The sequence below is a fragment of the Alicyclobacillus kakegawensis NBRC 103104 genome, from assembly GCF_001552655.1.
Taxonomy (GTDB): Bacteria; Bacillota; Bacilli; order Alicyclobacillales; family Alicyclobacillaceae; genus Alicyclobacillus_G; species Alicyclobacillus_G kakegawensis.
In genome coordinates, this window is sequence record NZ_BCRP01000011.1 from 1 (window position 1) to 57,671 (window position 57,671).

At 61.8% G+C, this 57,671-nt stretch carries 52 protein-coding genes, 1 pseudogene and 1 riboswitch (1 of these 54 running past the window's edge); of the genes and pseudogenes, 15 read left to right on the forward strand and 38 right to left on the reverse strand.

The genetic code is table 11. From position 1 onward, the window contains the following. Nucleotides 1-451: 451 nt before the first annotated feature. The 7 genes and pseudogenes from AK2_RS09830 to mmgD all read right to left on the reverse strand — a co-directional run bounded on the left by AK2_RS09830 (nucleotide 452) and on the right by mmgD (nucleotide 8,261). A complete protein-coding gene (locus tag AK2_RS09830; RefSeq protein WP_067933818.1) occupies nucleotides 452-1,897 on the reverse strand; it encodes an NAD-dependent succinate-semialdehyde dehydrogenase in 1,446 nt (481 codons plus the stop codon). A gap of 100 nt (nucleotides 1,898-1,997) precedes the next feature. After that, nucleotides 1,998-3,121 (reverse strand): annotated as a pseudogene (locus AK2_RS09835) (zinc-dependent alcohol dehydrogenase family protein). 17 nt (nucleotides 3,122-3,138) lie between these two features. Beyond that, complete coding sequence (ahlS, locus tag AK2_RS09840) at nucleotides 3,139-3,984, reverse strand: AhlS family quorum-quenching N-acyl homoserine lactonase (RefSeq protein ID WP_067933820.1); 846 nt, start codon at nucleotides 3,982-3,984, stop codon at nucleotides 3,139-3,141. Between the two features lie 186 nt (nucleotides 3,985-4,170). Beyond that, complete coding sequence (locus AK2_RS17460) at nucleotides 4,171-4,509, reverse strand: Rpn/YhgA-type helix-turn-helix domain-containing protein (protein ID WP_067933823.1); 339 nt, start codon at nucleotides 4,507-4,509, stop codon at nucleotides 4,171-4,173. Nucleotides 4,510-4,584: 75 nt separating this feature from the next. Further along, on the reverse strand, nucleotides 4,585-5,502 hold the full coding sequence (gene prpB, locus AK2_RS09850; protein ID WP_067933825.1) for a methylisocitrate lyase: 918 nt from the start codon (nucleotides 5,500-5,502) through the stop codon (nucleotides 4,585-4,587). A gap of 112 nt (nucleotides 5,503-5,614) precedes the next feature. Further along, nucleotides 5,615-7,084 (reverse strand): bifunctional 2-methylcitrate dehydratase/aconitate hydratase, encoded by a 1,470-nt coding sequence (locus AK2_RS09855; RefSeq protein WP_067933828.1) that lies wholly within the window; start codon nucleotides 7,082-7,084, stop codon nucleotides 5,615-5,617. A gap of 61 nt (nucleotides 7,085-7,145) precedes the next feature. After that, a complete protein-coding gene (mmgD, locus tag AK2_RS09860; RefSeq protein WP_067933832.1) occupies nucleotides 7,146-8,261 on the reverse strand; it encodes a citrate synthase in 1,116 nt (371 codons plus the stop codon). Between the two features lie 190 nt (nucleotides 8,262-8,451). Between mmgD and AK2_RS09865 the strand changes: the two genes are divergently transcribed. Then, a complete protein-coding gene (locus AK2_RS09865) occupies nucleotides 8,452-9,183 on the forward strand; it encodes a pseudouridine synthase (RefSeq protein ID WP_067933834.1) in 732 nt (243 codons plus the stop codon). Between the two features lie 14 nt (nucleotides 9,184-9,197). On the opposite strand, the gene AK2_RS09870 is transcribed toward AK2_RS09865, so the two are convergent. The 4 genes from AK2_RS09870 to AK2_RS16885 all read right to left on the reverse strand — a co-directional run bounded on the left by AK2_RS09870 (nucleotide 9,198) and on the right by AK2_RS16885 (nucleotide 16,881). Next, on the reverse strand, nucleotides 9,198-12,989 hold the full coding sequence (locus AK2_RS09870) for an AAA family ATPase (protein WP_067933836.1): 3,792 nt from the start codon (nucleotides 12,987-12,989) through the stop codon (nucleotides 9,198-9,200). Beyond that, nucleotides 12,976-14,253: a metallophosphoesterase family protein gene (locus AK2_RS09875; protein ID WP_067933838.1), complete on the reverse strand. Its 1,278-nt coding sequence runs from the start codon at nucleotides 14,251-14,253 to the stop codon at nucleotides 12,976-12,978. Before AK2_RS09875 ends, AK2_RS09870 begins: the two co-directional genes overlap by 14 nt. A gap of 26 nt (nucleotides 14,254-14,279) precedes the next feature. Beyond that, complete coding sequence (locus tag AK2_RS09880; protein ID WP_067933840.1) at nucleotides 14,280-16,532, reverse strand: putative bifunctional diguanylate cyclase/phosphodiesterase; 2,253 nt, start codon at nucleotides 16,530-16,532, stop codon at nucleotides 14,280-14,282. 181 nt (nucleotides 16,533-16,713) lie between these two features. Beyond that, a complete protein-coding gene (locus AK2_RS16885; protein WP_157076295.1) occupies nucleotides 16,714-16,881 on the reverse strand; it encodes a hypothetical protein in 168 nt (55 codons plus the stop codon). Nucleotides 16,882-17,212: 331 nt separating this feature from the next. On the opposite strand from AK2_RS16885, the gene AK2_RS09885 reads away from it, so the two are divergent. Beyond that, a complete protein-coding gene (locus AK2_RS09885; protein ID WP_067934021.1) occupies nucleotides 17,213-17,950 on the forward strand; it encodes a sulfite exporter TauE/SafE family protein in 738 nt (245 codons plus the stop codon). A gap of 51 nt (nucleotides 17,951-18,001) precedes the next feature. Here AK2_RS09885 and lplA read toward each other — a convergent pair whose 3' ends face one another. From lplA to AK2_RS09900, 3 genes are all read right to left on the reverse strand, one after another. Beyond that, nucleotides 18,002-18,994: a lipoate--protein ligase gene (gene lplA / locus AK2_RS09890; protein WP_067933843.1), complete on the reverse strand. Its 993-nt coding sequence runs from the start codon at nucleotides 18,992-18,994 to the stop codon at nucleotides 18,002-18,004. 5 nt (nucleotides 18,995-18,999) lie between these two features. Beyond that, nucleotides 19,000-19,755 carry a Cof-type HAD-IIB family hydrolase gene (locus AK2_RS09895; RefSeq protein WP_067933845.1) on the reverse strand — a complete coding sequence of 252 codons (756 nt, stop codon included), beginning with the start codon at nucleotides 19,753-19,755 and terminating at the stop codon, nucleotides 19,000-19,002. 124 nt (nucleotides 19,756-19,879) lie between these two features. Further along, nucleotides 19,880-20,629, reverse strand: coding sequence for an MOSC domain-containing protein (locus AK2_RS09900; RefSeq protein ID WP_169794769.1), 750 nt, complete (start codon nucleotides 20,627-20,629; stop codon nucleotides 19,880-19,882). 235 nt (nucleotides 20,630-20,864) lie between these two features. Here AK2_RS09900 and AK2_RS09905 point away from each other — a divergent pair, with 235 nt between their 5' ends. Then, nucleotides 20,865-21,560 (forward strand): tetratricopeptide repeat protein, encoded by a 696-nt coding sequence (locus AK2_RS09905; protein WP_083521065.1) that lies wholly within the window; start codon nucleotides 20,865-20,867, stop codon nucleotides 21,558-21,560. A gap of 166 nt (nucleotides 21,561-21,726) precedes the next feature. Further along, entirely contained in the window at nucleotides 21,727-22,200 is a 474-nt protein-coding gene (locus AK2_RS09910) for a hypothetical protein (RefSeq protein WP_067933848.1), read from the forward strand. A 180-nt stretch (nucleotides 22,201-22,380) separates the two neighbouring features. On the opposite strand, the gene AK2_RS09915 is transcribed toward AK2_RS09910, so the two are convergent. The 8 genes from AK2_RS09915 to AK2_RS09950 all read right to left on the reverse strand — a co-directional run bounded on the left by AK2_RS09915 (nucleotide 22,381) and on the right by AK2_RS09950 (nucleotide 28,042). Beyond that, nucleotides 22,381-22,587: a DUF1657 domain-containing protein gene (locus tag AK2_RS09915; protein ID WP_067933850.1), complete on the reverse strand. Its 207-nt coding sequence runs from the start codon at nucleotides 22,585-22,587 to the stop codon at nucleotides 22,381-22,383. A gap of 116 nt (nucleotides 22,588-22,703) precedes the next feature. Then, entirely contained in the window at nucleotides 22,704-23,450 is a 747-nt protein-coding gene (locus AK2_RS09920) for an ABC transporter permease (protein WP_067933853.1), read from the reverse strand. 12 nt (nucleotides 23,451-23,462) lie between these two features. Then, nucleotides 23,463-24,248 (reverse strand): ABC transporter ATP-binding protein, encoded by a 786-nt coding sequence (locus tag AK2_RS09925; RefSeq protein WP_067933855.1) that lies wholly within the window; start codon nucleotides 24,246-24,248, stop codon nucleotides 23,463-23,465. Nucleotides 24,249-24,250: 2 nt separating this feature from the next. Beyond that, on the reverse strand, nucleotides 24,251-24,991 hold the full coding sequence (locus tag AK2_RS09930; protein ID WP_067933858.1) for an MBL fold metallo-hydrolase: 741 nt from the start codon (nucleotides 24,989-24,991) through the stop codon (nucleotides 24,251-24,253). 72 nt (nucleotides 24,992-25,063) lie between these two features. Further along, entirely contained in the window at nucleotides 25,064-25,633 is a 570-nt protein-coding gene (locus AK2_RS09935; RefSeq protein ID WP_067933860.1) for a hypothetical protein, read from the reverse strand. A 61-nt stretch (nucleotides 25,634-25,694) separates the two neighbouring features. Next, on the reverse strand, nucleotides 25,695-26,120 hold the full coding sequence (locus AK2_RS17800) for a GIY-YIG nuclease family protein (RefSeq protein WP_369406136.1): 426 nt from the start codon (nucleotides 26,118-26,120) through the stop codon (nucleotides 25,695-25,697). Beyond that, nucleotides 26,117-26,857, reverse strand: coding sequence for a biosynthetic peptidoglycan transglycosylase (locus tag AK2_RS09945; protein WP_157076296.1), 741 nt, complete (start codon nucleotides 26,855-26,857; stop codon nucleotides 26,117-26,119). Before AK2_RS09945 ends, AK2_RS17800 begins: the two co-directional genes overlap by 4 nt. 9 nt (nucleotides 26,858-26,866) lie before the next feature. Further along, on the reverse strand, nucleotides 26,867-28,042 hold the full coding sequence (locus AK2_RS09950) for a D-alanine--D-alanine ligase (RefSeq protein ID WP_067933862.1): 1,176 nt from the start codon (nucleotides 28,040-28,042) through the stop codon (nucleotides 26,867-26,869). Nucleotides 28,043-28,204: 162 nt separating this feature from the next. On the opposite strand from AK2_RS09950, the gene AK2_RS09955 reads away from it, so the two are divergent. Then, entirely contained in the window at nucleotides 28,205-29,590 is a 1,386-nt protein-coding gene (locus AK2_RS09955) for a UDP-N-acetylmuramoyl-tripeptide--D-alanyl-D-alanine ligase (RefSeq protein WP_067933864.1), read from the forward strand. 89 nt (nucleotides 29,591-29,679) lie between these two features. Beyond that, nucleotides 29,680-30,786: a 5-methyltetrahydropteroyltriglutamate--homocysteine S-methyltransferase gene (locus tag AK2_RS09960; protein ID WP_083521067.1), complete on the forward strand. Its 1,107-nt coding sequence runs from the start codon at nucleotides 29,680-29,682 to the stop codon at nucleotides 30,784-30,786. A 71-nt stretch (nucleotides 30,787-30,857) separates the two neighbouring features. On the opposite strand, the gene AK2_RS09965 is transcribed toward AK2_RS09960, so the two are convergent. From AK2_RS09965 to AK2_RS09980, 4 genes are all read right to left on the reverse strand, one after another. Next, on the reverse strand, nucleotides 30,858-31,634 hold the full coding sequence (locus tag AK2_RS09965; RefSeq protein WP_067933867.1) for a J domain-containing protein: 777 nt from the start codon (nucleotides 31,632-31,634) through the stop codon (nucleotides 30,858-30,860). A gap of 81 nt (nucleotides 31,635-31,715) precedes the next feature. After that, on the reverse strand, nucleotides 31,716-33,263 hold the full coding sequence (pruA, locus tag AK2_RS09970) for an L-glutamate gamma-semialdehyde dehydrogenase (RefSeq protein WP_067933868.1): 1,548 nt from the start codon (nucleotides 33,261-33,263) through the stop codon (nucleotides 31,716-31,718). Between the two features lie 84 nt (nucleotides 33,264-33,347). Beyond that, on the reverse strand, nucleotides 33,348-33,815 hold the full coding sequence (locus tag AK2_RS09975; RefSeq protein WP_083521068.1) for an ABC transporter permease: 468 nt from the start codon (nucleotides 33,813-33,815) through the stop codon (nucleotides 33,348-33,350). A gap of 202 nt (nucleotides 33,816-34,017) precedes the next feature. Then, nucleotides 34,018-34,638, reverse strand: coding sequence for an ABC transporter permease (locus AK2_RS09980; RefSeq protein WP_067933873.1), 621 nt, complete (start codon nucleotides 34,636-34,638; stop codon nucleotides 34,018-34,020). 413 nt (nucleotides 34,639-35,051) lie between these two features. Here AK2_RS09980 and AK2_RS09985 point away from each other — a divergent pair, with 413 nt between their 5' ends. Genes AK2_RS09985 through AK2_RS09990 form a run of 3 tightly spaced genes read left to right on the forward strand, consistent with a single transcriptional unit; the run spans nucleotide 35,052 to nucleotide 36,263 of the window. Then, nucleotides 35,052-35,843 (forward strand): hypothetical protein, encoded by a 792-nt coding sequence (locus tag AK2_RS09985; protein ID WP_157076299.1) that lies wholly within the window; start codon nucleotides 35,052-35,054, stop codon nucleotides 35,841-35,843. 19 nt (nucleotides 35,844-35,862) lie between these two features. Further along, a complete protein-coding gene (locus AK2_RS16495) occupies nucleotides 35,863-36,033 on the forward strand; it encodes an ATP-binding cassette domain-containing protein (protein WP_083521069.1) in 171 nt (56 codons plus the stop codon). Further along, nucleotides 36,030-36,263: a P-loop NTPase family protein gene (locus tag AK2_RS09990; protein ID WP_067933878.1), complete on the forward strand. Its 234-nt coding sequence runs from the start codon at nucleotides 36,030-36,032 to the stop codon at nucleotides 36,261-36,263. Before AK2_RS16495 ends, AK2_RS09990 begins: the two co-directional genes overlap by 4 nt. A 303-nt stretch (nucleotides 36,264-36,566) precedes the next feature. Here the strand turns inward: AK2_RS09990 and AK2_RS09995 are convergent, their stop codons facing one another. Together AK2_RS09995 and AK2_RS10000 are read right to left on the reverse strand one after the other, a co-directional pair. Then, nucleotides 36,567-37,235: a type 1 glutamine amidotransferase domain-containing protein gene (locus AK2_RS09995; RefSeq protein ID WP_067934033.1), complete on the reverse strand. Its 669-nt coding sequence runs from the start codon at nucleotides 37,233-37,235 to the stop codon at nucleotides 36,567-36,569. A gap of 98 nt (nucleotides 37,236-37,333) precedes the next feature. Further along, nucleotides 37,334-37,747 carry an organic hydroperoxide resistance protein gene (locus AK2_RS10000; RefSeq protein ID WP_067933880.1) on the reverse strand — a complete coding sequence of 138 codons (414 nt, stop codon included), beginning with the start codon at nucleotides 37,745-37,747 and terminating at the stop codon, nucleotides 37,334-37,336. Nucleotides 37,748-37,938: 191 nt separating this feature from the next. Here AK2_RS10000 and AK2_RS10005 point away from each other — a divergent pair, with 191 nt between their 5' ends. The 6 genes from AK2_RS10005 to AK2_RS10030 all read left to right on the forward strand — a co-directional run bounded on the left by AK2_RS10005 (nucleotide 37,939) and on the right by AK2_RS10030 (nucleotide 47,137). Continuing rightward, complete coding sequence (locus tag AK2_RS10005) at nucleotides 37,939-38,325, forward strand: winged helix-turn-helix transcriptional regulator (RefSeq protein WP_067933883.1); 387 nt, start codon at nucleotides 37,939-37,941, stop codon at nucleotides 38,323-38,325. A 74-nt stretch (nucleotides 38,326-38,399) separates the two neighbouring features. Then, a riboswitch (SAM riboswitch) is annotated at nucleotides 38,400-38,569 on the forward strand. A 103-nt stretch (nucleotides 38,570-38,672) separates the two neighbouring features. Then, entirely contained in the window at nucleotides 38,673-39,839 is a 1,167-nt protein-coding gene (locus tag AK2_RS10010; protein WP_067933885.1) for a trans-sulfuration enzyme family protein, read from the forward strand. Beyond that, complete coding sequence (gene metH / locus AK2_RS10015; RefSeq protein ID WP_067933887.1) at nucleotides 39,836-43,264, forward strand: methionine synthase; 3,429 nt, start codon at nucleotides 39,836-39,838, stop codon at nucleotides 43,262-43,264. The genes AK2_RS10010 and metH overlap by 4 nt, the downstream gene beginning before the upstream one ends. Nucleotides 43,265-43,369: 105 nt before the next feature. Beyond that, complete coding sequence (locus tag AK2_RS10020) at nucleotides 43,370-45,448, forward strand: bifunctional homocysteine S-methyltransferase/methylenetetrahydrofolate reductase (RefSeq protein ID WP_067933889.1); 2,079 nt, start codon at nucleotides 43,370-43,372, stop codon at nucleotides 45,446-45,448. A gap of 102 nt (nucleotides 45,449-45,550) precedes the next feature. After that, complete coding sequence (gene mntA / locus AK2_RS10025) at nucleotides 45,551-45,958, forward strand: type VII toxin-antitoxin system MntA family adenylyltransferase antitoxin (protein ID WP_067933891.1); 408 nt, start codon at nucleotides 45,551-45,553, stop codon at nucleotides 45,956-45,958. 366 nt (nucleotides 45,959-46,324) lie between these two features. Further along, complete coding sequence (locus tag AK2_RS10030) at nucleotides 46,325-47,137, forward strand: pirin family protein (protein WP_067933894.1); 813 nt, start codon at nucleotides 46,325-46,327, stop codon at nucleotides 47,135-47,137. 106 nt (nucleotides 47,138-47,243) lie between these two features. Here AK2_RS10030 and AK2_RS10035 read toward each other — a convergent pair whose 3' ends face one another. From AK2_RS10035 to AK2_RS10075, 10 genes are all read right to left on the reverse strand, one after another. Further along, nucleotides 47,244-48,107, reverse strand: a complete 864-nt coding sequence (locus AK2_RS10035) for a 2-oxoacid:ferredoxin oxidoreductase subunit beta (RefSeq protein ID WP_067933897.1) — start codon at nucleotides 48,105-48,107, stop codon at nucleotides 47,244-47,246. Continuing rightward, a complete protein-coding gene (locus tag AK2_RS10040; RefSeq protein WP_067933900.1) occupies nucleotides 48,104-49,864 on the reverse strand; it encodes a 2-oxoacid:acceptor oxidoreductase subunit alpha in 1,761 nt (586 codons plus the stop codon). Before AK2_RS10040 ends, AK2_RS10035 begins: the two co-directional genes overlap by 4 nt. Nucleotides 49,865-50,039: 175 nt before the next feature. After that, nucleotides 50,040-50,864: an ABC transporter permease gene (locus tag AK2_RS10045; protein WP_067933903.1), complete on the reverse strand. Its 825-nt coding sequence runs from the start codon at nucleotides 50,862-50,864 to the stop codon at nucleotides 50,040-50,042. Continuing rightward, nucleotides 50,848-51,699: an ABC transporter ATP-binding protein gene (locus AK2_RS10050; protein WP_217994686.1), complete on the reverse strand. Its 852-nt coding sequence runs from the start codon at nucleotides 51,697-51,699 to the stop codon at nucleotides 50,848-50,850. Before AK2_RS10050 ends, AK2_RS10045 begins: the two co-directional genes overlap by 17 nt. 128 nt (nucleotides 51,700-51,827) lie before the next feature. Next, the gene (locus AK2_RS16890) at nucleotides 51,828-51,995 is read right to left on the reverse strand and encodes a hypothetical protein (protein ID WP_157076300.1); all 168 of its coding nucleotides are present in this window, start codon (nucleotides 51,993-51,995) and stop codon (nucleotides 51,828-51,830) included. 203 nt (nucleotides 51,996-52,198) lie between these two features. After that, complete coding sequence (locus tag AK2_RS10055) at nucleotides 52,199-53,209, reverse strand: amidohydrolase family protein (protein ID WP_067933905.1); 1,011 nt, start codon at nucleotides 53,207-53,209, stop codon at nucleotides 52,199-52,201. 322 nt (nucleotides 53,210-53,531) lie between these two features. Next, entirely contained in the window at nucleotides 53,532-54,743 is a 1,212-nt protein-coding gene (locus AK2_RS10060; protein WP_067933907.1) for an MFS transporter, read from the reverse strand. Then, on the reverse strand, nucleotides 54,740-55,159 hold the full coding sequence (locus AK2_RS10065; protein ID WP_067933910.1) for an acyl-CoA thioesterase: 420 nt from the start codon (nucleotides 55,157-55,159) through the stop codon (nucleotides 54,740-54,742). The genes AK2_RS10060 and AK2_RS10065 overlap by 4 nt, the downstream gene beginning before the upstream one ends. A 28-nt stretch (nucleotides 55,160-55,187) precedes the next feature. Then, nucleotides 55,188-56,279: an NAD(P)-dependent alcohol dehydrogenase gene (locus tag AK2_RS10070; RefSeq protein WP_067934038.1), complete on the reverse strand. Its 1,092-nt coding sequence runs from the start codon at nucleotides 56,277-56,279 to the stop codon at nucleotides 55,188-55,190. A 43-nt stretch (nucleotides 56,280-56,322) separates the two neighbouring features. After that, nucleotides 56,323-57,671 carry the 3' portion of an aldehyde dehydrogenase family protein gene (locus AK2_RS10075; RefSeq protein ID WP_067933912.1) on the reverse strand. 121 nt of this gene lie beyond the right edge of the window, so only the last 1,349 of its 1,470 coding nucleotides appear in the window; its start codon lies off the right edge, out of view — the gene reads right to left on this strand; the stop codon is at nucleotides 56,323-56,325.

Sequence of the window (57,671 nt, forward strand, 5' to 3'; positions counted from 1 at the left end):
CCCCCCCGGAGGGGGAATATGGTTTTTCAACCATATTCTGATTCACCCCACAAAACGGCTTCATATCTCATTTCTCTCCTTTGTCCAAAAACGCCCAACAGCGGCACCAAATCGGGGGCTGCCGCTGCTGTAAAAGTTCCATATGCCGATTCGTTCCGTGGCAGCCCGGCCTCCCGCACAGAGCCTCTCTGTCCGTGGACCCGCGGCTTTGCATCCGAGGATTCCGTTGGTTGACCGTGACCATTGGAATTTGGGCACGCATTCTACGTATGTAGTACCGACATGGTACGACATAATGTGCCACAATGCAAGAAACATTCCGCTTCGTCCTGGTTGCGGGCGCGCTGGGTGGAGGCATGGCAAAGCGGCCTGCAGCGCCGTCTGGCGCACAGGCCGCTCTCACGCTTTGCAGCTGACGAGACCGTCCCGCGAGATATGCCGGGCAACCCGGTTAACCGAGAATGCCACCCAGCGACACGTACTTGATGTCAAGGTACTCTGCGATCCCGTACTTGCTGCCTTCGCGTCCGACACCCGATTCTTTCACGCCTCCGAACGGCGCTTGGGCGGTGGAAGGAACGCCGTCGTTGGCGCCGAGAATGCCATACTGCAGGCGTTCCGCCAGCCGGAAGACACGGCCGACATCGCGGGTGAAGTAATACGCAGCCAAGCCGTAAGGAGTGTCGTTGGCGTAGCGAACAGCCTCCTCCTCGGTATCGAAAGGCAGCACGGCCGCCACCGGGCCAAACGTCTCCTCCTTCGTGATGAGCATGGAGTGATTGACGTCGGCCAAGACGGTCGGCGTGTAGAACCAGCCCGGCGCCGGTTTTGCCTCCCCGCCGACCACCAGGCGGGCTCCCTTGGCGACGGCGTCCGCCACGTGGCGTTTCACCTTCTCAATGGCCGCCGGCTCAATCAGCGGCCCCACTGTCACGCCGTCCTCCAGGCCATTGCCCACCCGCATGCTGCCCATCCGTTCGGCCAGTTTCTGCACGAACTCTTCGTAGATGGGGCGCTGCACATAGATACGGTTGGCGGAGACGCACGTCTCGCCCATGCCGCGCATTTTGCAACTGACCGCGTTCGCTACGGCCGCCTCCAAGTCCGCGTCCGCAAAGACGAGGAACGGGGCGTGGCCGCCCAGCTCCATGGAGACGCGTTTCACGGTGTCGGCCGCCTGGCGCATCAAGATTTTACCCACCTCGGTCGATCCGGTGAACGACACCTTCCTGACGCGAATATCGTCCATGATCACCTTGGCCAACGCGGGCGCGTCCGTGCCGACGAGGACAGACAGCACGCCTTTGGGCAATCCGACTTCCTCAAAGATGCGCGCCAATTCCAAGGCGGACAGCGGCGTGAGCTCGGAGGGTTTTATGATCATCGTACAGCCGGCGGCCAGCGCGGGCCCGAGCTTGCGCGTGATCATAGCTGCCGGGAAGTTCCAGGGCGTAATCGCAGCCGTGACACCAACCGGCCGCTTGATGACCAACAGGCGTTTGTCGGGCGAACTGGAGGGAATCGTGTCGCCGTAAACGCGTGGGGCCTCTTCCGCAAACCAATCCAAAAACGACGCCGCGTAGTTGACTTCGCCGCGCGCCTCGGCCAGCGGCTTGCCTTCCTCCATGGTCATGATGCGCGCCAGCCTGTCCGCCTCCGCCCGCATCTTGGCGGCCGCTTCGCGCAGGATGCGCGCACGATCTCCGGCCAGGGTCTCCGCCCACTCGTCCTGAACGACCGCCGCCTTGTCAATCGCCGCTTGCATGTCTTCGGGCGTGGCGTTGGGCACCGTCGCTACGACCTGTTCGGTGGCCGGATTGACCACGTCGAACGTCTCCTTCGCGAAGCCGTTTGTCCACTCCCCGCCGATGTAGTTCTGATAGGTTCCCAGTTCCATGGCTGGCCGTCACTCCCTTGACAAGGTTGCCCAAAGCAGCGTCCACAGGCGCACGCGCGCCTCGGGTACACCGTTTCGTTCATGCGCGTAGACGCACACGTTACACGCTGACTACCAACCGGGAGACTTCTCCCCGGTCGAGTCGATCAAACCCACTGTTAATGTCCTCCAAAGGCAGGGTGGCTGTCAACAATTTGTCCACGGGAAGCCTCCCCTGCTTAAACAATTCGATAAAGCGCGGGATGTCCCTGCTGGGAACACAACTGCCGACGTAGGACCCTTTCAGGGTGCGCTCTTCCGCTGTCAGTATCACCTGCGGAAACGAGAACTGATGGTCCGGATGCGGCAAGCCACTGGTCACGGTGGTTCCGCCGCGGCGCGTGATGGCGAAGGCAGTTTGCAGCGCTGGCACCGCGCCCGCGGTTTCAAACGCGTACTCGACTCCGCCCCGCGTGGCGTCGCGGATGCGACGGGTCACGTCCGGATCGCGCGCGTCGAACGTGTCCGTGGCGCCCAGGCTCTCGGCCAGGGACAGCTTGTCGGGATTGACATCGACGGCGACGATGCGGGCGGCCCCGGCCACACGCGCACCCAGCAAGGCAGACAGGCCGACGCCCCCCAGCCCAACGATAGCCACACTCGCTCCCACCGGCACGCGCGCCGTGTTGACCACGGCGCCGACCCCAGTGATAACGGCGCAGCCAAACAAAGCCACCTGGTGAAACGGTACGTCCGCATCCACCGGAATCAGCGAATTGCGGGCGATGACGGCGTATTCACTAAAGCCGGATACGCCGAGATGGTGATGGATGGGCGAGCCGTGCAAGGACAGCCGGCGCTCCCCGGACAACAGGGTCCCCTCGGTATTGGCGGCCGCACCCGGCTCACACAGGGCGGGGCGCCCCTCTTGACAGGGCAGGCAGTGGCCGCAGCTGGGCACAAACGCGCATACCACATGGTCGCCGTGGCGCAGGTCGTTCACGCCGGGCCCCACTTCCACCACTTCGCCGGCCGCCTCGTGGCCGAGCGCCATCGGAGTAGGTCGCGGGCGCGATCCGTTGATGACCGACAGGTCGGAGTGACACAGGCCCGCCGCCCGGATGCGCACCAGCACCTCGCCGGGACCTGGCGCATCCAGGTCCAGGGTCTCGATTTTCAGCGGCCGGCTCTCCGTGTACGGGGCGGGCAGCCCATCTCATACAGAACTGCGGCTTTGGTCTTCATCCTGCATCCCCTCCAGCCTACTCGTAATACCCTTCGTCCGACTTGCGCAAGGTCGCGAACTGCTCCGCATCGTGACCAAACCAGACGTCAGCCTTGTACTCGTTGGCCAGCGCGCGAATGCGCTCGACCGTGCGGACGAAGCCGACGGAATCGTAGATGATGCCCGGCGGCTTGACCGGGGGTCCGTAGCTCTCCTTGGTGTAAATCGCGTCCGAGGCGAGGATGATGTTGCCCTTCTCCGGCAACTGCACGTACAGCCCCAGCATCCCCCAGGCATGTCCGCTGCCGAAGTTGAGCACGCGCACCCCGTCGGCCAACACAAGGTTGTCCTCGTGCCGCTTGATGGTGCGCCACTGCAGGTTGTTGCGAATCCAGGCGTCGATGTCCGCCCAAATGTAGGCGCCCGCCTTTTGATTACGCGCATAGACTTCCAGCGCTCCATGAAACTCGTCCTCGTGAACGACAATAGTCGCATTCGTGAACATCTCCAGGCACCCTGCGTGGTCAAGATGCAAGTGCGAGGCAATCACATACCGAATGTCCTCCGGCCGGACGCGCAGTTGCTCGAGTCGGTTGTGCAGGTAGCACTCCTCATTGGCGGTCCAAGGAAACTGCGATTGGGTGACTTCCGCCCAGCGCCCGCTCGGACCCATGGAGTTTGGGTTGCAGGATGTGTCGAAGAGAATCTTGCCTTCCGGGTGGTCAATCAGCACCGTGTAGATGGGAAACTCCACCATTTCGTTGGGCCGGTTGGGTTCCTCGGCGGTTGCCGGGTTGTGCATGGCAATCATCCAGTTCTTGTCCATGCGCATGCGACCGTTGTCCATCACGTACAGCTTTGGATGCGGTTTCATAGTGTTCATAGCTTCATCACCTCTCACGGTTCATGGTGGATATCTATGAACGATCCGTCCGCCACTAGAACAGCGCAGCTCTCGATGCACATCTGCATCCAACGCCTGTCGGATCGTGACGAGGCCGACTTTTCTGGGGGATTCACCTGTCAGAAACGTCCCGGGGTCATGTACGTGAGGTGTTTCATCCATGCATCAATGGATTTGCCGACGGAGTGTCTCCATTTCCTCCCGGGTCAAGCCGGTTGTCTTGACGACGACATCAAGGCTGACTCCTTCGGCGAGCAGCTTCAGAGCCACCTCCTGGCGGCCTTGCTGGAGGCCCTCCTTGCGTCCCTGTTCGAGACCCTTCTGCCAACCTTCCTGCTCGGCCTCCTCCATCAGTTCACGAACCACGTCCGTCATCCCCATTGCCTCCTTACGGTCAAACCGTTCGGCCAAGGCGACGTCGTAGGAAAGAAACCGATACAGCGTACGCTCCCGTTGCGATTGAAATTCCAGGTGCAGAATATCTCCGGATTCCAACTTAAACACGATGTCTGTGGACTGTTGGCGGATAACAACCTCGTCGAGTTCCGTAGGCGGCCCGGCGGCCCTCCGGGCCCAGCGTCAGCTCCCGATTTCAGGCAGCACCGTTTTAGCGATGTGATTGTCCAGGTCTTCGTAGTCGTAATAGCGGATGGTCTCATACAATTCCTTGCGGGTCTGCATGTCCCCCAGGGATTTCGCCTGCGTCCCTTCTGTCAGGATCTCCTGGAACACCCGCTCGTACGCCTTGGCGGCCACGCGCAGCGATGTGACCGGATAGATGACCATTTTGAACCCCCAGGAGGCAAATTGCGCGGCTGTGTAGTACGGCGTTTTGCCAAACTCGGTCATGTTGGCGAGAAGCGGGACGTCGCGACCCAGCTCCTGGCCGACGCGGGCAAACTCCTCCTCACTGGAGAGGGCCTCGGGGAACAGGCCGTCGGCGCCGGCGGCCACGTACTGGCGCATGCGCGCCAGGGCCGCGTCCAAGCCTTCCACCGATTTGGCGTCGGTGCGGGCAATGACCACCAGCGAAGGGGCAATCTCCTTGATAGTGCGGATCTTCTGCGCCATCTCCTCCGCCGGAATCAGTTTCTTGCCGTTGAGGTGGCCGCACTTTTTCGGCATCTCCTGGTCTTCTATCTGGACCGCGGCAACGTTGGCCTCCACCATCTCGCGCGCTGTGCGCGCCACGTTCAAAATCCCTCCGTAGCCGGTATCGATGTCCACCAGGACCGGCAGGCCGGTCGCCCGCACCAGGTCGCGGGCGCGCTCGGCCATCTCCGTGGACGTAACGACGCCCAAATCGGGCAGGCCGCGGCTGGCGGTATACGCGGCGCCGGACAAGTAGAGGGCCTGAAACCCGACCTTCTGCGCGACCAAGGCGGCCATCGCGTCGTGGGCGCCGGGCATCTGCAGCACTGTCGGCCCGTTCATCAGTTCCCGAAAGCGCTGAGCCAGTTGTGATTGATTGGCTTCCTCTCGTATCAACCAAGACAAGGGAGTTCCTCCTCGACAGTTGGCATCGCGGACCGGGCGGGGGCCCCGACAGGCCCCCGCCCCTGTCCATCATGCTGCATCGGCATGCGGCTGTGCAACGGTCCATAATCTGTCAGATCACGAACAGATCCACGAAGTCCTGCACCTCGGTGCGCATCAAGCGCTCCTCGTCCTGAATGAGCTGAACAATCTGCTGCACCTGCTTTTCCGGGAAACGGGTCTCCAGGTTGGCCCGGAACTTCTGCTCCAGTTTGGGCATCGCCTCGGCGCGGCGGAAACGGTGTCCGAGCGGATAGTGCTGCTCTACCTTGTCCGTCTGGGTTCCGTCGCGGAAATGAATCTGAATCGCGTTGGCGATGGAGCGCTTGTCGGGATCCAGATAATCGCGGCTGTACTGCTCGTCCTCCACCACCACCATCTTTTCCCGCAGGCGGTCGATGCGCACATCCGCCGCGACATCGTCCTCGTAGTGCTCGGCGGTCAGCGTGCCGAACAAGAGCCCGATGGCCACCACGTACTGGATGCAGTGGTCCCGGTCCGCCGGGTTGTGGAGCGGCCCAGTCTTGTCGATGATGCGGATGGCCGATTCCTGGGTGAAAATTGTGATGCGGTCAATCTCGTCGAGGCGGTCCTTGACCTGCTCGTGCAGGGCAATGGCACACTCGGCTGCTGTCTGGGCGTGGAACTCAGCCGGATAAGAAACCTTGAACAGCACGTTCTCCATCACGTAGGACGACAGCGGCCGTTGCAAGGTGAGGCGCTTGCCGCGCAGCACCACGTCCTCAAAGCCCCAGCCCGGCGCGGACAAGGCGCTCGGGTAGCCCATCTCCCCCCTGCGCGCCATCAGGGCCAGGCGCACGGCGCGGCTGGCCGCGTCCCCGGCCGCCCACGACTTGCGCGATCCGGTATTCGGCGCGTGCCGGTAGGTGCGCAGACTGCCGTTGTCGACGAAGGCGTTGGACAGGGCGCTTTGCACTTCCTCCCGACTACCCCCGAGCAGGGCGGTGACCACGGCGGTGGAGGCCACCTTGACAAACAGGACATGGTCCAGCCCCACCCGGTTGAGGCTGTTCTCGAGCGCCAACACGCCCTGAATCTCGTGCGCCTTGATCATCGCGGTCAAAACCGCATTCATGTCGAGGCCCGGTTTGCCGCGGGCGGCGCGTTGGCGGCTCAGGTAATCGGCTGTGGCCAAGATGGCGGCCAGGTTGTCGGACGGGTGGCCCCACTCGGCGGCGAGGAAGGTATCGTTGTAGTCCAGCCAGCGGTTCATGGCACCGATGTTGAACGCGGCTTGGACCGGATCGAGCTCGAAGGAGGTGCCCGGTACGCGCGCACCGCCGGGGAGTGTGGCGCCTGGCACCAGCGGCCCCAGCAGTTTCGTGCACTCCGGGAAGCGCAGGGCGAGCATGCCGCAGCCAAGCGCGTCCATCAGTACATACCGGGCTGTGGTGTACGCTTCCCGGCTGCTGATCTGGGCATCCAGGACATAGTCCGAAATCTCGGCGATGAGCGGATCATATTGGGACTGCGGGTTTCGGTTCGCTGGCACGTGAATGTCTCCTTTTCTCGCGTTGATCATGCGAAAGGCCAAGCGCGACGAAGGCGTAGGCTCCCTTGTTATGATACCAATGTTGCGTCGACTATGGACGCAGACCCCGTGGGCCGGTGTAGTGCACCCGCGGGCGAAAGAGCCGGTTATGGTCGTGCTGCTCCATCACGTGGGCCACCAACCCCGCCGTTCTGGCCGCGAAGAAGACCGGTGTGTACAAGGGAATCGGGATGCCCAGCAGGTAGTATACGGGAGCCGCGTAGTAGTCCAGGTTGGGATAGAGCCCTTTCTCCTGGTACATCACCGCCTCGCCTCGTTCGCAGATCTCCAAGATTTCCCTGTTTCCGCTTTCACCGACCAGTTTCTTCAGCGCTTCTTTCATCAGCAGGGCCCGTGGGTCCGGGCGTCTCATGTAGACCCGATGGCCGAAGCCCATGATGCGCTCTTTCTGTGCCAGCCTCCTTTTCATCTCCTGCTCCAATTGGTCGGCTGTCTGCACCTGTTCCAGCATGCGCATCACAGCCTCGTTGGCCCCGCCGTGGAGGCTGCCCTTGAGGGAGGCGACCGCCCCGGTCAGGGCACCGTAGATGTCGGATTGCGTCGAGGAGATGACGCGGGCGGCGAAGGTGGAATTGGGCATCTCGTGTTCACTGTAGACAATCAGCGATTGGTCAAAGACAGCCTCTTCCAACGCTGTGGGCCGCCTGCCCGTGATCATGTACAGAAAGTTGGCTGAAAAAGAAAGGTCCGGAGCAGGCATCACGGGGCGCTCTCCCTGCAGGATGTGATAGCCGTTCGCCACCAGATGAGGCATGCGCGCCAGGATGCGCGCGCCTTTTTCCCGGTTGGCCTGGGCAGATCGATCGTCGAGCAGCGGATCATATCCGGCCAGTGCGGACAGGCCTGTGCGCAAGGCATCCATGGGATGGGTCCGCTGCGGCAGGGAACGGAGGACATCCAACACCCCGTCGGGCAGGCTTAAGTTCTCAGCCAGGGTTTGCTCCAGTCGCTCTCGTTCTTCCTCCGTGGGCAGGTTACGATTCCAGAGCAAAAAGACCACGTCGAGGTACCGCTTCGTGTTGGCAAGCTCAATCAAATCGTAGCCCCGCACGACAATCTGTTCGTGTTCCACGTCAAGATAGGAAATCCCGGTCTCTGCGGCGATGACTCCTTCCAAACCCGGACGATAGGCCTCGCTGATCGCCATACGACACACGCCCTCTCTCATGTTATGATAGGAAGCCCCGCTCGCTCTCACCTATTATTCTATATCTAGATTGTTTGCCCTCAAAGGATGTTTTTGAACATTGCGCCGGCATGACGCTTCAATTGGGTCCAGAGAGAAATGCGTGTACACTGAATGGCAGAAGATTCATCCAGCGGAGGGACGCGGAGAGATGGACAAGCTGCGCATCGACAGGATGTTGACACACATGCGAGTGGCCACGCGCAAACAGGTGAAGAAGATGATCCGCGAGGAACGAATCTTTGTCAACGGCTTGCCGGCGCGTGACCCGGGGATGTACGTGCATCCCGAGGCCGACACGGTGGAAGTGGATGGCCGGGTGATTCCGTTTCGGAGGCACCTGTACCTGATGATGAACAAGCCGCAAGGGGTGCTGTCGGCGACGACCGACGCAGCGCAGCGGACGGTGCTGGACCTGATTGATCCGGAGCTGCGCGCGTTCGCCCCGTTTCCGGTCGGGCGCCTGGACAAGGACACGGAAGGGTTGTTGCTCCTGACCACCGACGGCAAGCTGGCGCACCGGCTGATTTCACCCAACCGGCACGTGCCCAAACGCTACTTTGTCCGGGTGGCCGGCTTGGTAACCGAGGCGGACGCACGGGCGTTCGCCGCCGGGGTGGTGTTGGATGACGGCTACAAGACCATGCCGGGCGAACTCGCCATTCTCCGCCAGGGCGCCGAATCGGAGGTCGAACTGACGATTTTCGAAGGGAAGTTTCATCAGGTCAAACGGATGTTTGCCGCCGTCGGCAAGCGAGTGGTATACCTCAAGCGGGTAGCCATGGGGCCGCTGGAGCTTGATGCGTCCCTGGCCCCGGGGGCGTACCGGGAACTCTCTCCTGGTGAGCTGGACCTGCTTCAGTCCGCCGGCAGCCTGGGATAGGCGACACCCGAAACCTACGCCAACTCCAGTCGCACGCGGCTACCGCGTCCGGCCGGCTCAGCAGGCTGTACGATGAGGCGGCGCGGCATGCGCGCCCGCAACTCCGGAACGTGGCTGATGACGCCAATCGTCAGTTGCTCCAGGCGCAGCCGCTCCAACGTCGACATCACCACGTCCAGCCGCTCCGCATCCAGGGTGCCAAACCCTTCATCGAGAAAGAAAAACTCGAGCGGGTGACGGCCGCGCAGTTGAATCTGGGTCGAGAGCGAGAGCGCCAGCGCCAGCGAGGTCAAGAACGTCTCGCCGCCAGAGAGCGAGGTGACCGGCCTGCGGACGCCGCCGTTGAAGTCGTCGCGCATGACAAACCGGCCGTCCGCCGCCACCTCAAGCGCATAGCGACCGCGGGTCAACTGATGCAGCCTGTCCGAGGCCATGCGCGCCACAAGTTCCAACTGCTCCTGAGCGACAAACTCGACAAACTTGTTGCCGCTGAACAGTTGCCGCAACGTCTGCAGGTTGTCCAGCTCCGCCTGCAAGGCGCGGCGCTGTTCCTCCAACCGTGTCCACTCCGCGTGGCGTCGTTCCACATCGCGCGCCGCTTCCTCCGCGCGGCCGAGTTCGCGGGTGGCCACGCTCAACGCCTCCTCCGCCTCTCGCTGCGCCTGGCAGATGGCTTCCCAAGCGTCGTCATCGACAAACCGGCCATCCAGTGTCGCGAGCAGCCGCCGCCGCTCTTCCGCCAGGCGGCGCCCCTCGTCCTCGTAGGCCTGCAACCGCGCCCTGGCTTCGGATTGCTCGGTGTCGGTAAAGCGAGCGTCGGCCACGTCCCCGATGGACGCAAACCCGGCGTCCGCCAGGGCCGCGTCCAGCGCGGCCGCAGCCGTCTCAAGCCGCGCTGTGGCCGTCTCCACCCGCGTGTGCCAAGCCGTGCGCTCCTTGTCCAGCCGCCCCAACTGCTCGCTGGCAGCCGCCAGTTCCGCCTCCGCCTGCTCCACCGCGGCCGTCAGTCTCTCGGCCTGCGTCGCCAGCTCAGCCAGCGCCTCGGCAATCGGCCGCCCGCCCGTCTCCCTGTCGAGCACGGCGGCCAGGTCGTCCGCCTTGGCGACCCAATCCTGCGTTTGCCACTCGGCGCGCCGCCGCTCCTCCGCCAGGCTCTGCAGCTCTGCGCTCACCGCCTCGAGCTTGGGCTGCACCTCTTGCTGCACTTGCCGCGCTTCCATCAACTCTTGGTTGGCCGCCTCCATTTGCCGATCCCGTTCCTCCACGTCAGCCACGGCTTGTGCCAGCCACGCCCCGGCGTACGTCGCCTGGTTGATGTCATCCTCATTCTCGTCCGCGGCCTCGGACCCAGGCCAACCAGCGGCCGCCAGGGACCCGCACCATTGCCGCCAGGCCGCACAGAGCGCGGCGCTGGCCTCCTCCGCGTCCGCCCGCGCCCGCTGCCACTCTGCCTCCGCGACAGACAACACCGCCTCGGCCCGCGCCAGCCGCTCCTGAACCTGGCGCCGCGCCTCCTCCCGCTGCGCAAGCTGCGCCTCCCATGCCGCCTGGCGCTGGCGCCAGTCCTCGAGCCCCCGGGACAACTCCTGCAGGCGCTGGTGTTCCAAGTTGAGAAACGCGGCAAACGCCTGGCAGGCCGCCGCGTCCAAATGCACCGGCCGGGGGCCGGGTTCAAGCCCGAAAACCCCATCACCGGCCTCATCCCCGGCCCCCGCCGCGCCGTTGGCGCCGGCTGCCGGGACCTTTGCCCGTCCAATCCCCGCTGGATTCTCCCACTCCGGCCAGGCCGCGGTCACCTTTTTATACACGTCTGCCAATTCGACCGCCTGCTCCCGGGCCGCCTGCTGGATACTCTCATACTGCGACGCCGCCACCGCCAGCTCCTGTTGATCCGCCCGTACACGCGCCTGCGCCTGATCCAGCTCGTCCTGCGCCATCCGGAGCGCCGCTGCGGCCGTCTCCATCGCGGCCAAACCGGCCACATGGGCGGCACCGGCAGGGACGGCCAGCTGCGGGTGGTGTACACTGCCGCAGACCGGACACGGATCGCCCTCCTGCAGCCCTTCCGCCAGGAGCTGGGCCATGGCCAGCCTGTCCACCCACACGGCCTCCCCCTGCAGGCGCTGCGCCTCCCGCTGACGCGCCAAGACCCGCTCAAGCGCGCGTTCAGCCTCGGCAAGACGCTCCTGGGCCTTGGCGCAGGCCGCTTTCGCCTGTTCGCACTGCTGCACCCGCTCTTGCCAGCGCGCCAAACCGTTGCGCCAGGCCTCCCACAGGGGACGGCCGGACACCGCGAGCCGTGTCTGCCGCTGCCGCAACTCCTCCTCGTCCAGCGGCGGCGCCAGCGCCTCCAACTGGGCTCGCGCTTCCCGCCACGCTTGCTCCACCCGCTCTTGCTCGGCGCGCAGGCGGGCAAGCTGGGCCGCGGCCGCATCCTTCGCCTCTTCCCGCTGGCGAACCCGCTGCTCGGCACGCCGCGCCTGCGCCGCCGCCTGCTGGTACCTGCCCTCGCCGTCTTTGGCCGCCTGCAGCGCCTGGCGAAGCGGGATGGGAACGCGGCTGGCGGCCAGCTTCGCCTCCGCGTCGGCCGCTTGGTGTTCGGCTGCTTGCAACTGCTGGCGCAGGTGCCGCTCAGCCGTCGTCTTGTCCGCCCACGCCCTGTCCATCGCCCGGCGCCGTTCGTCCAGTTCGGCCAGGCGTTGCCGCAAATCCAACAGTTCCCGCTCACTCTGCTGCAGAGCGGTCAACCGGTGGCGGCGCTCGGCCAGCGCAGGTTGTTGCTGCGCCAGCCTCTGTTTTGCCGCTTCAGATTGGCTGCGCAGCGCCTGTTCCCGGGCATGGGCGGCATCCCAAGCCGTCTCCGCCGCCGCCAGTTGCGTCCGGGCGGCGTCCGCCTCCAGCGCGGCCGTTTGCTGCGCCTCCACCACCGGCCACACAGCCTCGGCCGCCGCGGCGCGGGCCAGTCGCCCCGCCAGCTGTTGCATCGATTCCGCCTGCCGCTGGTGTTCGGCAATCCCAGCCTGGACCTGCGCCAGTTCGGCCTGGGCCGCGCGCAGCCGGCGCGCTTCATCGTACTCGGCGGACAGCTTGTCCAGCCGCTGCCGGCAGACAGCCTCCGCCAGGGCGGCCTGCGCCTCTGCCTCCCGCGCCGCCGCCAGGGCTTCCGGCGATGCGTCTCCCAGACCTTGCTGGCGATTGACCACGGCCTCATGCTGCAGCCGCCGCTCATCCCAGCGCTCCCGCAGCCGCTGCATCAACCTGTCGCCGTACCGCTCCAGCGCAAACAGGCGCTGCAGCATGCGGTTTCTGTCGGCGCCGCGCAGGTTGAGAAACTCGGCAAACCGCCCCTGGGGCAACACCACCGCCCGCGTGAAGTCGTCCAGCTCCAGGCCGAGGATGTCCTTGACGCGAGCGGTCACTTCCGAGTCTTTGTCCGCCAGGACCACGTCGCCCCCGTCCGTCACCTCGACCAGACGGCTGCGCACGTTCTGCACGGCCACCTCGTCGCGCCGCCGGTACGCCCGTTCCACCCGGTAACGGCGGCGGTCCTGCGCGCGGCCGATGGCAAACTCAAACGCCACCGCCAGCCGGTCCTCGGCGTGGTTGAGGATGCCGCGCGTGTTGTGATCCGCCCGCGTCACGCTGCCGAACAAGGCCAGCGTCATCGCGTCCAGGATGGAGGACTTGCCGCTGCCGGTGGGGCCAAAGATGCCGAACACGCCGTCTTGGGCCAACTCGGCGAACGGGATGACCTGCTCCTCGCGAAAGCTGTGCAAGCCGCGGATGCGCAGTTCAATCGGCTTCACGGGCAACAACCTCCTCGTCGGCTGCGTCGGCGGATCCATCCGAGACCGCGTCGGCACCCTCGGCGGCCAGTTCCAAAAACAGGCGCACCAGCCCATCGTCCGGCGCCACACCGCGCTGCTTTTCGAAGAAGCGGACAAAGATTTGGTCTATCGACAGGTTGGCCAACCCCTCGCTCGGACGCAGCTCGCCGCTGCCCACAAAGACCGGACGGATGCTGACAAAACCGGGGTGCAACTGGCGCAGATTCTGCGTGTCTTGGATGGAAAGGGCTTCGGTCAGGTGGATTTCTAGATCAATCCAGGCGTTCGCGTCGCGCCCTTCCGCGACCCAGCGCGCTGCTTCCACAAGCCCGCCCCGCGCCACCCAGCGCACCAGCGGCCGACCGGCGGACAGGTGAATCTCGCGCACAGCTGCCGGTCGGGCGGGTTCCACATCCACCAGCACCACCGACTTGGCGTATCCCACCTCGGAAAAGCTGTACGCCAGGGGAGATCCGGAGTAACGCGCCGGCACCTGCGCTCCCTGTACAATCTGCGGCCGGTGCAAATGCCCGAGGGCGACATACTGGGCCGCCGCGGGAAAGGCATCCGGCGCGACAGCGTACGTGCCGCCGACTTGAATCGGGATCTCCGAGTCCGATTCAATGCCGCCTTGCACGAACAGGTGGCTCATCGCCAGGTTGACCGTGTCAGCCCGGTAGTGGGCGGCCAGCCCGGCCAGCAGGCGGGCGATGCGCTCACTGTAGCTTTTCTGCATATCCTCTTCATCCAGGCTCTGGGTCAAAAGCTCGCGCAGCCGCGCCTCCGACGGGTACGGCAGAGCCGCGATGACGGCGGTGTGCGGACAATCGGGCACGGCCACCTCCAGCCACGAGGGGCCGGCGTCCAGGCGGCGCACGCCGCCGGTATGCGGTGGACTCGGCGGCAACTCGTCGTGCGGACGGCCGATGAGCGTGATGCCGAGCCTATCCGCCAGCGGTTTGGGCGCGGCGATGCGCTCCGGGTTGTCGTGGTTGCCGGCTATCACCACCACTGCGCGCCGCCCTCCGGCGGCCAGCCGGTCCAACGCCTCGTAGAACAGCTCCTCGGCCTCCGCGCTCGGGTTGACCGTCTGGAACACGTCCCCCGCCACCAGCACCAGCTGCACACTCTCTTCCTCGCAGATGCGCACCAGTTCGTCCACAAACTGCGCCTGTTCCGGCAACCGATCCCGGCCTTCCAGGGTTTTGCCAAAGTGCCAGTCGGCCGTATGCAAGACCCGCATCGGACTCCCTCCTCGTCCACCCGCGCTCACGATCCGAACTCTGCAGAGTCACTGCGCGCGGATTCCGGCTCTTCGGCCTCAAACGTGGCAGGTTCCAGCGGGGGCGACGGAACGGTGGGCGGCGCCGCAGCCGCCGTTTCCCACGCCGCAGGTGGAGAAGTAGGTGGTGCGGACGGATCGGCCGCCAGTCGGTGGGAATAAAACCACTCAAATTTATCCCCCGGCTGGGGCTCCAAAAACAGGTACCCCTGGGCCTCGTCGCAGCCGCACTGGCGCAAGCGCTGCAGCTGTTCCTCGTGCTCCACCCCTTCGGCGACCACCCGCATGCCGAGCGCGTGGGCCATCTGGATGATGCCTGAGACAATTTGGGCCGCCCTGGGATTGTCATCGAGGCCTTGGATGAACGACTGGTCCACCTTGAGTTCGTCGGCGCGGATGTGCGCGAGGTACTTCAGGGACGAATAGCCGACGCCGAAGTCGTCCACGGAGACGGCGACACCCAGGGACGAGACCTGCTCAATCACATTGGCGACGTGCTCCAAACGATTGACGAAGGCCGACTCGGTGATCTCCAGTTCCAGACACCGGGGGTCCAGCCCGGTGTCATTCAGAACCCGCTTGAGTACCGTCAGAAAGCCGGGGTGCTCCAGCTGCACCATGGACACGTTGACGGATACCCGGATGGCCGGCAGGCCCTGCTCCTGCCACGCCCGGCTTTGGCGGCAAGCCGCCTCCAACACCCAGTTGCCGATGTCCCAGATGAGACCCGATTGTTCCGCGACGGGAATGAATCCGTCCGGCGACACCATCCCATGCGCCGGCGAATGCCAGCGGATGAGAGCCTCGACGCCCGACAGCCGCCCGCTCGCCATGTCAATCTTCGGTTGATAATAGAGGCAAAACTCCTCACGTCGCAGCGCTTCGACCAACGCGTCGTACAGAAGGAGGCTGTCCTTCGCCCCGGTGGCCAGCTGCGGCGAATACAAGACGCAGCGCTGCCCGCCGCTCTCCTTGGCGAAATACATCGCCACGTCCGCGTGACGCAGGAGAGCTTGCGCGTGATCGCCGTGATCCGGATAGATGGAGGCGCCGATGCTGCAGTGCAGGGTCAATCGATCCTCGCTGCCGAGCCACAGGGGAGACTGGAACCGGTCGAGGATAGCCTGCGCCAACTCCATCACGTCGCGCTCCTCGTCCACGCCGGTGGCCAGCACGGTGAACTCGTCGCCGCCCATCCGGTACACCCGCACGTTCTCGGATGCGCACTGCTTCAGCAACGCCCCGATGCGACCCAGCACCTTGTCGCCAAACTGGTGGCCGAAGGTGTCGTTCACGTCCTTGAACCCGTCAAAGTCGACAAACAGCACGCCGAACTTGCCGCCGTCCCCCGCCTGTTGAATGGCCTGGTTCAGGTCCTCATGGAACTGGCTCTGGTTGGGCAGCGAGGTCAACGGGTCCGTGTAAGCCATCTCCTGCAGCCGTCGTTGGTGCTCTTTGCGGTCGGTTATGTCCATCGCGAGCCCGTCGACGACCGCGGGCAGGTACTCGCCGTTACTGCGCGGGTACAAGGTCACCTCCAGCCAGCGTTCCTGGCCGTCTTTGCGCAGCACGCGGTATTCCAACTTGAGCGATCCGTCCGCGGGCAGCTTGTCTGGCACCAAGGCGCGATCCTCGGGGTGAATCACCCTGCGCCACAGATCGCCATCGGCCATAAACTCCTGTTCCGAGTACCCATACAACTGCTCCGTTCCGGTCCCGAAGATTGGCCGATTATGGACCACATCGTGCGAGAAGATGGCGATATGGGCGAGGGACACCACCCTCTCGATGGTCGCATGTGCCTGTTCCAAGTCTCGATACAACTGCGTGCTCTCGCAGTTGTCGGAAGTGAACACGGCCAGGCCGGTGACGGCGCCCGCCTCTACGATGGGGCAAACCCAGACCAGCGTAGGGATGATCTCGCCGTTGCGCCGCTGTTGCTTCACCAACCGCCCGTCCACGTGGCCTCGCTCCAGCACACGCTGAAACAGTTCCGCGGCATGGGACCATTCGCTCTCTGGGATGGTCGGAATGCGCCTGCCCAGGACCTCGTCCCGCGCCCAGCCGAACATGCGCTCGACAGAGCGAGGCCAGACCGACACTGTGCCCTCTGTGTCCAGACAGTACAGGGCTCCTGGCGCCTTGTCGATCAACCATCTGGCAAACGTACGCCGGTCGATCTGCTTGCCAGCCCCGTCAGGACGGTGTGCACCCGCGGAGTATGCATCCGCTGCTGCCATGAGACTTCCCCCTCTTCTCCTAGCATGGCTCCTGCATGCGCCCGCGTGGACTAACGGGACTCCGGCACAGAATCGAGCGGCGGATGCGATGCGGCCCGGCGCCCACGCGTCGTGGCGATGACGAACAACAAGAACCACCAAAACCAGGTGCAGCCAAGAGCGAGAATCCGGCAGCCGCACCTCAGGCGGTGGCCACGCCGCCAATCAGCCCATTGGTGACGAGACTGCCGGTGCCGGCGGCCGTGAACGACAGCCCCAGCACCCGGCCCGCGTGCGCGAAGAAGGTGTGACTGGCGACAGCAGTGATGGTCGGGAAATGGTAAAGGTCAGATAAAAGCCAGACAGACAAATGGACCCCCTCGAAATGGCGAAGAGACAGACTGGGAACCAAAACCGCTTCAATCCGCGCCCTCCCTGGTCACTGTCCGGGCTCCCTGACGCACCCAGATCTACACAACTTCATTGTATACCTGCGGACAGGCTGCGGAAAGCGGTCCAACCGGAGACAGGGAGATGATTCTCCCAGGATAGATGGGTCCTGGCAAACACTCGGATTGAGGGAGGCGGCCAGTGGGCGGTATCATGGGGAAGTGGCGGCTCATCGGCGCGCCTGTCTGCGCGCGCAAAACTGCAGCAAGGGAGACCTCGGCGTGGATCACCTGCATTTGACGTTCGGACTGATGTCGTTTTTGTTTCTCTCTGGTTTTGTGGCCGCCTTCATCGATTCGACGGTGGGCGGCGGCGGACTGGTCACCCTGCCTTCGCTGCTGTTGGCCGGGCTGCCGCCGGCGCTGGCACTTGGGACCAACAAGCTGGCCAGCACGATGTCCTCCTTGACCAGCACGCTCAGCTACCTGAAAAGTGGGAAAGTCGACTTTCGCCTGACCCGCTGGTTGTTCCCGCTCTCGGTTGCCGGTTCTATCCTCGGTGCGGACTTGGCCCGCCATCTGCCTTCCGAGTTCCTGAAACCGCTGGTCGTCGTGTTGCTGGTGGCGGTCACCGTCTACACCATCTGGAAGAAGGACTTCGGCCTGCGCGAAGCCCGCCGCAAGTTGACCGCCCAGCTTGTCGCCGCGTTGGCTGGGCTGGCCCTCACGATTGGATTCTACGACGGCTTTTTCGGCCCCGGCACCGGGTCTTTTCTCATTTTTCTGTTTGTGTTTCTTGGTTGCGACTACGTGGCGGCGTCGGGCAACGCGAAAGTGCTTAACTTCGGCAGCAACATCGGCGCTTTGGCCACGTTTTACTGGCTGCGCGCCGTCGATTGGCGCATCGGGGTCATCATGGGCGTCGGAATGGTGTTCGGAGCGGTGGTCGGATCGCAGGTGGCGATTCGCAAAGGCGCAGCTTACGTGCGCCCGATTTTCATTCTGGTGACGGTGATACTGATAGGTAAGCAGGTATGGAACTGGTTTTGAAGGAAGCTGCTCATCCCAGCGCTCGGCCAATCGGCGATACAGTTGTAAGATTCATGCCATCAGGCGCAGGAGTTCTGTCTTGGGCAGGTTGCCGAAGTAGGCCCGGGTGTCGACATCGGCCAGCGCGGCCGCCAGGGCGTCGGCATCGTAACGACAGCCTAGCAGCCGCCGTTCCAGTTCGGCGACGTCCCGCTCGCCAAAAAAGTCACCAAAGATGCGGCACTGCTCAATGCGGCCGCCAACCACGTGAAGCCGTACGTCAATCAGCCCAATCCCGGGAAAATACTCGCTGCGCCGCACGTTGAAAGGCGGCGACTGGCCGTAGACCCAGTCCCAGTGGCGGTACCGCCGGTTCGCCAGATCCTCGACGGCCCGCCAGTCGGCGTCCGACAGAGGGTGCCGGGGGATTTCTGGGTAGCCGGCGAAAATGCGCTCAAGCAGCACCTGGCGGAACTCGTGGATGTCCATGTCGCGTTTCAGATAGGGCCGGATGTTGGTGACGCGGCTGCGCACCGATTTGATGCCCTTGGATTCTATCTTCTTGCGGTTCACCCGCAGCGCCTTGGCGACGTTGTCGAGGTTGACGTCAAACATCAGGGTGCCGTGGCTGAACATGCGGCCGCGGGTGGCAAACTGGGCGTTGCCGGAGACCTTCTTGCCCTCGACAAGGATGTCGTTGCGCCCGGACAGTTCCGCCGGGACGCCGAGCTCCCGCAGAGCGGCGATGACCGGCTCGGTGAAGCGGCGATAGTTGTGAAAGCTGTTGCCGTCATTTTTGGTGATGAAACTGAAACTGAGGTCTCCCTCATCGTTGTAGACCGCCCCTCCGCCCGATAGGCGCCGGGTGACGGTGACGCCGTGCGCGCGGACGTAATCGGTGTTGATTTCCTCCAGGGTGTTCTGGTTCTTGCCGACGATAACGGTAGGATGCATGGAGTAAAACAGGAGGTACGTCTGGTCGATGTCGAACGTCGTCAGGGCGTGTTCTTCAAGGGCCAGGTTGAGTGTGGCGTCCATGATGTTTTGATTGTCGATGAAAAGCATGTCCTTCACCTCGCGGCCATGTGGCCGCTCAACAGCCGCTCAATCGCCCGGGCGACCCCGTGCGCCTCGCAGACATCGGTCACAAAGTCGGCCTCCTGCTTTACCCTCTCCTGGGCGTTGCCCATGGCCACCCCGAGCCCGGCCCACTTCATCATCGGGATGTCGTTCAAGCTGTCGCCCATCACAATCACCTGATCCGGCGTGATGCCCAAGTGGTCGCAAACCGTCTGTAGGCCGCTGGCCTTCGTGACCCCACGAGGATTGACCTCGATGTTATGCGGATTGGAATTGGACAGTTCATACCGGCCGCGCGACTCGAGGATGGCCCAAATGCGCTCCACGGTATCCATATCGTCCGCGTAGAACCCGAACTTGAGCCACGTGGCCTGCCGCAGGAGCGGCTTGATGTCCGTATCGCTGACCACCCCGTCGACTGTGGTGGCCCACCAGTGCACGCCAAACTGGCGAGCCAAATCGTAGAGAAATCGGATGTCGTCCGGGTGCAGGGGGTGCCGCTCCAACAACCGATCATCCGCCGTCCAGACCTCGCCGCCGTTGAGCGTGACGACCGGCCACGTCAGCCCCAGCTCGCGCATGAATTGCCGCACCGGACCGAGGATGTGCCGGCCCGTGGCAAACGTGACGGCCACGCCCGCCTGCATCGCCCTTCTCATCCAGCGCCGATTCTCCTCGGAAATGTCCAGGCCCAGGTCGAGACTGGTCCCGTCCATGTCCAGGGCAATCAGCTTCCAATCGGGCATTTTCTCTCCTCCTAGCTCTCATTCGTGCTGAACCCACGTATGCGCCGTAGGACCCCAGAGGTTCAATCGGGATCGGGCAGCGCATGCGCTCCAGAAGAGCACCGGCCTAGACACAGCGCCGTGCCTACGGACCCGTGTGCGCCAGGAGCCGATGCTGGATGTGCGCGCGGGCGGAGGCCGCCAGAGACGGGACCTCCAACAGGGCCCGCAGCGCCGATATGCTGGAACACCGCCCGTGTATCAGGTCGTTGACCCGCGCCACAGTCCACTCCGGGTAGGGCCTCTGCAGCAACCTCACTGCTTGTCCGGCCTGAATCCACCCCGGCCTGCGAACCCGCAGGTACCAGCCGCTGCGTCCGCTGCTGCACACCCGCTCGGTCAGACCGGGGAGGCCCCAGTAGCGCTCAATCTTCCAACACGGGACGCGCGGCTGCGCCACCTCGACTTCGGCCGTCCCGACCAGGTACACGTCGCCGATGCACACGGCCTGCTCGTCAAGTCCATCGACGGTGAAGTTTTCCGCAAACGATCCGTACGGCAGCGTGCGACCGAGTTCCTGGCGCCACAGCACATAGTGGCTGGCCGCGTACGCGAGCACCGCTTTGTCCGGGCCGCCGTGGTTCTTCCTGTCGGCCTGCCCGTCCCACTCCAGTTGCTCGCTCCCCAGGTGCAGCGGACGGTCGACCGGCGCCTTGGCGAACCCGGATACCCAGGTGGCCGGGGCGGTCTCACCGCCGTCCTGCCCATCGCCGTCCCAGGCCGGCGCCCCCACGGGCTGGCCCTCCCACGGGCGTGCCGGCGCGTCCGGCGGCGTCTGTGCCAGATACGCGCGCGGACGGCCAACCTGCACGGATACCAGCCTTCCCTCCTGCATGCCTCTGCCCCCATTCGCGTTGTCGATCCCCAGTATAACAGCTGCGTCTGTTCCGGGCATCGGGCGGAAAAGCAGACAACCAGGCCGCGGCGGATCGATGGGCTGGGAGAACAAGACGGGTTCATGCGGCCGCGTACGCCAACGTCTCGTCGAGCAAGCGGCTGTGCAGGTTGTATACTGAGAGGAACAAGAACGCAGGCAACCGAGTCAACCTACGCGCGGACGCAAAAGGGGTGTGGCGGCACTGAAGCTTTTGTTCCTGTTCATGACCTGGCGGCTCCTGACGGCGGTGTTTGGAAATCCGTGGTTGGCCATCCTGGTCCTCCTCGTCGCCTACTACGTGCTGGATAGGCGCTATATCGGGCTTTTGCCCAGTTTTCGCCGGCCGCTGCGGCGCTGGCGGCGGATGACCGAATTGAAGCGCACGATTGCGCAAAGCCCGCACCACGCGGATGCGCGTTACGAGTTGGCTGGCTTGTATATCGAACGAAAAAGCTGGTCAGCGGCGCAGAAGCTGCTGGAATCGTTGCCGGATTCCGTACGGGAGTCCCCCGAAGTGAGGTACGACGAGGGCGTGTGCGCTGTGGAACTGGGAGACGCGGACCGCGGAGAGCGCCTGATGCGCAGCGCCGTGGCGCAGACCCCCAACCTGCGCTACGGGGAACCCTATCTGCGCCTGGCCGCGCTGCACGTCAAGGACCGTCCAGAACAGTCATTGGCGGACCTGCACGAAGCCCGGAAATACAACGAATCCTCGTGTCAAGCCCTGTATCGGATGGCATCCCTCTACCACAGGCTCGGGCGACCCGCGGAGGCCACTGCAGCCCTGCGGCAGTGTCTGGAAACCTACCGCTGGCTGCCCCGCTTTCGCCGGCAAACGGAGCGGCGCTGGGTTCTGCTGGCGCGCCTGCGGCTGCTCGGACGCCGGTGACGCGACGGGAAGGCGGCTTCGCCAATCGAACAAGCCAACTGCAGAACCACAACGCCATGATGGGCGGCCATGTGATTGTGCGCACGCCTGGTGGCATAGGGCCATATTCTGCAGGCAAGCGAACCGGGTGCGGCTTGCTTCGGTTGACCAAGAGGAGGAGAGAACGATGGCGGAAGCGACAAGCAGCCTGTGGCAGCGCTTGTATCGACGGGTTCAATCGACCCTCTACGCGGAGCAGGTGTTTTGCTCCATCACGTCGGAGATGAATTACCTGCCCAATTTCGCGAGGCAGCCGGTGTTGCGCAGCCTTCACGCTGAAAATTATGAAAGCAGTTACCACCTGAACACCGCGGCCGGCAATTTGGTGCGCATCCTGGCGGGCGCCCACAGCCAGCGCCAACAACAGCGCTTGGTTCTTATGACCGTCGAGTGCTTTATTGAAGCGCGTGAGCACATGGACAAAGCCGCAGGTTATCTGCGGCAGCTGGAGACAACAGACAAGCGGGACAAGGCCTGGATTTACGCAGCCTGGCACTGGCATGAACAACGCGTTCACTGGCTGACCAAGGCGATGCGGCGCCTGCAGGCAAGCGTCCCGGAATCGGTGTGGCAGGCAGGCGTCGGTCTGGTGAAATCTTGAGCATGCTGGAATGAGAGGCGCTCGGCTGAAGGATGTCCAGATGACGGATACGACAAAAGGGCATTGCCGTGCGAGCGCCCGACGCAGCTCCGCTATTTTGAAAATTTTGCTACCTTCACGCCGGACGGCGCGCCGAATGGCACGCCGCCCCGTGACGGTTTTTGTACCGCTGTATATGCCTCAAAACCCTTGATACTGAGGCTCTTCCTGCTCGAGCACCTGCACTCGCTGCTCCAACGACTGAACCAGGGTCTTGGTCTGGTTGGCCGCGTCGGTGTACAACTGCTTGGCTTGCTGGTTCTGCGTCTGCAGGGCGAACTGCTCAAAGCTGGCCTGCGCGCTCTTCAATCCGGCAAGGGTCTGTTTCACCTGGCTTGCCACCGTCATCGCGCATTCCTCCTCACGACGTGTTCTGATGGAGACGTATATCATTATGTCTCGCGGGCCCCTCGATATGCACCGACGGCGGACTGCAACCGCAGGATTCCGACCTCGGCTGCGCCTTAGACAACCAACTGCCAGAAGCGGTTAAACAACCGTGGGTAAGTGAGAAACCCGAGCACGATGCTGGTGATAGCAGCGGAAGCGATGATGGCAAACACAATCAGCAACTGATAGCGGACAGCCTGAATGGGGTCTGCACCGGCGATGATTTGCCCGGTCATCATCCCGGGGAGTTGGACCAGGCCCATTGTCTTGGCGCTGTCAATCGTCGGAATCATGCTGGCTTTGGTGGCCGCTTTGACCACCGCGCGCGACGCCTGTTTTGGGTTGGCGCCCAGGGCCAGCAGCGCCCACACCTCGGCGTTGCGGGTCCTGGCCTCATCGCGCAGGCGATTCAGGAACAAACCGCAGGCTACCATCGAGTTGCCGATAATCATGCCGCTGATAGGGATGATATACGAAGGTCGGCCAGGAATCACATGTACGGCCAACAAGAAGCCTTGAGCCAACACCTCGGCGGCCGCAATGGCGGCAAACGGACGCCAGAACCGCCCGGCCAGGCCGCGCCCGCGCCGCCCCGCGTTGTCCGCCGCGACGCAGGTCATCAGCGCTACCATGGCCGCTGTCAACGCAAAGTTATCCATGTGAAAGACAAACTTGAGGACATAGCCGATGACAAGCAGCTGCACAGTGGCGCGGATGGTCGCCACCACCATGTCCTTTTCGAGGCCAAGGCGCTGCCAGAGCGAAACCAGCATCGCCGCAACGACAAACGCCAGCGTCAGTGCCAACGTCCACAGGCTCATGATTCGCCCTCCTCACCTGCGTCCAGCGCCAGCCTGCCCGCGCTCAGCTGTCCGCAAAAAACGTTTGGCTGCCTCAGTCTGCGGCGCCTCGAAGAACGCCTCGGTTGTTCCCTGTTCGACCACCCGCCCATTGTCGATGAGCCACGTCTCATCCCCCACGCGCCGGGCCTGCTCCAGGTCGTGCGTCACCCAGACGACCGTCAAGCATCGCGAAGTGACGAGGCAACGGACATGGCGCTCAATGACCCCGGCTGACTCGCGATCCAGTGCGGATGTCCCTTCGTCGACCAGCAGGATGTCCGGTTCGTTAGCCAAGGTGCGCGCCAGAGCCACGCGCTGCTTTTGGCCGCCCGACAACTCCTCTGCCGGGCGCTGGAGAATAGATGGGTCCAAGCCCACCTGCTGCAAGAGCCTGTGACCGTCTGCCTGCGGCCGGCCGTGCAGCCGACTGGGAACGGCCAGGTTGTCCGCAACCGTACCTGGGAGCATGACCGGCTGCTGCATGACCAGTCCCACGCGGCGGCGCAGCTCGGCTAACGGCCAACTACGCACTTCCCGCCCCCAGACAAACACCTCCCCGACATCGGGGGTCTGCAACAGGTTGCACAAGGAAAGCAAGGTGCTTTTTCCAGCTCCTGAAGGCCCGATGAGCGTCAGCACACGGCCGCGCGCCAGTCTTCCGGACACCTCGGTGAGGATGCTTTTCGGCCCGTCCTCACTTGTCAGCACCCGGCCGGCGTCGCGAAACTCAATGGCCCAAGGCGATGGCTCAGGCTTGACGGCGGGTGCGTGCGGCACCGTCACACCTCCAACACCTGGCGCGTGAACAGCCGTTCCACCCCGCGCCCGTATGCCGCCTCCGCCTGCTGGACGAGCTTGCTGATGTCGCCCTCATGGGGATAATGGGTCAGCGCCAGCCGCGCAGCCTCCGCCTCGCGGGCCAACTGGCCGGCCTGCCGAGCGGTCAGGTGACCGGCGTGCACAGCCTGCTTTTCCTGCCCATCGAACATGCTCGCCTCGCAGATAAACAGGTCGGCCGCCCGCGCCACCTGGAGCAGTTCCGGCACCAGCGAAGAATCGGCGGAAAACGCAAACACGCGGCCCTCCGCCTCAGCCCGCACGGCCAGGCACGGAACCGGGTGTTGGGTCGGGGCGAATGTGAACGAGACACCGCCGACAGACACACTTTCGTCCGGCTTCAGTGTGTGCAAGCGAATGAGCGGCTCGCGCCGCAGCTCCTCCATCAATCCCCCGGGTCCGGGCAGCATGTACATCGGGAGCGGGGCGGTGCGCCGGCCGCTCAATCGCGCTTGCAGCAGCGCGTACGCGAGCACGCCGAGATCGGCATTGTGGTCATGGTGATGGTGCGTGATTACCACACCGGTCAGCCTCTCCACCGGGCACACGTGGAAGAGTTGGGCCAGCACGCCGGATCCGCAGTCGAGCAGGATGCGCTCATCCCCCGATTCGAGGAGAAAACCGGTGGTGGCTTCCCCCGCCTCCGGGTACGTGCCCCAGAAACCCAGCACATGAACCTTCATGCGCTCATCTCCTTGTCGCATCGTATCGGTTGGTCCGCTCTTAGGAAACGCCCCCAGGGGCGCTCAGAGGTTTCAGACCCACATCAACACCTGCAGCAGCCAGCCAAACAACAAAAACCCCCAAGCAGCCGGACTGACGACTCGTCTGGGCCGAATCTGCGCCGACGACCACTGCCGCGAAGGCCCGCCGATATGATTTTGCCACACTACGTGCACGTAAGCGCCGCCGTAGGCCCGGTTGACCTCACCTGTACGCCCTTCCGGCCACAGACGGCGCAGGAAGTGGAACAGCCAGACAAAAAGCGCCAGGACCAGCGCGAGGCCGATGAAGAACCAGGCCACCACACCCCCGAATGTGGGATGGGCCAGCCAGCGCAGGCCGGGCCAATTGGGCCACACACCGTGCCAGGCGCCCAAGCCGCGGAGAATGGTCAGGACCAGCTGCACCAAACCATCGAGAAACTCGACGACAAAGGCCAGGGACAGGATGCCGGAGGCAACCAGAAACAAGTAATCCCACAGGGTCAGGCGTTCGAACACGTACTCAAACGCCCTGTCCACCAGGTAAGCGGTGGGACTGAAATTGCGGATGAAACTGTACAGTTCCCACGCCCGCAGCAGTTTGCCGAGGCGGCGAAACACTCGCTTCCTCCCCTTTCCCGCGCCCGTCCGCCCGCGGCCCGTGCATCGCATGCAAACCCGCTCACGCCTGCGGCGCACCCTCCCCGGCGGCGCTGTCGCCGATGAGGGCCAATTTCTGCGCCCGTGACAACCGCTTGATCTCGCGCTCCCGACGCAGGGCGGCCGCTTTGTCGGCAAAGGTTTCCACGCGCCGCAGGATAAACGGGCCGCGGCCGCGCGTGTACTTGGCGCCCCGACCGGCCTGGTGCGCGGCCAGGCGCTTGTCCACGTCAGTGGTCCAGCCGGTGTAAATCGTACCGTCGCCGCACTCCAACATGTAGACGTGATGCGAGGCTCTGCCCGTGACAGCCGTGCGATCCGCTGGGTTGGATGCGGCCGGGGCGGAGTCCGAAGCGGACGGTGGCGGTTGGTGAGCGCACGCGGCGCTTGCCTTGGCGCTCTCCTTGGCACGCGTCCGGCCTTGTGTCCGGTGTCGGCGCCCGCTCACGTGCCGGCCGTTCCTTTCAGGCGCAGCGGCTGGTGGTAAATCGCTTCGGCACTGGCTTTGCTCAGCCGGCCCGCGTCGACCATGTTCTCCAGCACCACCCACTGGCGGGCGCGCGCCCGCTGCAAGGAAATGAACGGATCATACAAAGACGGGCCGTTGGGCAAGCCGGCCAGCAGGCTCAACTCGCCTTCGTTGAGGGCATCGGGCGGGAGCCCGAAATACGTCTCGGCGGCGTTGTAGAGCCCGTACGCTCCGTGCCCGAAGTAGATCATGTTGACGTAATCGCTCAGCGTCTGCCTTTTGCTCATCGTGTCGTAAATGCCGACGGCGTAGACCATTTGCCGCAGTTTGCGGACCAGCGTCTTCTCCTTGGAGAGCAGAGTGTTGTCCACCAGCTGCTGGGTGATGGTGGACCCGCCTTCCACATACCCGTCCGCCTCGATGTCGACGTACAACGAGCGCACGATGCCGACCGGGTCTATCCCTGGGTCCCACCAGAACCGTCGGTCCTCAGTGGCGATGATGGCCTCGCGAAAGAAATCGGGAATCTGGTCATAAGTGAGCGGGTGCACATGGTACTGCCGGGTTCGCTCCTCTACGACCGCCTGGACCGCCTTGTCGATGGGCCGCAACCGGGTGAAGTAGACGTACAGGCCGCCGTACACTGCCGCCAGCAGAACAACGGCAGCCAACGCCAGCTTCACCACAGCCTTGAGCAACCGCCCCAGGACGCGCATGCGCAGGGATCACCCGAGCGTGAACTCGGTTTGGTTGCGACGTTTGTCGGCGTGCCGCTCCAGGGCCAGCTGAACAAGTCGGTCAATCAATTCCCGGTAGGAGATGCCGCTCGCCTCCCACAGCTTCGGATACATGCTGAACTCGGTGAAACCGGGCATAGTGTTGATTTCGTTGACCAAAACCCGGTTGGTCCCCCGCTCGATGAAAAAGTCCACGCGCGCCAGGCCGCCGCCGTCAATCGCCTGGAAGGCGCGCACCGCAAACTCCTGCAGTTCCGCCACCGTTTCCGGCGGGAGCTCAGCCGGAATGATGAGCGTCGATTTGCCGTCGATGTACTTGGCCCGGTAGTCGTAGAATTCGTTGCACGGCACGATCTCCCCCGGCACGGAAGCGATGGGGTGTTCGTTGCCGAGCACCCCCACCTCCACCTCACGGGCATCGACGGCCGCCTCAACGATGATCTTGCGGTCGTATTTGGCCGCTTCGCGCATCGCCCGCTCCAGCCCTGCGCGGTCCTTGGCCTTGCTGATGCCGACGCTGGAGCCCAGGTTGGCCGGCTTGACGAAGCACGGGTAACCCAGCTTCTCTTCGACGTCCGTCAGCACCAGCTCTGGCTCGCGCTCCCATGCCGATCTCAAGTAATGCGTGTAGCGCACCTGGGGCAGGCCGGCGGACGCAAACAGGGCCTTCATCACCACCTTGTCCATGCCGACCGCCGATGCCAGCACGCCGTCGCCGACATACGGCAGGTCCAACATTTCCAGCATGCCCTGAATCGTCCCGTCCTCGCCATAGGACCCGTGCAGGACCGGAAACACCACATCGATTTCGCCGACGACCGCCTCCGGCACCCGTTCTCCGCCACGTTCGCCAGTCACTGCGGCGCCCGGCACAACCTGCAGCCCAGCTGCGCCCGCAGTAGCCGCAGCCGGCTCCCCATCCCGGTTTTCCAGCAGCGGAGCCGAGGTCTCCCCGGCCAGAACGGATGCCTCCGCCTCCCCGCGCAGCCAGGCCAACGCCCGCTCGCCCCCGTGCCAGCGCCCCGCCTTGTCAATGGCGATAGGCACCAGCTCGTAGCGCTCCTTGTCCAGCGCAGCCATCACGGACCTGGCCGACTGCAGCGACACCTCGTGTTCTCCCGACTTGCCGCCAAACACCACACCCACTCGTATCCGTTTCGTCACGTTGCCACCCCTTTAGACTACTGTCACATTGTACTGCCCACGTTTCCACCTTGTGAAGCCGATCCGCGAAAAGTTGCGACATCTGCACCCTGCCGCCGGCCGTCTCATGATACGATAGGACGCGGGGAACAAGCTGCGAGTTACAGGAAGGACGGTGTTGTCGTGACCCCGCTCTCCGTATCCGAACTGGCCGCTGTCGTCGAGGGACAGCTCATATCGGGCGATCCGCACGCTACCGTCACAGGGACGGCGATTGACAGCCGCCGGGTGGCGCCGGGAGACGTGTTCGTCGCCTTTCGCGGCGAACAGGCGGATGGGCACGCCTTCGTCCGCCAGGCGGCCCAGGCGGGCGCCGCCGCGGTTTTGGTGGAGCGGCCGCTGGCCGCGGATGAACTCCCGCAGGACGGCGCGCCGGCTGTGATTATGGTGCACAGCTCGCTCTCCGCGGTGCAGCGGCTGGCGGCGCGGGAACGATCCTTGTTCACCGGCCCGGTGATTGGCGTCACCGGCAGCAACGGCAAGACGACGACGAAGGAGATGCTGGCCGCCGTGCTGTCCGTGTCCGCGCCCTGCCTGGCGACGGCCGGCAACTACAACAACGAACTCGGCCTGCCCCTCACCCTGCTCTCCCGCCGTCCGGAGCATCAAACCATCGTGCTGGAGATGGGGATGCGCGGGTTGGGCCAGATTGCCCATCTGTGCCGCATCGCCCGCCCAACCAGCGGCGTCATCACCAACATCGGCCAGAGCCACCTGGAACGGCTCGGCAGCCAGGAGAACATCGCCAAGGCCAAGGCGGAACTGCTTGAGGCGCTGCCGGCCGACGGATGCGGGTTTCTCCTCAAAACGGATGCCTGGCTGCGGCGGGTGGCGGACAGGTGCCCGGGGCAGGTGTATTGGTACGGCCTGGACCCCTCCGCCGATGCCTGGGCGGAACGCTTGACCCTGACCGCTCACGGGGTGCGCTTTACCGCGCATGTGCTCGGCCAGACGGCGGAGGTGGAGTTACCGACCTATGGCGAGCATAACGTCAACAACGCCCTCGGCGCCCTGTTGGTCGGCGCGGTGCACGGGCTGGCCTTGACCGACATGGCCCAGGGGCTGGCGCGGCTCGCCCCAAGCAGCGGCCGCCTGCGCATCCTCCCGGCCGGCAACGGGCGGACGGTGATCGACGACTGCTACAACGCCAGCCCCCTCTCCACGCGGGCCAGCCTGCGGGTGCTCACCGATATCGCCCGCGGCGGCCCCACGGCCGCAATCCTGGGCGACATGTACGAGCTGGGCGCGTACGCGGAGGCGGGCCACCGCGCGGTCGGCCAGGAGGCGGCTAGGCTGGGCATCGACGTGCTGGTGACCATTGGCCCCATGAGCCAATGGACAGCGGAAGCGGCCCAGGCGGCTGGGTGTCCCCGGGTGCACCCGTTCGCGGACAGGGATAGCGCCATCGCCAGGCTGCAGGAATTGCTGCCCGCCGGCTGCACGGTCTTGGTCAAAGCATCGCGCGGCATGCAGTTGGAGCAGGTGGTGCAAGTGCTGGTGAGCGAGTAGTCCTCTCAGGCTGCGGCTGCCGTTTTGCCGGCCCGGCGCTGCGCACAAAAATCGCGCACAAGAATAAGACGAGAAAGAGGGAGATTGGATTGACAGAACAGAGCACACAGCGTCCCCCGTACCGGGGAGACATGGTCGGAAGCTTGCTGCGGCCGGATCGGTTGAAGCAGGCGCGCGCCGCCCGGGCCGCCGGACGCCTCGACGCCGCCGGGCTGAAGGCGGTCGAGGACGAGGAGATTGCCCGCATCGTCGCCAAGCAGAAGGAGATTGGCCTGCAAGCGGTCACGGACGGCGAATTTCGGCGCGCGTATTGGCATTTTGATTTTCTTGAAGGCCTGGATGGGGTGGAAGGATACGAGGCGGAACACGGTATTCAGTTCCAGAACCAGGCCACCAAGGCCCACAGCGTGCGGGTGGTGGGCAAGATCGGATTCAGCAGCCACCCGATGCTGGAACACTTCCAGTTCCTGCAGAGCGTCGCGGGCGATCATACGGCGAAGCTGACCATCCCGAGTCCCAGCATGCTGCACTTCCGCGGCACAGGTGTCGAGGAAACGTACCTGGACGAGGATGAATTTTTCCACGACCTGGCGCAGGCTTACAAACAGGCGATTGGGGCGTTTTACGCCCTGGGTTGCCGCTACCTGCAACTGGATGACACGGCGTGGGCGTACCTGTGTTCGGAGGAGCAGCGGGAACAGATGAAGGCGCGCGGCTGGGACCCGAAGCGCCTGGAAGACCGCTACGCGGCGACCATCAACGAAGCGGTGGCCGACAAGCCGAGCGACCTGACGATCACGATGCACATCTGCCGCGGCAACTTCCGATCCACCTGGATCTCCTCGGGCGGCTACGAGCCGGTGGCAGAGACGCTCTTTGGCAGGCTCCGCATCGACGGCTTCTTCCTCGAATACGACAGCGACCGCGCGGGCGGGTTTGAGCCGCTGCGCTTTGTCAACCGCAAGGACCTGCGCATCGTCCTGGGGCTGGTGACCTCCAAGTTTGGCGAACTGGAGGCCAAAGACAACCTCAAGCGGCGCATCGAAGAAGCCACCCGCTATGTGCCGCTGGAGCAGCTGTGCCTAAGCCCGCAGTGCGGGTTCGCCTCGACGGAGGAAGGCAACCTGCTGACGGAGGAACAGCAGTGGGACAAGCTGCGCCTGGTGGTGGAAACGGCGCACGAAGTGTGGGGGTAGGCGTACAGATTAAGGGCATGTGGCTCCAGGATGGGGCCGTACGGGGGCGGGCTCGCGCATGCGGTCAAGGTTCAGGCACCCACGCTGACCAGCCCAACCATCACCACGACCGCGGCGGCGCAGAGCACGAGCGCGTTCAGCGCGACCTGCAGGGCCGTGTCCACGGGTGAACCGGCGCCGGGCGCGGCCCCTTGCCCGCTGTCCCGGCGCGGCTCGCCTCGCGCTGCCGCCGCGGCAGCACCGCGGTGGCTGTGGGGAGAAGCGCCTCTCTGGCCTGCGGCGCCCTGGTTCGATACATGCCGGCGGGGCGCCGAGCCCCCGTGTGGTCCCGGACTCCCATTCGCCGTCCCGCCTCCGTCCGCGCGCATCCCCTGCGCAATCTTTGCCGAGCGGGCCTGCAGCAGAGCGTCATAGGCGCGGCGTGAGTCCGGGTTCGACAGCGTCCGGTACGCCTGGAGCACCGTCTGAAACAGGCGATCCGCCCGAGCCTCGCCGCCCGCCTTATCGGGATGCCAGGCCTGCACCAGGCGCCGGTATTGCCGCCGGATCTCCGCCGCCGAGGCCCCGGGCGAGAGGTTCAGTACGTCGTAGTGGCTGATGAACAGCGGCCGCTTGCAGGTGCCGCACACCGCCTGCTGCGCCCTGCCCAGGTCGACACGGTTTTTGGCCTGACACAATGGACACGTCGTGAACCGAACGTGGGCCTCGGATGCCATAGCCATCCCCAACCTCAATCCCGATTCAGAATCCGTCACGCGCAAGACTTCCCGTTCTTTGCCTGGGCTTCGCCGCTGCGCGCCGCCGGAATCGATGATTTTGAGTCCAGGATACACCAAGCCTGTCTGCAAAGAAACATCCGCCAGCCCCAGTCACACCTCGTCGGCGAGCCTAGGCGCCACCTCGTCCCGCGCAGGCCCCCGCGGCACAAGTCAGAGCCGCTCCGTCACCGTCTTTGGCTGGACAAAATTCAGCAGATAGTCTTTCGATCCGGCCTTGGCATCGGTCCCGGACATGTCGAAGCCGCCGAACGGCTGCACGCCCACCAAAGAGCCCGTGCACTTGCGGTTGAAGTACAGGTTGCCGCAGTGCATGTGCCAGCGCGCATATTCCAGCCGGTCGCGGCGGCGGCTGTAGACCGACCCGGTCAGCCCATACTCGGTGTGGTTAAACACCTCGACGCCCTCTTCAAAGCTGTTGACCTTGCACACGGCCAGCACCGGCCCGAAGATCTCCTCCTGCATGATGCGCGCGTCCGGCGCCACGTCCGCGAAAATCGTGGGGTGGATAAAGTAGCCCTGCGAATCGTCGTACGTCCCGCCGACAACCAGCCGCCCCTCCTGCTTGCCGATGGCAATATAGTTGGTGATCTTGGCGAACGCCTTTTCGTCAATCACCGGCCCCACGTCCGGGTTGTCTTCCGCCGGCCCCAGCGTCAGCTGCTGCGTCCGCTCGACCACCCGCTGCAACAGTTCGTCGTACACCGCCTGATGGATGATGGCGCGCGATCCGGCCGAACACTTCTGCCCCTGGAACCCGAACGCGGCGGCCACGATGCCGGCGGCCGCATCGTCCAGGTCGGCCGTCTCGTCGACGACGATGCCGTCCTTGCCGCCCATCTCCGCGATAACCCGCTTAATCCACCGCTGGCCGGCCGTCGTCCGGTGCGCCACGGCGTCGATATGCAGGCCCACCGCTTTCGATCCGGTGAACGAGATGAAGCGGACGTCGCGGTGCCCAGTCATGTAGTCGCCAATTTCCTCCGGCGGTCCGGGCACAAAGTTGAGGACACCCGGCGGCAGGTGGAGTTCGCGCATGATGTCGACAAACTTCACCGCCATCACCGACGACAGCGGAGACGGCTTGAGCAAAACCGTGTTACCGGTGACCAGGGCCGACACCGTTGTACCCGTCAAAATCGCCAGCGGGAAGTTCCAGGGCGGGATGACGACACCGACGCCCAAGGGCATGTACATCATGCGATTGTCCTCGCCTGGATACGGGGTGAGCTCTTGCCCCCTCCCCAGCTCCATGGCCGCCCGGGCGTAAAACTCCAGAAAGTCGATGGCCTCGTTCACATCCCCGTCCGCCTCCGCCCAGTTCTTGCCGGACTCGAAGATTTGCCACGCCATCAGCTCCGCCTTGCGCCGGCGCATGATGGCCGCCGCCTTCAACAGATACATGGCCCGCTCCTCGAACGAGGTCAGCTTCCAGGTTTCAAACGCCTTCTGGGCGGCGTCCACCGCCTCATCGATCACCCGTCTGTCCGCCTGGCACACGTGGCCGACCACCTCCCGGTGGTTGGACGGATTGAGCGAAGCCAGCGTCTTGTCCGTCCGGATCTCCCGGCCGTTGACAAACAGCGGGTAGGTCTGGCCAAACTGGCCGCGCACAGACTCCAGATTCCGTCTCAGCTCCGCCGCTTTCTCCGGAGCCGTCCAGTCGATGGCCGGCTCGTTGCGATACGGCATCAGCGTCATCGGCACCCTCCCCTTTCATGGACTGACTTATTTTTCACCTACCTGGTTGGTGCCCATACCATTGTGGATAGGTGACCTTCGGTATTACGCACGTATATCCCGTCTCGTAAAGTGCAGCCAGCCGCCAATGATGAAGACGATTCCCGCAATCGTAATGGTCATCGCAGTCTCCGTCGTTATATTCAACGTTCCTTGATGTCCGGGTAACATCGCCAGCATCGGCTGTGCCCAAGGATACATCGGCGCATAGATACTTGAGTTAGATACCCACAGTTGCAACGTAGCCAATGGGAGGGTCGCAATCCAACCTCCGATGAACCCCTTGTTCAACATGGCCCGGGGAATAGGCGCCTGTATATGCAAAAACACCAATCCATCCACAAGCACACCCAGCAACACCAATCCCTGTACCAACGCCAGAAAGAGCAGGACATAGAAGAACTTTGTAAAATAGACCGCCGTTCGGCGGACAGGCAATGCCAACAATTGCTTCCAACCGCCTGCCAAGTGTTCAATTCGGCAGCATAGAGATGCGAGAATGCCCGCCAACATCGGTAGCAATACGATAGCATGAATTCGAACTATTTAGTAACATATGAAAGTACATTCCCCGTTCCCGTCAATCCCTAAATCCTGCCTCGACGTCACCATACCAACGAGAACAGTCAAAAGTGGCGCGACCAAAACAGGTATCCAGATACTCGATGTTCGCAGCTTCTTCCACTCCCACAGCAACAATCGAAAGAACACCGTACTACTTCACTTCCTTCCTCGCGAAAAGCCCGGTTCCCAAAGCAAGCAGCAGACCCCCTACAAGGAGTCCGTAAGCCACATATGCAAAGTCAACGTGCTGTACAGCCCCATGCGTAAGAGCGGACAAAGAAGGATAGACCCAAGGCACAAAGGGAGCCCAGTGCCCAGCATGAGCCAGCCCATCAGGCGACAGAGCGTCACTGAGGCCACTGATAATCATTCCAAGAACGCCGAGCGTAATCGCAAACGACTGGTTCGCCACCAGCATGGAAAGCAGCAATTGAATGGCGATGATTCCGTAGGCTGCAAGATAAGGGTAGTAGCATTCCGCAAGTATTCCCGCCCAAGGGACATGTGTCGTAAATCCGAAAGCAAAGCCAAGGAGAATCGTGCCGACGGCGCACAGTGTGGCCGAAATGGCCAACAGTCCAGCAATCCAAATGAACTTGCTCAAATAAAGTTGAGCCCTTGGCACAGGCAGGGCAAGCAACTGCTTCCAAGCATGCCCTTGATGCTCCAACCCAGACAACAAAGATGCCAACAACGCGATACCTAGCATCAAACTCGGCATCAACAAATGACTGATGTTCTGGATGTGTAATGCGGGGCAAATGTCCTGCATTTACGAATTGCCTCCGCACCGGTCGTGGCGGTTCGAATGTTCTCGAATCCTTCTTTTCGCAGAACAAGGACAATCATATCCAAAATAGCTTGTTCATCATCGATGGCCAATATCCTCGCTGGGTTCACTTCGTTTCACTTCTTTACTTTTTTGCGTAATTGTATCATGTTCCTGAGTGACCGAAACACAACTCTGGCTCCTCACACATGGCCGATGGTTGTCTTCCAACGTGGAATTCCTTGAAGAACCTGCAGACCATAGATTGGAGTTGATCTTGATGCTGAAACAAGGATACCTTCTATGAGAACCGATCTTTTAGTTCCTGAGGATTCCCCTGCGTCCACTAAATGGTTCAGTGATTCCTTCCCGAATCGCGGACGGCCGATACCCTTTCCATAGTGCGGGAAGACTGTGTGAACGAAATGGTGGGGGGTGCTAACTTCGTGGGCCGACAAGTGTATGAATTTTTCTTGTTATTCCTGAAAGTATCCCTTAGTAACGTTGTCGGATTTATCTGGATGCTGATTCTGCCGTTCGTGTTGTTCATCTGGCAAGAACACCAATGGTTTGTTCATCCCCCCAGTCCGATTGAATATAATGGTGTGTCTGCTGCCTATTGGGGATACATGATTGTCAGCGGCGGGCTCAATGGGGTTGGTCTTTCACTTCTCCAAATGAGGGAATCAGGATTCCTGAAAATGTATCGTTTTATTTGTGGCCGTACGCTTCCGATTGTTGCCGCACAGATTCTCTCATTGCTGCTGTGCACTTTGTTGATTATTACGATTTTTACGATGACAACGGCGCTGATGTTTCATGTTGACGCTATCCGGTCACTGCTTGTGGCCTACATTGTTTGCATCGTATCCATCATACCGATTGGCTTGTTTTTCTGCTGGATTCCCGCGTTGCCCACTCGGGTGCAATCCATTTCGCCGGTTCTGAACATCATGATAGGACCGTTGCTGTATTTTGCGGGCATGTACGCATATCACTCATTTTCCACCGACATTGAGGTGCTCAATTTTCTGAATCCAGTTACGTTTGTCATGCGGATCGCGATGGTACTTTTCTCGACATTTCATATCCTGTCAAGGGGTCCTTTACATGTTGTCGCATTACTGATTGTGCTGCTCATCTATCTGGTCATAGGGTGGTTTAGCTACCGTCACATTCGAATTCTGTCCAGCGTCGCTCGTACCTAATCGTCCGGGGAGGTTGCAGATGACCGTAGAATTGTGCAACGTGTCATATCGCTACAAGAGATCAAATCGATTGGTGCTCGATTCTATTTCCCTGTCATTCAAGGAAGAGAAGCTGAATGTCATTGTCGGTCTGAACGGAGCTGGGAAAACGACCTTGTTTGATCTGATGTCGATCCGGACACCCGTATGAGAATCTTGCTGCGCATTGAGGCTTTGGCTAAACAGCCCAGCAAAACCGTGATTATGTCGACGCACAGTTTACATGAACTGCAGTTTGTCGACTGTGTCATGTATTTGCTGCACGAGGGCAAGCTGCGTTTTCGAGGATCTTACAAGGAATTCTTGCTTGTCGGCCAGACCGACAATCCGGATATTGCTTTTCAACGGTTGATCAACGAAGAGGTTCGCCATAGGGATTAGGGAGTCAGGCGAAACTGTACTAAACGGTTCGTCCAAGCCGCAATTTCATTGTCTTGTATGTTCTGGGGGGCCTTACGGGTACGTTTACCACAGAAGAGTACACTTGTTTTTATGCCCGAACACCCGGCGATATGCCCCGTTCGGGACACTACCCTAACCAGCCCCGCCGCGATAAATGCGACGGGGCTTTCTCATGCAGATGGTATGCGAATCGATTGGTTGTTTTCAACGTGCGCCCGATTTGACGCTTCCGCTCTTCCTGCCCCTGTGGGCAAGAACAGCCTGGTCCGCGCGGTGTTTCCTTTAGGCGGGATTTTCGAGTGCCTCAACCACTTTTTCGGCTGTGCTTTGGCTGGACTGCGGATTTTGCCCCGTCACCAGGTTGCCGTCCCGGACCGAGAAGTCTGTCCACTTATCCCCGGAAACGAATATGGCACCCCGTTCGCGAAGCTTGGATTCCAGCAGGAACGGCATGTAGCTGTCCAGCTGCATCTCCTTCTCTTCCGCGTCCGTGAAGGAGTTGACCTTCTTGCCCTTCACCAGCGGCGTCCCGTCCTTGTATGTGACATTGACGAGACCTGACGGCCCGTGGCAGACCGCACCGATGACCTTCCCATTCTCAGCAAATTGCTGCAATACATACTGCAGCGTTTCGTTATTGGGGAAATCGAACATCGTCCCGTGCCCGCCTGGCAGGAACACCGCATCAAACCCCTGCGCATCCTCTCGGCTCAGTTTGGTGGTATGCTTGAGCGCTTCCTCAGCTTCCGCCCACTCGGCGCGCTTCTCTTTCGGGACGCTGTTTGGATCGAGCGGAACTTCGCCGCCTTCAATGCTGGTCACTTTCACGTCATAGCCTTTTTGTTTGAAGACGTTGTATGGAACCGCAAACTCTTCGAGCCAGAGCCCAGTCTTATGATCGTCCGTAATGGTCGTGTGGTTTGTTACCACCATGAGGATCCGCTTGGCCATCATCCATGACCTCCCACTGTGGATTTTATATGCCTATGCACAACTTTCCAGGATCCGCGAAGAACCTGAGATGCTGTGTGCCTCTCCTCCAGGACGCCTTATACCACGTTCACGACAACGTCGATGTTCCCTCGGGTTGCCTTGGAATACGGACACACCTGATGGGCCGCGTGCACGAGCCGCTCTGCCACCTCACGTTCAACTCCCGGCATCGAGACCTCCAGTTTCACAGCTAAGGCAAACCCGCCATCCGCATCCTTTCCAATCGTGACACTTGCCGTAACAGATGTCTCGACGTCCACGCGCTCTTTGCGCGCTACCAAGTTCAGGGCCCCGTCAAAACAAGCCGCATAACCGGCGGCAAACAACTGCTCTGGGTTGGTGGCTTCGCCACCCGTTCCCCCCATTGCCTTGGGCATCCGGAGAGGCAGACGGATGACTCCGTCCGACGACTCCACGAAACCGTCACGCCCACCCTTCGCCGTCACCACCGCAGTATACAAAGGTTCCATTTCGCTCACCCCGGGTTTATTTTATTCAAAATCAAAACTTCCAAATCGCCTCGCAAACCCACCCCTTCTCACTCGTTTGGGCTTGGACCGGGGCCTTCCGTTGTCACTGTAGCGCATCTGTTTTAAAATCGTAAGTACGCACATTTATGTTATATAGTATCAATTTGTATACCGTTAAGGGGTTGAACCGGATGCGCGATCGCAAGAGTGGGTACGGGCAATGTCCGAACGAGGAAGGCTGCCCGGTTGAGTACACGCTGGATGTCATCGGCGGCAAGTGGAAAGGCGTGCTGCTGTACCACCTGATTGAGGGTCCCAAGCGGTTCAACGAGTTTCGCCGCATCTGCCCGTCCATCACCCAGCGCATGCTGACGTTGCAGCTGAGAGAATTGGAGAAAGATGGCGTCGTGCACCGAGAGGTGTATCAGCAGGTTCCGCCCAAAGTGGAGTATTCGTTGACAGAATTCGGGAAAACATTGGTGCCGATTATTATGAAAATGAAGGAATGGGGCGAGACTTACAAGAAGAAAGGCGCGGCGAGTGCAATTGCCGTTGACGCATCGACGGAAACGCTGTAAATTATCGATTAAAGTCCTGTCTGTGGGCGATTGAATCGCCGTACTCTAACGAATGCACAACTGAATCGAAAGTTCTCTTATCAAGAGTAGGCGGAGGGACTGGCCCGATGAAGCCCGGCAACCAGAAACGCGCTGCCCGTATGTTTGCGTTGGGCGCGCCTTGTCGAGACCGACAGGGAGGCCAGCCCAGGGCGGCGCGTTTCCCGGTGCTAACTCCTGCAGAAGCAATTCTGAGAGATGAGAGACTTGAAAGCGAACTTCGGTTTTCAAGGTCCTTCTCATCCGGGAGGGGCCTTTTTTCATGGCCCGCCACTCTATGACCATGCCCACTGGAGGTGCCCGTCACGATGAACATCGAGACCCTGCTCGCCCAAGCCGGCAACCGCCGCGATCCGCTGACCGGCGCGGTGGCTGTGCCGATTCACCTTTCCGCCACCTACTCCCACCCGGCGGCCGGCCAATCGACCGGCTATGACTACTCGCGCATGGCCAATCCGACGCGCACGGTGCTGGAGGAGACCATCGCAAGGCTTGAGGGCGGGGTGCGGGGGTTCGCGTTCGCCTCGGGCATGGCCGCCATACACGCCGTCTGCTCCCTCCTGTCGCCCGGAGACCACGTCATTGCCAGCGACGACTTGTACGGCGGGACATACCGCCTGTTTGAACAGATTCTGCGCCCCCTGGGCATCAGCGTCAGCTACCTGCGCCAAGGCTGTACCGACGCGCTCCGGCCACTGTTCACGGAGCGCACCAAGGCACTGTTTTTGGAGACTCCGACCAACCCGACGATGAAGGTCTACGATATCGCCGGCCTCGCGAAGGTCGCCCGGGCGCACGGCGCCCTGACCGTGGTCGACAACACGTTCATGACCCCCTACTACCAGCGGCCGCTGGAACTTGGCGCGGACATCGTCCTGCATTCGGGCACCAAGTACCTGGGCGGCCACAACGATGTCGTCTGCGGCCTGATTGCTGTCCGCGACGAGACCCTGGCTGAGCGCATCGCCTTTTTCCAGAACGCCATCGGCGCGGTGCTCGGCCCGCACGACAGCTACCTGATGCTGCGCGGCCTGAAAACCCTGGCGCTGCGGATGGAGCGCCACAACCAGAACGCCCGCACAATCGCCGAGTGGCTTGTCCAACACCCTCTGGTCACCCGTGTCTACTACCCCGGACTGCCCGACCACCCCGGGCGCGAGGTGCACGAGCGGCAGGCGAGCGGGTACAGCGGCATGGTCTCGTTTGAGGTGCAGGATGTGCGGCTGGTGGAACCGATTCTCAACCACGTCTCCATCATCACGTTTGCCGAAAGCCTCGGCGGCGTGGAGTCGCTCATCACCTACCCGTCCGTGCAGACGCACCACGACATCCCGCCCGAGAAGCGCGCGGAGATTGGCGTCACGGACACCCTCCTGCGCCTGTCGGTCGGCATCGAACACGTGGGCGACCTGATAACCGATTTGGACCAGGCGTTCGCCCAAGCCCGCCATGCGCTGGAGGCGGTCCAAGCATGACCGATATCCGGCAGGCCCTGACCGAGCGCATCCTCATCCTCGACGGCGCGATGGGGACGATGATTCAACAGCAAAACCTGGACGAGGACGACTTTGGCGGCAAGGAGTACGACGGGTGCAACGAGTACCTGACGCTCACCCGCCCGGACGTCATTCTCTCCATCCACCGCCAGTACCTGGAGGCTGGCGCCGACATCATCGAAACCAACACCTTCGGCGGCACCCCGCTGGTCCTCGGCGAGTACGGGCTGGCCGAGCGGGCGCGCGAGATCAACCGGCGCGCGGCCGAGCTCGCCCGCCAGGCCGCAGACGAGTACAGCTCCCCCGAGCAGCCGCGGTTTGTGGCTGGATCTATGGGCCCGACGACGAAAAGCCTCTCGGTGACGGGCGGGGTCACCTTCGATGAACTGGTCGGACACTACCAAGAGCAGGCGATTGGACTCATTGAGGGCGGCGTCGACGTACTGCTGCTGGAAACTTCCCAAGACTTGCTCAACGTCAAGGCCGCCAGCCTCGGCATTGAGCAGGCCTTTGCCACGACCGGCAAGCGGCTGCCCATCATGGTCTCAGGCACGATTGAGCCGATGGGCACGACGCTGGCCGGCCAGACGATAGACGCCCTGTACCTGGCGGTGGAACACCTGCGCCCTATCTCCGTGGGCCTTAACTGCGCCACCGGCCCGGAATTCATGCGCGATCACGTCCGCGTCCTCGCGGGCCTGGCGACCTGTGGGGTCAGCTGCTACCCGAACGCCGGCCTGCCGGACGAAGACGGCCATTACCACGAAACCCCGGAGAGCTTCGCGAAGAAGGTGGCCGACTTTGTCGAGCAAGGCTGGCTGAACGTGGTCGGCGGCTGCTGCGGCACCACCCCCGAGCACATCCGCGCCATCCGCCAGGTCACGCTGGGCAAGCCGCCACGCCCGTTCGCCAAACGGCACGGGCACGCCGTGTCCGGCCTGGAGGCGGTGTTCTTCGAGGAGGACAACCGGCCCATTATCGTCGGCGAGCGGACAAATGTCATCGGATCACGCAAGTTTCGCCGCTTAATCGCCGACGGCCAGTACGAGGCCGCGGCCGAAATCGCCCGCGCCCAGGTCAAGTCGGGCGCGCAGGTGATTGACATCTGCCTGGCCGATCCAGACCGCGACGAGGCGGCCGATATGGCGGCGTTTTTGCCACACGCGGTGCGCAAGGTGAAGGTGCCGCTGATGATAGACTCCACCGACGCCGAGGTGGTGGAACTGGGGCTGAAGCACTCCCAGGGCAAGGCCATCATCAACTCGACCAACCTCGAGGACGGCGAGCCCCGCCTCGCCCGCTTCGCCGAGCTGGCCCGCCGCTACGGCGCGGCCCTGGTGGTCGGGACCATCGACGAGACGGGCATGGCCGTCTCGCGGGAGCGCAAGCTTGAGATTGCCAAGCGCGAGGTGGACCTGCTCGTGAACAAGTACGGCCTCGCCCCGTCCGACATCATCATCGATCCGCTCACCTTCCCCGTCGGCACAGGTGACGAGAAGTACATCGGGTCGGCCCGGGAGACGGTGGAGGGCATCCGCCTGATTCGCCAGCACCTGCCGGAGTGCCCGACCATCCTCGGCATCAGCAACGTGTCGTTCGGTCTGCCGCCGGCCGGACGCGAGGTGCTCAACTCGGTGTTTCTGTACGAGTGCACCAAGGCGGGGCTCTCTTACGCGATTGTCAACGCGGAGAAGCTGGAGCGCTACGCCTCCATCCCGGACGAGGAGAAACGGTTGGCGGAACGGCTGCTGTTTGAGACCAGCGACGAACTGGTGGCTGAGTTCACCGCCTTCTACCGCGAGAAGAAGGTGGCCGCCAAGGTGGACACAGCCGACCTGCCGCTGGAGGAACGCTTGGCCCGGTACATAGTGGAGGGCAGCAAGGAAGGCCTCATCCCCGACCTGGACGAGGCGCTCGCGAAACACAAGCCGCTGGACATCATCAATGGCCCCTTGATGGACGGGATGAACGAGGTCGGACGGCTGTTCAACAACAACGAGCTGATTGTGGCGGAGGTCCTGCAGAGCGCGGAAGTGATGAAGGCGGCGGTCGCCTACCTGGAGCCGTTCATGGAAAGGGCGGACGCGGCCAACAAGGGCACTGTCCTGTTGGCGACGGTCAAGGGCGACGTGCACGACATCGGCAAAAACCTGGTGGAAATTATCCTCGCCAATAACGGCTTTCGCGTCGTCAACCTGGGCATCAAGGTGCCGCCGGAGCAGCTGATTCAGGCTTACCGCGAGGTTCAGCCGGACATCATCGGGCTGTCCGGCCTGCTCGTCAAGTCGGCGCAACAGATGGTGGTCACCGCCGAGGATTTCCGCCAGGCGGGCATCCAGGCGCCGCTGTTGGTCGGCGGAGCGGCGCTGACCAAGAAGTTCACCTTCACCCGCATCCAGCCCAAGTACGACGGCCCCGTGATCTACGCCAAGGACGCGATGGAGGGGTTGGACTACGCCAACCGGCTGGTGGACGAGCAGGCGCGCCCAGGGCTGTTGGTGGAACTGGAGGCCGTGCGGAGGGAGATGGAGGGGCGCAGCACGGTGGAGGCGGCGCCAGCCGAGGCGGCGGGCCCCCGGGTCTCCCCCGTCCGCCGCGACGCGCCGGTGTTTCTGCCGCCCGACCTTCATCGACACATCCTGCGGGACGTCCCGCTCGCCCATGTGCGCCCGTACCTCAATCTGCAGATGCTGCTCGGCAAGCACCTGGGGTTGCCCGGGAACGTGGAAAAACGCCTGTCCGAAGGGGACGAAAAGGCGCTTGAACTGTTGGCGCTCGTGGACGAATTGGTGAGCCAATGCGGCCGCGACCGACTCCTGCAGCTGCACGCGGTGTACCAGTTCTTCCCGGCGCAGGCGGATGGAGACGCCGTACACGTGTACGATCCGGCCGATCCATCGCAAATCCTGGAAACCTTTGTCTTCCCGCGGCAGGCCAAACCTCCCTATCTGTGCCTGGCTGACTTCCTGCGCCCCAAGGACGCGGGGGTGATGGACTATGTGGCGTTGTTCTCGGTGACCGCCGGCCGCGGAGTGCGGGAGCTGGCCGAGCGCTGGAAAGAGACGGGCGACTACCTGCGCTCGCACGCGCTGCAAGCCCTGGCGCTCGAGCTGGCAGAGGCGTTTGCGGAGCGGCTGCACCAGGTCATCCGAGACCGCTGGGGCTTCCCGGATGCGCCGGAGATGACGATGCGCGAACGGTTTGTCGCCCGCTACCAGGGGATCCGCGTCTCGTTCGGGTACCCGGCCTGTCCCAACCTGGAAGACCAAGTGAAGCTGTTTCGGCTGATTCGCCCCGAGGACATCGGGGTGCAGCTGACCGACGGGTTCATGATGGACCCGGAGGCGAGCGTGTCGGCGATGGTGTTTGCCCATCCGGAGGCCAGGTACTTCAACGCGGAATAGGCCACGGCGCCTCCGGCCGGCTGCGACGCAAAGCGGCCCGCCTAGGCGTCCGCTCCCGGACACCGCCGGAGCCGAAATCATGAAAAACAGACAGGAGATGACGACATGACCCAGGCCGCTGCGACCGATTTCCTCACCGCCCTGCGCGAGCGTCCAGTCATCGGCGACGGCGCGATGGCGACGCTGTTGCACCAGGCGGGCGCGCCCATCCGCGTCTGCGTGGAAGCCCTGTGTCTGACGCACCCAGGCTGGGTGGAACGCGTGCACCGAGCCTACATTGAGGCTGGGGCGAGCGTCATTCAGACCAACACCTTCAGCGGCCACCGGGTGGGTCTGGCCCGGCACGGGCTGACCGACAAAGTGGCGGACATCAACCGAGCGGCGGTACGGATCGCCAAGTCGGCCGCGGCCAGGACCCGCGCCGCCAGGTCCGGGCCGGCCGTTTTCGCCGCTGCAGACGTTTCAAGCGCCTTTGACACCACGGCCGCCGGCGCGGCTGGCGGGTCTGACCGACAGGTGTTTGTGCTGGGAACCATCGGATCGACCGCGGATTTGGGGCACGCGCCGCATGCTTGGCTGGACGCCGGGACGGCTGGCCACCCTCGTGCCTCGCTTGCGGCCGTCTATGAGGAACAGGCCAGCGCCTTGTTGGAGGAAGGCGTGGACGGGATTTTGCTCGAGACCTTCCCCGACCTCGACGAGCTGCTGCTGGCGATTGAGACGGTGCGCAGCCTGACCCCGTTGCCCATCGTGGCCACTCTGTCTCCGGACGCCATCGGCGTCACGCGCGACGGCAAACCGCTTGATCAGGCGTTTTTGGCCATGGAGCAAGCGGGCGCGGACGTGGTCGGGCTGAACTGCCGACTCGGCCTGGCGGGCATTTTGCGCAGCTACGAAGGCTTGCGCCTGCGGCCAGACGGCCTGTACGCGGCGGTCCCGAACGGCGGCATGCTGCACCTGGAGGACGGAGACTACACCTTCACCGGCAGCGCCGGGTACTTCGCCGATATTCTCGTGCAACTGGCGGATTGCGGCGTGCGTTTGCTGGGCGGCTGTTGCGGCACCACGCCCGCGCACATCCGCGCCTTGGCCGAACGGCTGGCCACTTGGCGGCCGGCAGCGCAGACGCCGGCTGCAGCCCCCGATAGCCCGCCGACCGGCGTCACGGCCGCCTCGGGCCAGCCGCAGACGCCGGTTGCCGAAACCGACCGTAGGGTCACCATTGCCCGTACACCGCTCCCAGCCGCAAAAGATGAGACGAGCGCCGGGGTGCGCGTCCCCCTCGATTCCCTGGTCGAGCGGGTGCGGCGGAAGGTGACGGTGATTGTCGAGCTCGATCCGCCGCGCACCCCGTCCGTCCGCCGCTACCTGGAGGGCGCGCGGGCCTTGATCCGGGCGGGAGCGGACGCCATCACCATCGCCGACAACTCGCTCGGCACCGTGCGCGTCAGCAACATGGCCATCGCCAGCCTGCTCAAGGCGGAAGGCATAGAACCGTTGGTGCACGTCACCTGCCGCGACAGGAACCTCATCGGCCAGCAGTCCCACCTGATGGGCCTGCACGTGCTGGGTATCCACCACATCCTCCTCGTGACGGGCGATCCGTCCCGCTTCGGCGACCTTCCCGGCGCCACGTCGGTCTACGACGTCTCGTCCACCGAGCTGACCCGGATGGTGCGGCGGCTCAACCAGGGTGTGGCGTTCTCCGGCCAGCCGCTCAAACACCCGGTGCGCTTCGTCGTGGGGACGTCTTTCAATCCGCACGTGCGCAACTTCGACAAAGCGGTGGAACGGCTGCAGCGCAAGCTGGATGCCGGGGCGGATTTCGTGATGACGCAGCCGGTGTACGACATCCGGCTGTTTGAACGCATCGCCCGCGCGACCGAAGGCTTTGACGCGCCGGTGTTCGTCGGCGTCATGCCGTTGACCAGCGCCCGCAACGCCCAGTTCCTGCACAACGAGGTGCCCGGCATCGACATCCCGGAGTCGGTGCGCGCGCGCATGGCGGCCGCTCCGCCAGACGCCGCCGCCGAAGCGGGACTGGCCATCGCCAGGACGCTCATCGAGGAGGCGCTCAACCACTTTCGCGGCATCTATTTGGTGACTCCGTTCCTGCGCTATGAGCTGACGGTGCAGCTGACCGAATTCATCCGCAGCACTGCCGTCGCCAGGCAGTATGCGTAGGTGGAACGCGGCCATCCTAACAGGGAGACGTCTGTCAGACAGGGCGATGTTTATTCTATAATGATAATGTTGGAAAAGAGGAATGAGCGAGGTGGTGAGCGGATGAACACACTGTCCGAGCAGCAGCTGCGGGCCGTCACCGTGCATCTGGTGGACAGCGTGCATCCGCTCGTCATTTACTTGTTTGGTTCTGCTGCGAAAGAACGACTGCGCCCGGACAGCGATGTGGACTTGGCGTTTCTCCCCGACCAGCCGCTTGACCCCTACGATACCTTTTTACACGCGCAGGAGCTGGCTGATCTACTGAAGCGCGAAGTCGACCTGGTGGATTTGAGCCATGCGAGCACCGTCATGCAGGCAGAAATTGTCGCGTATGGACGGCTTCTGTACGAACGAGACCGAGACCAGCGGTGTGTATACGTGATACGTGCCATGAAAGCCTATGCCATGCTGAATGAAGAACGCCAGTGCGTACTGGACCGCCTCAAGGAAAGGGGAACCGCATTTTGACGGCGGACAACGTCATTCTAAACAAGGTGCAGACCATTCGCCGATGCATCAAGCGAATCCTTGAAGAATACGACGGTAATCGTACTCAACATTTCCATTGTCGAGAGTATTATTGAGCGTCACCTCGATGATTTTCGCACCTATTGCGACCTCATGATGGACCTGGACGCCTAGCGCCCCACCCCGTCCGCTCTCAGCTCGCCTCCATTGTGTCACAGCAACGTTTACACGCCCTGTTGCCGCCGCTCGGCCATGTCCGCCGCGGCCAGGATGGCGACACTGGTCTCAGCCTTGCCAATTTTGGTACAGAGGTGTATGCTGGTTCTAACCAAAGGTAAGTTACTATTTTGATACGAGGGTGAAACTGTGAACAGCTTACAGAAGATTGAACGAGCGACCAACCCGGACGTGATGGGCAAGATGCCGCAGCGCGTGTTCCCCACCCGGCGGTTGCTGTATCCTGACCCTTTCATCCTCTTGGACCACTTTGCCATGACTAAGCCCGATGGGTTTCCGGATCATCCGCACCGCGGGTTTGAAATCATCTCCTACGTGCTTGGCGGCGCCATGGCGCACGAGGACAGTTATGGCCACGCGAGCGTCATCCCGACCGGAGGCGTGCAGACGGTGACGGCCGGGCGCGGCCTGGTGCACTCGGAGATGCCGCACGGAGACGAGACGGCGACCGGGCTGCAACTGTGGATAAACCTGCCGCGGGCGGACAAGCAGATGGAACCATCCTACGCGGAGTTCTCCCCGGCTGATCTGCCTATCACAAGCCGCGACGGCGCCACGGTAACGACCATCGTGGGCCCCGCCTCGCCGGTCCGTGTCCACCGCGATATCCTGTATTACGATGTCCGCCTGGACGCCGGCAAGCGGTACGAGGAAATCCTGCCCGCCGGCCACCAGGGATTCATCTACGTCCTGGAAGGAAGCGGCCGTTTCCAGTTGGTCCCGGCGCAAGGAGACAATCCAACAGCCAGTCTGTCGGGGTCCACAGCCGGGGCGGACGCCGACGCCGAAGTGGCCGGCAAGGGGGACCTGTTCCATATCCCCGGCTTGTCGGGCGAAGCCAGGCTGCTGGTGGCGGCCCAGGACACAGGGGTCCGGTTTGCTTATGCGGCGGGCCCGCCGATTGGCGAACGCCCCATCTACAACGGTCCGTTTGTCGATTGAAAATTGAAAGCTCGCGGCGACACAACCGCGGCATACAACACCAAGCCCAAGGATTGGCTTGGTGTCGTCCGCGGCCGTGGCGGGGACGCGCTCTGAGCGCTGTTCTCTACCGGAACGTGGCGGCCAATTCCGCCAGTTCCTCCCGGGACAGGGCCCAATCGCGTTTGGCGATGGCCTCCTCGGGAAATCCGTACGTGGCATCCTCGAACGATGAGCGCGTGGTGTCCTCGTAAATCAGGCCGACCACCACGTTTTCGCGGCCTGTAACACGGGCCAATGCCGCGGATCGGTCGTGCGGATCGTACGTGTCATCGTCATCCAAGTTAACGAGTTCGTGTTTGTAGAAGTCGTACGTGTTGACCTTGTTGAAAGTCACACAGGGACTGAATACGTTGACGAACGAAAACCCTTTGTGCCAGATGGCCTTTTCTATCAGCTGGGTCAGTTGTTTGATGTTTCCTGAGAACCCCTGGGCGACGAACCCGCACTCCTGGGCCAGCGCCAATTGAATCGGATGGATAGGCGCCTCGACCGTCCCGTAAGGGGATGTTTTCGTATTGAAACCGACATCACTGGTCGGTGACGCTTGGCCGGTCGTCAAGCCGTAGATGTGGTTGTCCATGACCACGTAGGTGATGTCGACGTTGCGCCGCATGGCATGGATGAAGTGGCCCATGCCGATGCCGAATCCGTCGCCGTCTCCACCGGCGGCGATGACCGTCAGGTCTTTGTTTGCAAGTTTCACGGCCTGCGCCACCGGCAGGGAGCGGCCATGCAAGGAGTGGAACCCGTAGCTCCCGAAATGCTGCGAAATTTTCCCCGAGCAGCCGATGCCGGAAACCACCACGATATCGTCTGGATGGATGCCGAGATCCACGGCCGCCTTCTGCAGCGCGTTCAGCACCCCAAAATCTCCGCAGCCGGGACACCAGGTGGCCTTCTCCGTCTTGAAATCCTTCATTGTAATCATGCGTTCAGCACCTCCGCGGGAAACACCTCGTGGGACCTGGATATGATTTCTTTACAAAGGATCGGATCGCCATTGTACTTGAGGCAGGAGGCGAGCTTATCATGATACCCGGCATGCTGACGGATGAGGGAAGCCAGCTGGCCTGTCGAGTTCAGCTCGACAACCAGGGCCCGGTCGACGCCGGCCATAGCTTCGTGCAGGGGTTCCGTTGGGAACGGCCCGACGCGGGAGAAGTGGATGTGCTTCACAATCACCCCTTCGGCTGCGAGTCTTGCGCGTGCCTCCTCCAGCACGCCGTACGTGCTGCCAAACCCGATGAACGCGAACCGCGCGTTCGCATCTCCGTCGACGCTGACACCGCTTTCATGTTTGAAACCAGAGAGCTTGCGGGCCCGCTTGTCAACCTGAACCACACGCGTCTCTAGGTCCTCCACCTCCAGGCCGATGCCGTTGTGCTCGTTGCCGAGCGCCGTATAACGCCCATTGGGCTGGCCAGGCAAGGCGCGAGGCGAGATGCCGTCGGGGACGGACGGATCGTAACGTTGATATTGGAACGGCGAAAGGCCGACCAGGTCTGCATCCGCCACCAGTTTACCGCGGTCAATGCGCACCCGGTCCAGCGGAAAACCGGCGATGGACTGGTACGACATGCCCAAATAGAGATCGCTCAAAACAATGACCGGACACTGGTAGCGTTCGGCAAGGTTGAACGCGTCCGCCACGAACAAGAAGCACTCCTCCACGGTGCGCGGCGTCAGCACAATCCGCTGAATTTCTCCGTGCGTGCCGTACAGGGCCTCGTTCAGATCGCTCTGCTCGGTCTTCGTCGGCAAACCGGTGGATGGGCCGCTGCGCTGCACGTCCACAATGACGACCGGAGTCTCCGACATGCCAGCCAAGCCGAGCGCTTCCATCATCAGCGAGAACCCAGGGCCCGACGTCGAGGTCATCGCCCGCGCGCCGGCAAAGTTGGCGCCGATGGCCATATTGATGGCGGAGATCTCATCCTCCGCCTGCAAGACCACGCCACCGTATTTGGGAAAATACTTGAGCACCCAGTACATGATTTCGGTTGCCGGGGTGATGGGATAGGCCGCCAGCACTCGGCATCCCCCCGCCAGGGCTCCAAACGCCGTCGCCTGGTTGCCGGAGGCGTACAGGTGGTCCGCTCCCGCAGCCAGGACCGGTTTTGCCGGCACCGGGAAATGAACCTGGAAGTGCTCCTGATAATACGCATGGCCGCGCCGCAGCGCCTCCATGTTGCTATCGACCACCTTCTGCCCTTTCCGGCTGAACTTGTCTTCGACAATGGGCCGGAACTCTTCCGGGGAGATTTCGTTGATGGCCGCGGTGACGCCGATGGCGACCATGTTCTTCATTATGGGTCCGCCCGTCTCGCGGGCGATGTCGGTCAGCGGGACGCCGAACAGGTGCACATTCGCCGCAGTGGGTGGAGTGGCCTGAAACGACGATTGGTCGTAGATGACGATGGCCCCATCGACCAGTTCACCCCAGTTGTGGTCCACCGTGGCCTGGTCAAATGCTATCAGGACGTGCGTATCGTCGCCATGGTGGCGTACCATGTCGTCCGCCACTCGAATTTTGTAGTTGGTGTGCCCTCCTTTGATCAGCGACATGAAGTGACGGTACGTGAACACAAAGTATCCCAGCCGATGCATCGCCAATGCGTAGATCTCACCCGTGCTGTCTATTCCCTCGCCCTGTTTGCCGCCGACTTTCCAGCCAATGTCCTTCACGGTGATCCCCCCATCGTAGAGGTCTTCTTCCTAAGTCTATTTTACCACTTTCGAATTGGTCAAATATTGAAGGCAAAAAAATCATGATGATAGAGAGACGTTTGGCCCGCTCTAGCATGATTTTCGGGGAGGCACCGGCGCGGGGCACCGCACCGGCAGCCTGTACACCCGCCTGTCAACCGTTTCGCTTCAACCGTCCCGTGCGCATCGCCCAGCGCTCCGCCACAACGAAGATGCAGAGCCCGACTGGGATGAGCAGCACGCCGATGATCGCCAGCTTCAGGAGGGAAAGCCACAAATCGCCCAAGCCAGCGTCATTGAGCAGGGCCGACCGCGCCATCTCCAACGAGTAGGTAGCCGGCGAGAGCCAGGACAGCCACTGCACCCAATGCGGCAAGACCGTCACCGGATAATAGACTCCTGAGATGAGCAGGATGACCCCCTGGATGATGTGTGTCGCCTGCGCTCCGCGCTCTGTTGACAAGAGCGGCAGCACGGCGGCAATCAGCCCCAGCCCCATGAAGCTTAGACTCGATACCAACAGCACCACCACGGCCGCCCAGAGATTGGCATGGCTGAGGGACAGGTGAAAAAACAACGCCACTGCCACCAGCACCACCAGCGTGCGAGCGATGCCGTAGGTCACCCCGTAGAGGCAAGTGCCTAAAAGATGCGTCAGGCGGCGAATCGGCGCCATAAACGTGTATTCGATGGTTCCCTCCCAGCGCTCATAGCTGATGGAGTTGGCCACTTCGTCAAACAAGATGGACAGGTATCCCCAAAGCAGAGCTCCGATGACCAGGTATAAAATCGTTGTGTTGCGCTGCCCGGCCGGCACTTGGTACCCGATGAGCCCGATGGTCAAAGCGTTGATGACATTGTAAAACAAAAAGACAATTTCCCAAGACAAATACCGCTTCACCAGGCGGAAGTTGCGCTCGACAAAGGCATAGAGGGTGCCCGTCTCACGCGCGATTGCCCCCTCAAGCGAGGTCCTCATCCGCCATCGCCTCCTCCCAATCCTCGCGACCGACAAACGCGAAAAACACGTCTTCAAACGACTCCACGTCCGCTCCCGCCTGCTGTTTGAGCGCCTGCGGCGTGTCCAGCGCCACCAGCCGGCCGGCGTCCAGAATGGCGACGCGGTCACACAGCCGCTCCGCCTCCGCCATATCGTGCGTCGTCAAGATGATGGTGGTTTCGCGCCTGGCCTTGATTTCCTCCACGAAGTCCTGCACGTCGCGGCGCGACTTTGGATCGAGCCCTGTCGTCGGTTCATCGAGCAGCAGGAGCTCGGGCGTGGTCATGAAGGCGCGCGCGATGGCCACCTTCTGCTGCTGTCCGCGCGACATGCTCTCCAGGGTCGCGTTCACCTTCGCCGCCGAAAAGCCAAGGCGCCCGAGGATGTAATGAACCCGCTGCCTCGTCTCCTGGGCGCCGAGGCCATACAGGCGCCCGGTGAACATCAGGTTCTCCAACGCCGACAGTTTCTTGAAGAACGACGCCTCCACCGACACCCGGTTGATGCGGCGGCGAATCTCCCGCGCGTGCTTGGTCACGTCCAGGCCAAACACCTCAATCGTGCCGTCGTCCGGCAGAAGCAGCGTGGAAATCAGCCGTATCAATGTCGACTTGCCCGATCCGTTCGCGCCCAAGATGCCCAGCACCTCGCCCGCCTGGGCGTCCAGAGAGATGCCCGCGACGGCCGTCACCTCCCGTTTGCGGCGGCGCCACAGCCCGCGCCGCACCACGCCCGAGTCGCCCGGCTGGGCGTCCTCGTAGAAGCGCTTGACCACGTGGTCGCAGTGAATGACCGGGCCAGTTTGATGCAACACTCAAATCCCTCCGTTTCGCGGAAACTGAAAGAGAACAATTGAAAAAGCCACGGGCTGTCCCGTGGCTGTCTGCGCAAAAGATTATATGCATGCCCGCCACGGGCGCCTGGCCCGCGGCGCAGGAGACGCTAACTGGCGTCTCGCCGGTGATGGAAAGGCAGTCGCAGGCCGGATATTGGAGTTGTCTGCGTGATGGCGCTGACAGACGCAAAAATCCCCAGGGTAACCCCACCGCCGAGCTGAGCCTCAACGACGTGATTCAGTCCCAGCCATGCATTGCGCCGAATCTGCGACATCACACATCCTCCTTTCCAGCAGCCTTCCATCGTTCTGGTGCTGGTACGTCATCCAAACATCGACTCACCAATGCCCTTATGCTACCAGTGAACGAAAGCAGAGTCAAGAACTTCAGTGACTCTGGCCGTTTCATGCCCGAAGAGATGAGGCTTCAACATCCCCGTGGCACTGCCCTCCTGATTCGTGAGGCCCGGTGACGACTCTACTCCGTCTTTAGGTGGCTCCGCAACCGAGGATACACAGCCAACGCGTTCTTCCAGAATATGTTGTTCCGGTCTTCTTGGGTCAACCATTCGATGCTTTCAATCACCGGTTTCAGGTCGTCCATGTCTTTCCCTGTATGAGGATCCGCCACCGACCCCGTTCCGGGCTTTTCTGTACCGAACAAAACCCGGTCCGAACCGACAACCTTCAGCAACAATTCGATGGAGTCCTTCGAGTAGTTGCACGTGTCGTAATAGAGCTTCCGTACGCTTACCTCAAACGGTTCCGCATCCTTGTCCCGGTACCGCCATGCCTTAAACCTGCCGATTTGATAGGGGATTGCCCCGCCTCCATGGGGCACAATGATCTTCAACGTGGGGAAATCCTCGAATACCCTGGACTCCAAGAGCGAAACGATAGCAATGCTTTCTTCATTGATAAAGTGCAAGGTGTACGATTCGCGAGGCGAACTGCAGCTGGCTGAATGGACGAGAGCGGGCACATCCAACTCCACCAGTTTTTCATATAAGGGATACCAGAATTCGTCCCCCAATCCTGGCGGCGTGGGACCTTCGCCCTCCATTGGATCCGGATTCAACAAGCACCCCACAAACCCAAGCTCATTGACGCACCGTTCCAATTCTTCAATGCAAGCGCTCAAATCCGTATACGGAGACTGCGGCAGCGCCGCGACCCCGACAATCACGTCCGGATGCAGTTTGGCCTGGCGCGCAATGATATCGTTCGTGAACATCGTCCACTCGCGTACGATTTTCTCAGGCTTCAGAGAATGCATCATGTGAAACGGGCGGGGGGAAACCAATTGCACATCGGTTCCCACGCTGCGCAACAAGTCCAATTGTCCCTTCAGGGTCTCTTCCAGCAATTCATCACTGATATTCGGACGCACCATGTGTTGCCTGGGAGCTCCCCGGCTGGCGAGCAGGTGTGCCTGGTATGCGTACACCTCCATGGGAGCGACCACGTGACCATGCGAATCAATGACCATGACTCCCCCTCCGTTCCTCGTCCGGCGTGCCTTCCTTACGCGGTTGGGTGTGGTTCAAGAACACATGCGCAATCCAAATCGGAACCCATTCGCGGAGTCCCCGGCCTGATTCAATGATCATCAACAAAATGATTCACAAAAATGATCTCACCCAGGAACAATGTTGTCAATGTCTTGAAGGAAATCTACCCTAGTCGCTGCATGAAAACAGAAGGGAGCATGCCTGGAACCCTCTTAACGATAATCCAGAATTGTGTTATTTTTAGATCCGAACGTCGCTCAAACAGTCTGTCTGGTGGTGTTGTCGCTCGGGTGTTTCAGATTACAACTCCACCGCAGGCTCTGCTGAAGGAAGCCTGTCCACTTTCCTGGGTGCGGTCTCCCTAAGCCCCAGCCCCGCAACCATCATAGCCACACCGCCAATCCCGGCCAGCCACAGGGGAGCGGCGAGACTGGTTTGCGACGCAACAGCGCCTGCCACAGTCGGCATAATGGTACTGCCAATGATCTCACCGATGGCGACGGAGATGCCAATGGCTGCGCCAGACAGCTTATGCGGCACGCTCTCACTGGGAACGGCTGCCGTGACCAATGGCGCGGCGCCACCACCCGCGTTGAACAGAATAGCACCTATGGTAAGCAGCAGCACACTATTCCCAAAATATACGAACACAAACGGCGTCAGGGCCCCAAGAAGTCCACATGCCAAAATGGTCCATCGGCGACCGACATAGTCCGAGAGCCAAGGCGCACCAAACGTCCAGAGAAAGCCCGCAATGCCGCCAATGCCAAGTATGAGGCCGGACTGGGTCTTACTGATATGAGCGACTTCGACGAGGTACTCCGAGGCAAAGGTGTTCGTGAGCATTAGCCATGTGATCATCCCGGCCGAGCCCAGCATGGAGAACCAGATATTTCTATACTTCAACAATTCCCCATAGGCATGGTGTTCTCGCTTTTCCACCACCCTCTCCTGTGGCTCTCGCACAAATTTCCAGACAATGAACCCCATGATGATCCCAGGGATACCCACTAGAAAGAATGTCCACCTCCACCCAACATGGGCCGCCAACTGTGTGGAGATGATGGGAGCAACACCCATGCCAACCAGAGCACTGGCCGACATCGTCAGTCCAATATTCAAACCGCGCCTCGCAGGAGCCGACTCGTCCGTGACAGTCGCGTAAATAGTGGCGGTTGTAGGGCCTTCGGCGACCCCCAGCAGTGCACGGAAGGCCACCATTTGAACAAAGTTCCGCGCGACAGCGCTGAACCAAGAAAATACGGAAAACGTAAATATCGCCGGAATCAGTATCTTTTTTCTGCCAACGAGATCCGATATCCGCCCGAATATGGAGGATGACAATGCCCATGTGATGGACAAAGCTGACGTGAGCATGCCAATTTGAGTAGCCGTCAGCCTCAAATCAGGAGCAATGAAGGGCATCATGTACAAGATGCTCATACGATCCATGAATAGCAGTCCCCATACGATAAACCCGCAAACAACGATTATGATCTCATGCTTCTTCACCCCACATCCCCCCCCAACAACAGGTTGCGCAAGCGTGCCGGCATTTGCACCGACACGATATTGCCGTTGTTGATACGGACCGTGACCCTGACCTCGTACCCTTCTGCAATGAGTGTGTCCTGGTGATATACCTTGTGTTCTATTTTGATAGACTTCTCAGACAATATTGCCGGACGCGATACGATCCGTATCTCATCTTCGAACTTGGCGGGCCTCCTGAACTGACACTTTGCCTCCACTAGAGGCACGCCAATGTCCTGGTTGAACAATTCTGACAGCGGCAATCCAATGGACTTGAATAGTTCTGCCGTCGCCTGATCCATCCACTTAAAAAAGTTAGGATAATATACGATGGCGGCCGCATCCGTGTCCGCCCACGCGACCTGAAAGATAAATTCAAATTCTCGCGCTTTCATTCAGTCCTCCAAAGGTGAAAGCCTTAATTTACTGTATCTGAATGACAGGTTTTATCACGGAACCTGTTTGAGCGTCATTGAATGCCTCGTCGATCCTGTCGAGGGTATATACTTGGCACAGCTTGTCAAAGGGGAAACGTCCACTTCTGAAAAACTCTACAAGTCGCGGGATCAGCAATTGAGGCGGAGCGTCCCCTTCCACTACTCCAATGACAGACTTGCCCTCGGTCATGATATCTGCCGTCATGTTGAACGTAACGTCTCCCGACACCCCCACGATGGCTGCCACGCCCAGAGTTCTCAGTCCCCTGACCGCTTCCAGCACAACCTGAGAATTACCGGTCGTCTCGACAGCAAAGTTACTCCCTCCGTTAGTTATCTCCTTCACAACTGAGGACACTGGATTGTCGCGACCATTCACCACATGGGTAGCTCCCAGTTGCTTTGCCGCCGCCAACCGACTCTCTATGACGTCGACTGCAACGATGGGAAAACAACCAGCTAGTTTCGCGGCCATGACAGCGCTCAGTCCGACGGCGCCGCATCCGTACACCGCTATCGAATCCCCGGCCACTGGGCGCAGCTTGCTCAACACTGTTCCCGCTCCGGTGAGAATTCCACACCCCAGCGGAGCCAGCAGGGTCAGTTCAACGTCCTCGGCTACTTTTACGACATTGCGCTCGTGTACCACAGCATAAGTCGCAAATGACGATTGACCGAAGAATTTCGATACGCGTTGGCTGCCCTTCATAATCCCGGATCGCTCTTCGGACACCTCCCCTATGAAGTTCAGAGACACAAATTTGGTGCAATAGGCTGGACGGCCAGCCAAGCAATTCTCGCAATCCCCGCATGACGAATAGGTGAGTACGACGTGGTCTCCCGGCCTGACCGTTAAGACACGAGAGCCCACTTCTTTTACGATCCCGGCCCCCTCGTGGCCCAAGACTGCCGGAAAGGAGACGGGCATTTCCCCCGCCTTGGCAATCGCATCAGTGTGGCAGATGCCAGAAGACACCATCTTCACGAGCACCTCGTGCGCTCGCGGCCCGTCGAGTTCAACTTCCTCGATCTGAAATGGAGCATCTTTCTCATATATCACTGCCGCCCGCGCCTTCATCGCCATCCCCCCATAATCGCCGGCTGGGACCTTCATCGAAGGGTCATCCTTTTGCGAAAAACGGATACTCGGCGTAGTTCTGCAGAACACTGACCCACTTTACCGTCGTGAATTTGTCCAATGCCCACTCTCCGCCAAACCGCCCGACACCGGAAGACTTTTCACCACCAAAGGCAACATGTGCCTCTTCGTTCACCGATTGATCATTCACGTGAATCATACCCGTCTGAATCTGCTTCGCGACATGTACCGCGCGCTCCAAGGAAGAGGAAAAGACAGACCCACTCAAGCCGTACATGCTGTCGTTCGCAATCGTGATGGCCTCAGACTCATCTTTCGCCCGCAAAATGGGGGCGACCGGCCCGAAGATCTCATTCTGGGCCACTGGCATGTCATTCGTCACCTCGGTCAGGACAGTGGGATGCATGACATTCCCCTCCACCGAACCCTTCAATACACAGTGGGCTCCCATCCGGACGCTTTGCTCCACATCCCGCTCAATTCTTGTCACCTGCTCGTGGTTGATGAGCGGCCCAATCATGGTGCTCTCACTCCATGGGTCTCCCACCCCTAATTGGCCTACTTTGTGCAGAAATAAGTCCAAAAAGTCATCATAAATACTGTCGTCGACAATGATGCGATTTAACGCCATGCAGATTTGTCCCTGATGCAAGAATTTGCCCACTGCGGCCGCTTCGGCTGCCCGTTCAATGTGTGCATCGTCAAGGACAATCAGCACGTTGTTTCCTCCCAATTCAAGGGCAACATCTTTTAAGTATCTACCCGCGATCTCAGCTACGTGACGCCCCACCTCCGTGGATCCGGTAAACGAAATGAGACTTGGAATCGGGTGACTGACAAACGGATCGCCAATCTCGGAACCTTTTCCTACTACTACGTTCAGGACACCAGCTGGTAATCCCGCTTCTTCAAAGAGACTGGCGATAAGCAATCCTGCAGTCACCGGTGTCTCCGACGCGGGTTTCACCACGACGGTGTTCCCTGTCGCTATGGCGGGAGCGATAGATCTCATCGCAAGAACCAACGGGAAATTCCAAGGACCAATGACGGCGACCACCCCTTTGGCGGACCGGTACACTCTGTTCTCGCGCCCCGGCACATTGGAGGGAAGTATTTTTCCCGAGACCCGGTACGGAAACGTGGCGGCTTCCCGCAGTGTGTAAATGGTGGCTTGCCATTCAATGTTGGCTTTGGCCAGTGTGCTTCCTCCTTCTTCCACAAGCCATTTCACAATCTCGTCCCTACGTCGAATCATGCCGTCAATCACGCGGTTCAAGATATCCTGTTTATGCGCGGGAGTAGTAGCTTCCCAGTCCTTCTGGACGCTCTTGGCCGCCTCATAGGCCTGATTCACATCGTCCACACTGGCAC

Coding starts and splice junctions, on each gene's coding strand:
- AK2_RS09830 (WP_067933818.1), bottom strand. CDS start 1,897: ATGGAACTGGGAACCTATCAGAACTACATCGGCGGGGAGTGGACAAAC.
- ahlS (WP_067933820.1), bottom strand. CDS start 3,984: ATGAACACTATGAAACCGCATCCAAAGCTGTACGTGATGGACAACGGT.
- AK2_RS09855 (WP_067933828.1), bottom strand. CDS start 7,084: ATGATCAACGCGAGAAAAGGAGACATTCACGTGCCAGCGAACCGAAAC.
- mmgD (WP_067933832.1), bottom strand. CDS start 8,261: ATGGCGATCAGCGAGGCCTATCGTCCGGGTTTGGAAGGAGTCATCGCC.
- AK2_RS09865 (WP_067933834.1), top strand. CDS start 8,452: ATGGACAAGCTGCGCATCGACAGGATGTTGACACACATGCGAGTGGCC.
- AK2_RS09875 (WP_067933838.1), bottom strand. CDS start 14,253: ATGCGGGTCTTGCATACGGCCGACTGGCACTTTGGCAAAACCCTGGAA.
- AK2_RS09880 (WP_067933840.1), bottom strand. CDS start 16,532: ATGGCAGCAGCGGATGCATACTCCGCGGGTGCACACCGTCCTGACGGG.
- AK2_RS09885 (WP_067934021.1), top strand. CDS start 17,213: ATGTCGTTTTTGTTTCTCTCTGGTTTTGTGGCCGCCTTCATCGATTCG.
- lplA (WP_067933843.1), bottom strand. CDS start 18,994: ATGCTTTTCATCGACAATCAAAACATCATGGACGCCACACTCAACCTG.
- AK2_RS09895 (WP_067933845.1), bottom strand. CDS start 19,755: ATGCCCGATTGGAAGCTGATTGCCCTGGACATGGACGGGACCAGTCTC.
- AK2_RS09900 (WP_169794769.1), bottom strand. CDS start 20,629: ATGCAGGAGGGAAGGCTGGTATCCGTGCAGGTTGGCCGTCCGCGCGCG.
- AK2_RS09910 (WP_067933848.1), top strand. CDS start 21,727: ATGGCGGAAGCGACAAGCAGCCTGTGGCAGCGCTTGTATCGACGGGTT.
- AK2_RS09915 (WP_067933850.1), bottom strand. CDS start 22,587: ATGACGGTGGCAAGCCAGGTGAAACAGACCCTTGCCGGATTGAAGAGC.
- AK2_RS09920 (WP_067933853.1), bottom strand. CDS start 23,450: ATGAGCCTGTGGACGTTGGCACTGACGCTGGCGTTTGTCGTTGCGGCG.
- AK2_RS09930 (WP_067933858.1), bottom strand. CDS start 24,991: ATGAAGGTTCATGTGCTGGGTTTCTGGGGCACGTACCCGGAGGCGGGG.
- AK2_RS09945 (WP_157076296.1), bottom strand. CDS start 26,857: ATGCGCGTCCTGGGGCGGTTGCTCAAGGCTGTGGTGAAGCTGGCGTTG.
- pruA (WP_067933868.1), bottom strand. CDS start 33,263: ATGACGCTGATGCCGTATCGCAACGAGCCGGCCATCGACTGGACGGCT.
- AK2_RS09975 (WP_083521068.1), bottom strand. CDS start 33,815: ATGTTGGCGGGCATTCTCGCATCTCTATGCTGCCGAATTGAACACTTG.
- AK2_RS09980 (WP_067933873.1), bottom strand. CDS start 34,638: ATGCAGGACATTTGCCCCGCATTACACATCCAGAACATCAGTCATTTG.
- AK2_RS16495 (WP_083521069.1), top strand. CDS start 35,863: ATGACCGTAGAATTGTGCAACGTGTCATATCGCTACAAGAGATCAAAT.
- AK2_RS09990 (WP_067933878.1), top strand. CDS start 36,030: ATGAGAATCTTGCTGCGCATTGAGGCTTTGGCTAAACAGCCCAGCAAA.
- AK2_RS09995 (WP_067934033.1), bottom strand. CDS start 37,235: ATGGCCAAGCGGATCCTCATGGTGGTAACAAACCACACGACCATTACG.
- AK2_RS10000 (WP_067933880.1), bottom strand. CDS start 37,747: ATGGAACCTTTGTATACTGCGGTGGTGACGGCGAAGGGTGGGCGTGAC.
- AK2_RS10005 (WP_067933883.1), top strand. CDS start 37,939: ATGCGCGATCGCAAGAGTGGGTACGGGCAATGTCCGAACGAGGAAGGC.
- AK2_RS10010 (WP_067933885.1), top strand. CDS start 38,673: ATGAACATCGAGACCCTGCTCGCCCAAGCCGGCAACCGCCGCGATCCG.
- metH (WP_067933887.1), top strand. CDS start 39,836: ATGACCGATATCCGGCAGGCCCTGACCGAGCGCATCCTCATCCTCGAC.
- AK2_RS10020 (WP_067933889.1), top strand. CDS start 43,370: ATGACCCAGGCCGCTGCGACCGATTTCCTCACCGCCCTGCGCGAGCGT.
- mntA (WP_067933891.1), top strand. CDS start 45,551: ATGAACACACTGTCCGAGCAGCAGCTGCGGGCCGTCACCGTGCATCTG.
- AK2_RS10035 (WP_067933897.1), bottom strand. CDS start 48,107: ATGATTACAATGAAGGATTTCAAGACGGAGAAGGCCACCTGGTGTCCC.
- AK2_RS10045 (WP_067933903.1), bottom strand. CDS start 50,864: ATGAGGACCTCGCTTGAGGGGGCAATCGCGCGTGAGACGGGCACCCTC.
- AK2_RS16890 (WP_157076300.1), bottom strand. CDS start 51,995: ATGTCGCAGATTCGGCGCAATGCATGGCTGGGACTGAATCACGTCGTT.
- AK2_RS10055 (WP_067933905.1), bottom strand. CDS start 53,209: ATGGTCATTGATTCGCATGGTCACGTGGTCGCTCCCATGGAGGTGTAC.
- AK2_RS10065 (WP_067933910.1), bottom strand. CDS start 55,159: ATGAAAGCGCGAGAATTTGAATTTATCTTTCAGGTCGCGTGGGCGGAC.
- AK2_RS10070 (WP_067934038.1), bottom strand. CDS start 56,279: ATGAAGGCGCGGGCGGCAGTGATATATGAGAAAGATGCTCCATTTCAG.